This window comes from Paenibacillus sp. FSL M8-0228, from assembly GCF_038007385.1.
Lineage (GTDB): Bacteria > Bacillota > Bacilli > Paenibacillales > Paenibacillaceae > Paenibacillus > Paenibacillus polymyxa_D.
On record NZ_JBBOXA010000001.1, the window covers coordinates 4,324,431 to 4,380,331 of the forward strand.

Consider the following 55,901-nt stretch of genomic DNA (forward strand, 5'->3'; position numbering starts at 1 on the left):
ATTGCCCTGCCGGATGTTATCAAAGCTTTTGATTTCTTCGTCCGTAATTGTACGGAATGTAAGATTATCGAACGGCACAACGCCGCTCCCTATCGCTTTGCCGAGATACTCCCACTCATAACGTTGGAACCTGGTACGCTTCATTTCCTCCGCTTCTTCGATGCTTTCTCTGGAGATGTACGGATTGTCCAAATAGGTTGAATGGTGAATATACGTGTTTGAAGGTATAAATTGTGACTCGTACAGCTTATTGACCCAACTCTGCTTACGTTTTGGCGGGTTATAAGAGTAATAGAACGCATAAAAAAGACCATCCGGCAGTTTCGCACGCAGAATGGACTTCTCAATGGTGGATACTTCATCTTCATTTTTGAATTCAGCCATTTCCTCTATCCAAAGGAAGGCTATTGGGAACTTGGACATCTTGATTGACTTGATCTTTGTCGGATCGTCCGCACCACGGAATATTATCTTATTGCCACGAGGGATGTAGACGAGCTGTAACGGGCTTTTGACGACTCTCCAATACTCAGACACCCCAAGTATCTCTATCGCCTCTTTAAGCTGCTCAAACACTGATTCTTCAAGCGTACGGGCAACCTTACGAACACATAGGGTAGTTACTGGGTATTTCATCATATCCTTAATGATTTTCAGCCCGATGTGAGCCGACTTGCCGGAGCCGCGGCCACCTTTAAGTACGTGCTTCAGGTATTTATGCGAATTAGACACCCGCCAGAAGGTTTGAAAGTGTGGTGTGACCTTCTCGGATATCCTAACCTTGAGGGCTGTCATCGCCATCACCTAAGTCATCAATGATCTGCACACCCATAGCGCCGTCAATCTGCTGTTTATCAGTCCACATGGCGTAACGTTTACCAAGCAACTCCGCAGCCTTTACCCGATCCTTGACGTAAGTGTCCTTGTCCTCCAGTTCGAAATACCCCTCACCCTTGCCCACTGGAATCTGTTCAGTGTGTTCCCCGCGCATAACCTTAGTGAGAAATTGGAGTATTTCGTCCTGTTTTGCTACCCTTTCGTCGTCTTTTTGGGCGATTTTATCGTCAATATAGGCCCTGACGTTAGGATTTGTTAGCAATTTACTAGCATTTGTCCTCATAGTGGCATCTGATTTAGCTTTATACCCGGCCTTGCGGTAAGCATCAACGCCATTACCAGTCTCAATGTAGTAGTCTGCAAAGCGCTTCTGGTTTTCGTTTAGTTTCATGTCATATCACCCACCCTCTTTCTGTTTGATTGTCTCTACATGCTAGTGTGGAGAATCAGGAGGTTTACCGTCGATGATCTTTACAACGTTATCGCCAGTCATAGATTCTTTCATGGCGAAGACTGCCGTTCCCTCGCGCGTATCAATGGTTAAAATCCCCTGTAATGGATCTGTATGAATAGATCCGCCTTCTTTTGCTACTCTCATTAGCATACCTTGGTAATCATCGCGCATAATCATCGCCCTCTCTTTTTGTCGTTTTTTGACGTTTTATATTCCTTGCTTCAATCACACTTACCACTTAATATCTTTGTGTCACTGAATTTATCCCCGAGAGAGAGGTGTTTATAATGTCTATAAAGGCCACGTTTAACTACAATGAAAAAAAGTATGCTGTCGGAGAAAGTCGTTTTTGGATCTATAACGAAAAAGATGAAAGCCTGATTTTCCCTATAGCCGAATTGTTTATTGATGTCATTCGCGATCCTTCAAGTGATCAAATAGTAAAAGTCATAATCATCCTACCTGGAGGAGATACCCTTACCTTCACTGAAACATTAGGGCTTACAGAATTCATAGACTCCGTTCAGGAAGAACAGGCAAAAGCTAAAAAGTAACTCAACATAATAGACCCGTGTATCCTACTTAGCTGTCACCTCTCAGCTATTTTCAGATGTATATTACGGGTCTATTTCTCCTCATTAAACATTCGATCATATGCCTGCTCGTATTTGGTTACAACGGATTCCAGGTCTTCTATAGCTCTCTTCCTGCACCGTTCATTCTTCCATTGCCATACAGTGAGTGAAATGACGCCAATAATCATTGCAATTAACAATATCTGAATAATCGTTTCTGGCAGCACTACAATGACATAGTTATGACCCATACTGTAACCTCAACCCTCTTGATAATTCTTCTGCCATCCCATCAATGATCTTCTTAGCGTCACATTCAATACCACCAATCTTTATGGCTATAGAATGCTTTTTCAAACCTTTATACTCCGCTATCTCCTGTGGTGTACCTTCTATGGTTCCGTCTGTATAGAGTTTCATGGGTTTACCTCCTCTTCCAGGCAATAAAAAAAGCACCCGGTTAGGTGCAGTTTTTAAAAGTTTGATTTAGTGTTGTTTTAAAAATTCAATACCTTTATCTGTCAACTTAGCTTGTTTATAGATACTCGCCTTATTGTTTGTGTAGAGTATGTCCGAAGCCAATTGGTGGTCTAATACATATTTAATAGCCTCGTTATAATCATCTGTACTGTACCCAACGCTTTCATCGAATGTCGGCACATCCCCTTGCTTAATGTCTTTCAATATTGAAGACACTACCTTTTCAATCATATTAACACCTCCCTCTTATACATTTCGCCAAAGAGAAGGCATTCCCTTTAAGACACACAGCGGAATCGAACCGCTATAATCCTGTATGTGTCAAATAAGGTAAGGTGCGTTATGCACCCGACCTATTACATTTAAACGGTATGTGTTCCTTCCACGCCTCGGGCTTCACGTTCCAATGTCCGTTTTCTAAGCCACAGAAGTGCTTCTTCCAGCTTTGTGATTACGACTGCATTATCACGGCATCGAAATTCACTGTTTTGGAATCCTTCAAGACGTGCAAGAACCATAGCAATTAAATCTTCGTTGGTTACTCCATTTACTCCAGCTTCTTGGATTGGTCCTTCTTGGAAATGAACAATCCCTAGGACATTACCGCCATGGTCATGAACCTCAAAATAGTGCGGTGCGCTGTACTGGTAGTCCTTTTCATGATGAACTGTAGTATACTTTTCAGTCAGCAACCCGTTCTTTACCTTTACCAGTTCCAATTTGTGCCCTCCTATTTGAGTTGATCTGCCAGTTGCTTAATTACAGCCGGCGTACTGATACGTTGTCCATCTTTGCGGTTACCCTTGATGTATGCTGCATCCTCATTACTGTAGTAGACTACACCGTTGCCCTCTACGACTGGATAGCCGCTTTCGTCTGCTTGCAGCTCAGTAGCAACATGTTTGCCGTGCTGCTTGGCATGCTCTTCATCGTGCAGATGCAGAATGCCGTATTGATCAAGGTACGCGTAATTCTGTGCCATTGTCTTCATTCTCCTTTTAAACGCAAAAAAGCGGCGGTTTCCCGTCGCTCTCTCACTTGTATTTTGGGTGTATAGCTAGGCGAAATGCTGCCCACAGCTGAATGACATCATCTGAGCTGCCGCATTTTCACCTGCGCTACATCCGTGTCACAAGGTTCCCCGAACACCTTGCATGTATGAGCTGCCCCACCTCTTCTGCCCATACGCCCCTTCGCCCAGCAAAACTAATGTAGCTCCTCTCTTTTCTCCCATTCCGCGCAATCCGCTTCGGTCAAGCAGCCCGTTTTCATGTGTATCTGCCAAACCCCATTTTGTTCTCCGTCTGCATAATAATAAGGGTAAGGCCTGTATCCCAATACTTTAGCTAACCCAACACTTTGTTGATCGATCAGAGCCGCAGGCGGTTGCTTATGACTCCTCCATTTGCCAAATCCATTCTCCCATTCCGTAATCTGCCCAGCCTCGCCATGTCCACAGCAACAGCTTAGGGTAATGACTCCCTTGTCATTGAGTGCCTGAATCTCTTCAGCGATACAGGCATCAACTGGAACCACCGTTCGACCAGACTCTCTAGGATTGCACAATTTCACGGTTATCGTGCTATTTTTACACAAGGTATTCACCTCACTTGTTAACAAGTGTATGCTTACACTTCGATTTCTAAACTAGTGGTAATACTCCTTGATGGACTCGAACCACCGACCACCGGGATATAAGCCCGGGACTCTTACCACTGAGCTAAAGGAGCTTACAAGGACGGTAATTATTTCACGGCGTTACCGTCAATCGCTATAGTCCGCATTACGTGCGGAACATTCTGCCGCCCTTACTGATGGGGTGTTATTACCCTCTTTACGGCTGTCTCTAATTTGTTGTAATTTGTTTCGATGTGGACAAGGGACTTTCACCCTTGCATCTGTATTTCGCCATGTAAAAGGTCATTTAGAGTGTTCCTGCCCGAGCGAGGGAATGGAACGGCCTAGCCGAATACATAACCATCCTGCCTCGCATAATGCATGACTTCCAGCGTCTATATTCCGCCACCACATCAATGGATAATCCTCTTTTAAACTATAAGATAACAATCGTTTATAGGTTATCCCTATATATAGGTGGCATTTGCCCCACAGAAAACAGGTGTTTTAGGCTAAAAATAGATTATTATTGCGGTTTTCTTGAATTTTTTCTTTTGCCCGCTTTAATAGTGTTGATATATTACCTCTAGATAATCCCAAAACATCCGCAATATAGGAATGTGGCATGCAGTGACCATACGACAACAAGAAACAATCGCGTTCCAAGTCGGTCAGCACCCTTAATGCTTCTTCAATTTGAAAATAATCGCTGTCCGTCAGGTTGCTTGGGCTCCCGGCCTTGGAATTACTAACGTATGCCTGCATGCGCAATGGATCTACTAGCTTTTCTCGCTGGTAAGCTGCCAACCGTTCGACACCACGTTTATTCCCTGGGCGCCGACCTGTCACCAACCATTCTTCCACGAACTCACAATCACTCACCATACCAGATATAACCTTCTTATCGTCCGCGTCAGCCTTCTTATACAGCCTTGCAGCTATGTTTCTTGCCTTTCGGTAACTTAATGCTGTAGCCCCTCCCAAGTCTGTTACAACGGGTGTTTGTTCCGTATCCTCGTCCGGTATCATATATACCACCTCCTAGATGTAATCAAAAATAGTTGTCTGTCCTTCTCGCGGCGAATCCGCCGAGTCCTGTATTAATCCATCATCCAGCATAAATTTAGGAGCTTCATAGAGATATCTTTCATGGACTGGATCGCCTTCACGTGAATGCGCTGGGTTCTTTATCTCTGCTTTCTTGGTCCACACCCAAAAACTTTTAGCGATTACCAATTCATTGTTATCTGCCATATTTTATACTCACCTCGCTTGGATCTACCCTTTCTATAAGCGTATACCTATCTATACTGACTACACCCACATATAACAGTAATGCGCATAATATAGAGGTATAGGCTCTTATCATCGACTTTTCCCCCAATAGGTTGTACTTACACAGAAGAAGATCCACATCCAGAATGCCATCCAAGGGTGAGCCATCATCCAATCAGCTATGGTCATAGCTTGTCTCCTTTATCTCGCAGGAAAGACGTATGTTCAGGTTGCACACGCGTTGACCTTTCTATTTTGGTAATCAGCTGTAGGCCTTCTATAGACTTCTTTAGCCTCGCGATCTCTGCATCCTTTTGTTGTATAACCTTTTGTAATCTAATCATTTCCTTGCCTTGCTGTTCTAGGTCATCTCCCAATCCTTTAGCAACCTCTGACCAGCGTATACGTCCTCTTAACTCCACGTCATATTGTTGGAGCCAGTAAGGAAGGGCTTCAGGTGCATTAATCATGAAACGCATGAATGCTTCCTTTCTGACATTTGGACCAAGTAAATCATCAAAAATATACTCAAACTCACTACCAATGACTATTTCCTGTTTAGAATCTTCTATCCACTCAGCTTCTTCTGTAGAAACCCATGCCCAAGGCGTTGGTGGCAGGCCAGTGCATCCGTTCATATCCTCTTGCCAGTTACGTGGTTTATCTGTCATTGTTGTTCCTCCCCACGCTTTGCAAGTTCCAAAAGCTCTTTAAGCTCATTCGGTCCAAATACATTTCCAAACTCACTCATTTCCGTTTCGCCTTCTTCCAGATCATGAATAAACGATTCTAGCACTCTGATTACCTGTGTCATCTATATATCCTCCCTTAGTGGGTGCAGGATCTACACCCTGTATAGATCTAATCCCTATTGGATAATGTAATATAAGTAGCCTCTGCCCTCTGGCGTGGGCTGACGTTAAGTAAAAATGCTATATTAATTACATCCCATACATAATCTTCATCTCGTTTTAAGTCGTAACATGCCTCATACAAGTTATTTACATAGGCTATTCGATCCAACTCTATAGCCTTTGCCTGTACCTCCAGAGAGGCAGCAGGGTCGGTGCAATAATCCGGCGCCTGTTCCCAAGCAAACACTGCTCTCATCCAGCGTTTGCCTTGATCCTCCCCGTTATATTTAAGGGCATAGCCGCCTGTCGCTTCTTTTTCTACCGTGTACCCCACCAACTCCGCCAACGCCCTATTAAGCTGCTGGTCTGTCATATCCTTTACCATATCTATCATCCTTCCCTGTATTGGTGGTTACTCCCCTAATGCTATGTCAATTTTTGAAGCGAATTTATCCCCTACTCCCTCAGAACGAATATCTCGTAAAAGGATTCGCATTTTCCGGTTTTGCCTGTTCAGCATGGTAGTCTTCACACCTCGACCAGCACAACGTTCTCGGGCTTCTTCCAGTGCCTTGCGGAGCCTTGCTATTGTCCGGTCCCTCTCTGCCATCTGCTGCTGGAGTGAGTCTATTTGTGCATAGGCGGCATCAAGAGCGTTGACCAAATCAAACACATCATTACTCATATGAGCTTCTTCACCCCGAGCATCGTCGGCTTTGTTCCAAATAGTTTTCAAATCTTCTTCTGACATAGGTTGCAGACCATCCGGTAAATTAATTGTCCGTTCACTCACCTTTACCGCCTCCTTGGTAAACTGTTTTCGGTAGCCTAACCCATATCACTGCCCCTTGTGGATGCTTATAAGGTATAGGCACCGGGTAAATGACTGGATTTTGCATTACCCATGCATAAGGTGTTTTGTAATCTATATCTGTATATGAAACATGATGCTTATCCTTGTTTTCATGCCAGTTGTAAAAAGTCATGGGTACACAACCCACAAGCTCCGCCGTACCATATACAAGCCCACTGCCGCTCTTGATAATTCCGATGGTGCCGCGTTTGTGTGTCCGGCTGCCGCGTATCTCCCACGGTTTAATGCCCGACAGCACCATGTCAGCCCAATTAGGTTTAATGATTAGTCCATCCAAATCGGTTCGCTCCTTTAAGGTATATAAGGGTATAGGGTAAGAGGCTGTTATGCCTCATTCCTCTTCAAATATTCCGTAGCAAATCCGCCGCTGTATCCTTCAAGCCTTACAACCTCCGAACCACACAAGTCCCAAGGCTCGGATTCTACTGTCCAAACCTTGTCCTTGTACTTCTCCTTACGGGCTTCATAGCTACCGTGCATTACAACCCGATCACCAGGCTTTAGCGGTTACTGAGCATTCACTTCACTCACTGCCCATCTTGCAAAATCAAACGAGTAACAAGACTTTTCTTTGCCTTCCTTGCCGCTCCGGTCGATGGGTGTGTAAAATACGTCCCCAATCGGTCCAGACCCATCAACACCGCATACTCTGAATTTGTTAACCCGTCTCATAAGTCCACTTTTGCCGATAAATGTTTTATCTGGATTAATGCTTGATGGTCTAATCATGTATATCTCTCCTTTATATCAAACTCCGCAAAATCCTTCGCATTCGTTCCCGAAACCATCAAAGTCAAATTCCAGTTGGTTTTCGTTAAGCTCTACCAGATCCAGAGGCTTGCAACTCCGGTGAAGGAATACCTGGCCTTTTATTTTCGGCATCTTCCGAATCGCCTTATCAACTTCGACAGCATCTTTCCACGATTCCGGGTCATGCCTCTTCATTTCCAGCCATGTGCGATCGGAATGGAATGGGCACCCGATGCAACTGCTTTTTGGAGGCACTGGATAACCGTTTCTTTCAAGCCAGCTCATGCAATCCATCCGACTCATACCCTTGTCTATTAACGGGTATATATTCTCTATCCAACGTTCCTGTGAAGGCTTTACACGCTGTATTTCATCTGTGCTTATACCCATCCAAAGCTTAATTTCCTTGTCTGCAAATCCCCTGCTTGTCTTGAAACCTCTGTATTGCTTAATCGCCTTACGTACGCCGTTTATCTTGTATTCAGACGTACATTGACGCATTACAATACCTGTACTTCCTTCTTCAGAAAGGGTAAAGAAAGGCAATGACGCTACTCTCGTTCCCCATTTTGCAGCCTTCAGCAAATCATTTTTTATGTTCCCATTATTCGTATATATGACTTTCATGCCGTCAGTCTCCAATGTTTTTTTGAGCCAACGTGCATATTGATAGGTGGATTTTGTCTCCCATCCCGGATCAGAGAAGACAATTAGATCGGGCCGGGGTTGAATTTCTCCTTTCATTGCCATAAGAGCAATTGCAGAGGATTGAACACCAACGCCAAGCGAAATAACATTCATATGTCTCTCCCCCTTATGGAGGGCTAAGCCTCCTTCTTATCCCCTATGGGCTAGACTGTACGGTTCTTTCTGAACCATGCCCGACCTTCATCCGTATTTAAAAATGCTTCCGCCTTCTTGGTATGGTCTATCCGCCGTACCAAACCTTTTTCTTTCAAACTCGCTACAGAACAAAACCCTTGAAAACGCCCATCTTGGCTATGAACCTCATAGGCTCCATTTTCGAACTTGAAACCCGTTGCCCAACAAACTATTTTCAGTTGCATATCCATTGTTATGTCCTCTCTGCCCTTGGGGGCTATATATTTAATCCTCTGGAAACAGCTTGTTATATGCTCTACGGTATAATTCAGCTACTTTTACTTTCTTTGGCCGCCCATCTTGACGGACATTTACCATCCGATTGCTCTCTTTCACCAACACCGGGAATCCTGTTTTTGGATGTGATGCAAATACTTTTCCGTCTTCATCAATTCGATATGGATAATAGCCAGGGATATATTTAAGAGTCTTGTTCTCCATTATCAACACTCCTCTATACGTTGTTATATGAATTAATGACATTATTCGATAACGTGTTATATTTCTTCCCATGCCCCTTTTTTAAGGGTAATTACTCGTAAAATAAGATCGGGAAATTTCCCGTCGAACAGCTTACGACGTAACGGGAAATCCCGCGCTGCAAATCCCTTCACGTCCTCGACAATCGTTTTTCCGTCCTCTTGGTACATGAAGTCTGCTTTATAGGTTATGGCCCTTCGTTTTTTACCGTGTTTTGTGAATGGCTCGAACACCGTGAATCTCGGTTGTAAGGTTAGCCCGCTTATGATTCCACCGCGCTCCAAAATCTTTAGTTCACCGTACCTTTTTGCCTCTGTTCTGCTGTCGAATTCAATGCCATCAATAATGGTTTTCTTTGCGTTGTATTTGTTCGTTTTCATATTTTGTCCCCGAAATAAAGCTGTGCTTTTCTTTTTATTTTTTTCAATTTCCTTGAAATCTCCACTTGAGAAACACCGATAACTCTACTAATTTCAATCTGTGTCATATCCAACGTTTTCATCATCACTATCTTTTTTTCAATGTCCGTTAAACTCCCAATGAACTCTCCTACCAATAATCCGCTTTCGTCAAAACTCGTTCCAAACATGTCCATTATGCTTTCAGAGTCTTCATCGTCGTTGTCAAGAAATGCATCTGCATAAATAGTGAATATCGAATAGCACTTCAATGCGTTTTTTATTGTCTCTACACTTCGATTCATAGTCTTTGCTATATCCTCTGGAGATTCGTTCTCCATCCCTCTTTTAAGGATATAGCTAATGATTTCATGAGCCCATGCCGGCTTGCGTACTATCGGAAGCTTGTCCCTTATATACACTCGTATTTTTGCCTGTATATGATAGGTTGCAAATGTAGATACAGCTCCTTTTTCAGGGTCATATCCTCGGTATGCATTCATCAGACCGATAACTCCCTCTTGGATTAAATCATCTACATCTACCGCCAATTTGGTTTTACTACGGAATTTATATGCGATTTTTCTTACCAAATTAATGTTTTGACTTACATAATCTTCGATGTTCCCTAAACTCGGGTTGTAAAATGGGAATGGCTTACGTCTGCCTCCCGTCCAGTTTCCTTTATCCATCGCTAGAGTGCTCATGTTTCGTTCTCAGCCTCCTTTTCAGCAGTCCCATACGTTTCCCTACCCGTGCGCAAAAACTCGTTGTAATCCTTATCTATGAGGTCATAGTCGTCTATTGGATTCATGGGGTATCCTCCAGTAGTGTTGGGTTTTCATAGATGTTTCCGATCACTTCTAACGTCTCATCTTCAAAACCAACATCTTCCCAAGTTTTTAGAAATTCCTCTATACCTAATAGAGGCGCATCATAATCACCTTTCATAAACGGATCAAACATCCATTGTCCCATCTCTTCGTACCAAATTACCTTGTAACAAAAATCATCGCGTTGAGAGAATGAGTTTTCTACAATATCCCCCTCGTATATCTCTTTACCGTTACGGTCTTTTAGTCCGGTGGAGTCCTGACGGATGAATCTACCCGGAAACATGCTTTCGTGGATGATCGTGCCGTTCTGCCTTAATACAAAATCTCCTGAAGGCTTTATAAACAACTGCCCGATACATCCTACATGTGCCTCGTTAATATCCTGCCAGAAGCAATTACTTTCTGTGTCCCATACTCTATATGGTCTACTCATTTGTATCCTCTCCTCTCAAAGCTGCTGGAACCCGGTTCCCGTTTTGGTATAACCAGCCTTTTTTACCTGTGCCTTCGCAATCAGGGCAAGTATATCCACTATAAAATTCATGTTCTCTACACGTGCCACCGTCACAATATTCGCAATCTGGCAACCCGGAAAGTCTAAAACTTTCGACCTGTTCATACTCCTTTTCAATTTCATCTAGAAACTTACCAATAGCCTTTTTGCTTTTGCGAGATAGGGTTTCTAAGGTATGTTGCGGACGAAGCCAATATTTCCAATGCCGCGCAAGGTATCTCTTCTTATCCATGGTTTAGACCTCCTCAATGTCATGGACTTCAATTTCGTCTGTTTGCCCGTTCCGTAAAGCATCCCGCCAGTCAATTGCGGATTCAAGGAGTTCGGTTTGTTTCTTCTCGGTTAGTTCATAAAATTGATCTTCCGTCAATTCGATTTCCACTTCATAATCCACACGCACAGTTGCTATTCCCGATATTCTAATCATCCTTATTCCTCTCCTTGCCCTTTAGGGGCTATATTATTGAATCCAGACCGTTTCACCAAACATATTTTTGTTCGACGTCACTTTAGGTTCGGATGTGTATTCAGGCTCATTGCGATTACCAAGCGTTATAACTGAAATGTTCGCTTCAGGATTCATCGTCTGTAGCTTCTCGAGCAACTCTTTTACTTTCATTTCTCTATCCCCTCTCCTTTAACAGATACCGACCAACCGCATTTGCAAGCCCGAAAAAATGAGTCCTCTTCGATTCTCAGGATGCCCTCTCCGTTCCCTACATTTTCATTTCCGCACTTTGGACAGATTGCATATTTCCTTGTCAACTCCAGCGATTTTAAAATATTCACTCTGTTATCCCCTCTCCTTGAGCTATTAGAGCTGCTAAACAGATGGCTTCAGGCATCGTTTCTTTAAACACATGGATGAATATGTTCTTAGTTACGATATGGAAATTACACATTTGTTCTCCTAAATTCGCTTCCCCTAAAATGACAGATTCACTTTTCTCGGATGCTTCACCGAGAGTAAAAGAGAACCCTTTCCCCTTCATCTTCTGAATCACTTCCCATGCTGCAGACATGTCCGTCGAATAATCTTTTGGATAATGGTCGAAGCCTTCCGAACTTATCCATCCATAATTTATATTGCTTTCCTTTTTGCCCATCACCTCAACAGCAATCCATACATTCCGACCACGCGGGCTCATACTATTCCATTTAGCTATTACTTCATCACGATTCATAACCGATCACTCTCGCATTCTTCGCAATCTTCTGCGTTACTTTCTTCCATCCGAGCGTTTAACTTCTCCAGTACCTTATCAGGGAGCTTCCCGCAGGCGCATCCCATCTTCCGACCTGTAGATTTCTCTATCAGCGTGTAATGACCCATCTGTATCTTCTTCCCTTCTTATTGGAGTCAGCCTTGCTGCATGCGTTTTATAGCGTCTTCGCGTCGTTTTGATGTCCCGCTATTGTGATAGATATCCAAACTTTTCAAGATGCGGTCAAATAGTCGGCCTTTCTTATCAATGACGTTCCCCCACTTATCTTTAAATAGCCATTGCTCCAATTCGTCTAAGTCAAGATTGGATGTAATATTAGTCTTTTTCCCTTGTCTGCCGTTAAGAATAGGGAATAGCACGTCCTTATATTCATCCGCCAGCAAATCCCCAGCTCCTAATTCATCCAACGTCAACAAATCGCACGATACAGCACCATTGATTACGTCAGTTAAGTTTATTTTCGAATCGAATCTAGTGGCTGTTTTTGCTAGTTTCATGAGCTGAGGTACGTCCAAAAACAAGCAAACATAACCTTGCCGATTCAGCTCGTGGTGTATAGCCGCCATCAAATGGCTTTTTCCGTTCCCAGGGTCCCCGTAGAACAACAATCCGGTCTCTCTTGTCTCGTAGGTATCTATAAAGTCTAACGCCGCTCTATGCACCTGTTCTGTGCCTGTACGTGGCTGGAAACTGTCAAAGGACGCTCGTTTAAGTTCCTCGTTCATGATGCTTCTTGCAAATACACGCTCCATTTGCCCTCTGCGGTGCCTTCGGTCACTTTCCAGTTGAGCTTTTTCACTTTCTTCCTGCACACATTTACACGCTCGATTAAGGCCCCATTGTTTCTTAGGTGGGAAATAGCTCCGTTTAATCTGCTGGCGACACTTAATGCAGCAGTACACGCCCTCAAACTCGCTATCTGCGAACAAAGATGTCGTACTTCGAACCGGTGCCCGTGGATCCGTGGGAATCTCCCGATAATCCTCGCCGTTCTCTTTCTTGCCGATCTTGTTTATCGCTTCCCCTATCGGTGAACGACCAACTGTCCTGGCTGGCTTGTGTTTGACCGTTTGCATCATGTTTTGAAGGAGTTGTTTGTCCTCCGCTGAAAGGTTGAGATTGTTGATGTCCAACTGCTGAACCTCCTTCCAGGTAATCTTTGTATCTATCCTCGTTTAAAAAGGATTTAGGGTGTTTGATATACTGGGCTTCCGTTTTAAGCTGTAAGCACTCAGCACGGTAATTAATAGCACATTGAATAATGGTTTCTGGCTTTTCTCCGGCCTTGATTATTTTTTGCCATGTTTTATAGCAATCTTTCTTTCCAATCTTTCTCGGGTATTCATTCCAGAATGATTCAAATTCATCAGAGTACATATCTTTTAAATCATTTTTATTTCTTTTACTTTCCTTTCCTTTACTTTCCTTTAAGGCATCGTTTTTTGATTCGTCCGCATATGCGTTCGCATCCAAATCGCATTCATCATTTTCAGTCGGTTCCGAAGAACCCTTATCTGGCGCGGTTTTTTTCCCCCATCGTGCTTCGGCTGCTTTTCTGGCTTTTTCAGATTTTTCTTCTTTTTTCTCCATCCTTCGAAGCAATGACGCACTCCAAAAGTGCGTTGCATCTGCTGCAAAAAGGTCAAATTCCGTGATGCAGTCTTGTATGAATTTATACGCCGTTTCAGAATCGCATTGCATTTGTGATGCGAACGCATAGTAAGCGTATTTCGAACGCATATCCAATTTGTATCCGTTAGATTCCCTCATCATTTCTACTAGAATCCAGTACCACCCGTACCCTTCCGATCCATAGACACCGCGCATGGCGGTAATCTTAGGATCGTGACGGGCGTTACTGTCATGAGAGAAGTAATATGCCTCTTTCATGTCACCACCTACTTAGTTGTCTGGTGTTCCAACACCGTATTAATTGCTCTTGCGATAAAATTCCTCGACCTGATCCCCTCGGGCGTCTCATCTAACCAATCATGACAAGGGGTGCATAAATGTATTAGGTCAGTCACCTTCGTTTTCTCGTCCAGGTGAGGGCGTCCAGTCAAATGCGACCGTTCTGTTGCTCTAGCGGCGTTACACAACTCACACAAGCCGTGCGACCGCGCTTTAAGCTGCTTATCTACCTGGTAGCTTATATCTCCCTTTTGACGCTGAGTGAGCTTTACACGTTTGCTTTTAGCTGGTTTAGGAGTAGGATGAAATCCGTACTGTATCATGCTGCATGCCTCCAATCTCTAAAAAGGAAGATCTCCGTCTGCTATATCAATTGGTTTGCCATCATCAGAAAATGGATCGTTGTTGTTTTTGGTCCCTGCCTGCTGTCTACCAGCACTATCATTCCTGCTGGATTCAAGGAACCGGACGTTATCAACCACAATTTCAGTGACGTAAACACGTTTCCCCTCATTGTTTTCATAGTTCCTCACTTGAACCCGACCTTCTACGGCCGTTAAGCGCCCTTTTTTCAGATAATTAGCGCACGTCTCGGCAAGCTGCCGCCAGGTTACGATCGGCAAGAAATCCGCTTCCCGTTCGCCTCCTTGACTGGTAAACGGACGGTCTACAGCAAGGGTGAACGAGCATGTCGCTACCCCGCCCGGTGTATATCGTAATTCTGGATCTTTGGTCAAACGGCCGATTAAAATAACTCGATTTAACAATGTGGTATCCCCTTTATCTATTAATCAAATCTGAATAGTGGATTATTTGGTTAAGTTGTTTCGTTTCCCGGCAGTAACGGCAGCGTTCGCAACGGCTTGGTTTTACTAGTCCTGCTTTGACTTCGATCAAGTGCGGCATGTTCGCCGCTATACCTTCAAGTTCACGTTTTATGTCAAAGCCATTAATCCCTATAACCGCTTTATCTGGTGGGTCCTGCTTGGAGACAGCCACAATAATAGGCTCAATCCATCCATCGCGCTGTTGTACAATCCGTTCAATCTCAGCGTATAGAGCCATTTGAGTTACATAATGATTCTGCTGAACAAATGATACATATCCGTTTTCCTGATCCCAAGATTCCTTATGGATGGATTGGACTGTTTTAATATCTGAAAACCGATTGCGTTCCAAAGCGTAATTATCCATTTTAATTTTCCAATTTGCTCCGGCAAAACTGGCGGTCATTATGACCTCCTTTTTTCCTTGCAATACAAACATACAAAGCGCATCATTCTCTATGGTTTCTATCATTTTGTCAGCATATTGGAACTGCGATTTTAGTTTTCCCTTAGTCCCACCACGAGAGGAAATTATTTCAGGGTTACTATCTTTGAATCTTTGAAAAGCTTCTGGTCCCTCAAAATAGGCATGCACATAGGAGCCGACTAGAAGCGCATCTGTAGCTGGTTCCGTCCAGCCTTGAAGCCTAGCCATAGCTCGAGCTTCACAGTCTCGGAACTCTTTATACTGGCTGTTACTCCAATAGGTTAGGTTGGCTTCCTGAGAGTAATAGTTTTCTTCATTCAGTAGCATCAGGATCACCGTCCGCCTTTGCTTTTTCCGCTTCCTGTTGCGCCTTAAATTCGATTTCAGCAGCGCTAGGAACATGGACTGTCCCGAAGTCAAAATAATCTTCTCGTTTGCCCATACCGTCTCTGAGCGACTTCCAGATGTTTCCGATACGAAGGTAGTCATTTTCGGTGAACGCATCCTGCGCGCATCCAATGCACTTTTCAATCATTTCTTTATTAACTCCGTACTTCTCCTGGAACTGTTGGAATGCTTTCCTTACACGGTCAGCAAGCGGTTCTGTGTAGCTGTTGACCAGCGTCTTGCGGCATTCTGCAAGAGCTGCATCCACTATATCGCCTGGGATTACACCAAGGATGCAAGCGCGCATCCTGCGACTGCCCATATTTGCTACAACCTCGTAAACGTCGCGTGCTTCAGTGAGTTGCTTTGTGGTGCTCCCCGCCTTACGTTCATGTTTGACTGTAAAAACAATCTGGCGCCGTGTATTCGTTTCAATATCCCATGCATAGGCCATAGCCTTAGACTCGCCGTTCCGTTGCTCCAGCTCAATCAACCCATAGTCAATGTTTCCCCATGACTGCGCCAAGACCTCAGCCAGCCGGATAGATGGACCAGAAACCTTGCTACCGCCTTTCGGGTATTCATATTCAGCCTCTTCTGCAAGCTTCTTCCGCTGGCAGGAAAGCATGATACGGTTAAAAGATGCCTGCTGATCCCGTGGGAACTGTTTAGCCATGAAAATAGCAGCTTTTACTTCTTCAGTTTGGCGTGTTACTGCCATTTCTGTAGTTGTCGATCTAAAGGAAGGCGGGGCCTCCGGCAAGTAATTTTGATAGTCAATTGGTTGTTGGTCGTCAAAACTCATATTTACATCCTCCTAAAATTTTGTTATAGTGACCGTGAAATGTTTATTAATTCGTTCGATTCGACTCTGGTTGCCGCCAGGGTCGTTTCACTTTCTAAGCCATTTCTTACGTCATACAAAGCTTCGAGCACATATTGCAATTTACCATCCCGAAAAATCAACAATGGTTCTACGATGTTATTGAGCGATTTACCACGTATCTCCGTATCAGCTTGAAGTTCCTCCAGAACCCGGATTGCTTGTTCTAACGGCGTTTTCACGTTTCATTCCCTCCTTCTGTTCCCGCCGAATACGGCGATACTCCCGATAAGCAATGTCACTATTGAATCTGAATTGAATGCTTCCGTTTTCTTGCTCAATGGCTTGTCCACCAACTTGTAATAACGCCTGTAGATCGGAGTAGCTATTGCTTCCTTTGCAACGAGTTTGCATATGCATCATCCATCACCCTCACCAGTACCTGATTTTTGCATTCCACAGCGTCAAGCATGCATTCCTTACAATGTGGTTCCTCATGTTCGTATACCAGATACTTTGCCTCAGCTCCACATCCGCAAGTAATCATGAGACCCCCAATACAACGCGTAAGTCCAAAATCTCTTTAAGCATCCACCCAAAAGATTCCTGTGACACTTCGGGATGTACCCAACTTGGATTATTTGCTAATGTATCGTACATATTTTCAAGCGCGTTTAACCGTTGTTGTACGTCGTACATTATCATTCTCCTTTCTTAATAGGGAATTAAAACAACTTCTGACCATTCGTTTCTTCAATCTCTATCAACAGATTGTTCGGTGGTGTCCAACTTGCTACATACTTCAAGCCGCGCTCACAGTCTTTCTTCAATGTGTTGTTATAAGAGTTAATACCAAAGTATTCTTGGTAATCATTCCACAATGCTGAGTATGCGCTGGAGCGAATACCGCTGTGTTTGTAAGATGCTGCTTTCTTTCCTCCAAGAAAACCAACTACCCTTGAATTGCCTGCCTTTTTAAGAGCACGCTGTTGTGCATAGTCGATTGTAGTGGTGTTTTCGATCCTATCCATACGGCTTTCAATCTGCGGAAGCTTGTCCATTACATCAGCAGTCTGCCGAAGTGCTATAGCAATAGCCGTGTTGGAATCAAGTACTGGTATAGGCGGATTATGCAACATTTCCTTCATCCGTTTAAACTCAGTAAGAAACTTCACCTTCATTTTCATTGCTTCCGGGGTTGTGTATGACATTGCCACAATAGCAAAAGCATCTTCTGTCATATCGAATTTGGGATACCATTGTCCGTTTTGCTCGTTCTTATACTGGGTACGCTCAAAGTTGAGCACACCCCATTCCTGTTCATCAGCTTCTGCCAACTTATGAAGTTGAATTTCAATGTCACGTAGAACATTTTTGTGTTCTTTTCCAAATTCGTGAGCAACAGTCAAACTGTCGGTTACGGCTCGTCCATTTTCAATGAATACTAATTGAGTCATGCTGTTTCTCCTTTCGATGGTTTGACCTGGTTTTATGCCGGAAACAATGCTTTTTCGTAATCAAGCAGCCATTCTCTTTTAATCCTCCAGCCACGCCCTTGTTTATAGGCTTTTAACTGACCTTGTTTGATACGATTGATAACGGTGTATTTACTGACTTTTAGATATTTTGCAGCGTCAATAACATCCAACGTTGGTTTTAAATCAACAGTCATCAAGGTTAACCCTCCTGTTGCAAGATTATTTTGCATTTCTCATTTTTAGTGTCTGACCAACTCATCAATCGTGCACCCAAGAGCATTAGAGAGTTTTACTAGCGTTTCAGCATAAGGACCTTGTTTTTTCCTACCTATGTTGTACAATGCAGATACTGCAACCCCACTCTCTTTAGAGAGACGGTAGATTGTCCAACCTTTTGCTTCAATTAACCTCTGCACATTTTCTTCAATTGCTTGTCCCATTGTGTTCACCTCCTACATACATAGTATAACTCCAAAGAATTATAATCAATAGACGATATAACCCTATAGGGTTATATAATAGCCTTTTTTCTCTCCCTCTCTCCGAAATACTTGACTTATCTCCCTTTTGTGTTTTATTATAACTTCATAGAGATATAACACTATTGAGATATACAGGAGGCATCGCTGTTGTGGAGTTAGCAGATAAAATCCAGGAATTGATGGATGAACGTGGGATTACCAAATACCGTCTTGCCAAGGAAACGGGCGTCTCCTACACCGGTGTCACTAAAATACTTACGGGACAAACAAAACACCCGCAAATAGATTCTTTAAAATTAATAGCTAATTATTTCGACAAGCCTCTGGATTATTTTACTGATGATGAAGGTGAAGATACGCAGATTATCCCTGAATGGGCGACATCCAAGGACATAGCTGACTTTAAGCAGATGCTTGAGGAAGACCAACCAATTATGTTTGACGGTGTTCCAATTGAGGGAGAGAAGCGCCAGAGAGTCATGGATATGCTTACTGGGCTCTTTTGGGAAGCCAAGGAACTGAATAAAAAGACTTATGGAAAAAAGAAGAAAGGTGCCTCGAAGGACAACAAAGAGTAGGTGACTGTTTTGGACGACATTATTTACAAGTTGGTTAGACGATTCAAAACAAACGACCCTTTTGTCATTGCCAAGGGGCTTAATATATTAGTCCGCCATGTAGAATTCGATGAAGGGACTCGGGGTCTGTATTATCGTAAATTGCGAAGGCGATTTATCTGTATCCATAATGGTCTGTCTGATGAATGGCAGCGTGTAGTATGTGCTCACGAGCTTGGACACGACCGTCTACACTCAGGTTTAAGCCAATTCTGGCTAGATGAGCACACTTTTTTTGCAGTTGGGAAATACGAACGGCAGGCCAACTTTTTTGCTGTAAAACTACTGACATATTCCGTGGAACGGGAGCCGTGGGAAACGCAAGAAGCTTATCTATTGCGTTGCGGCATCCCAGAACAACTTCATAATTTTCACATATAACTTTGTGCTTTCCAGCTGCAAGGCTGTTTAAATATATCCAAGAACAGAACACAAGTTCTTATATTTCCAAAAGAAAGGAGTTATAGATGTGAAAAAAAAGGATAATTCCACCAAGAGGAAGTTACCCCCAAATGTCAGAGAACGTGATGGCAAGTATTCTTATCGCTACTACATTCCTACTACCAAATTCATTGATGGAGAGGAAAAGAAAAGCAGCAAAGAGACGGAGTCGCCAAGGTTTGACACTATTCAGGAGGCGGTTGACTTTGGGATATTGATCGAGGCGAAAAAGATACAGAAAAAGTTGAAATACACAGACGACTTAACAGTAAGGACTTGGAGTCAGACATGGCTCAAAGCATACATCATGGAGCGAGAACCAGCTGGCAACACGGTCAAAAATCGTGAGTATGGACTTAGGGTTCTGTTGAAACAATTTGGTGGTTTTGCGCTCGCAGATGTGACTGCGAGTCAATATCAGGATTTCCTTTACAAGCTGAAGGAAGAAGGAAAAAAACGCAGTACTGTAACCACAGTCCACACAGTAGCTTCTCTCATGTATGAACATGCTAAACGTAATGGCTTAATCGAATTCGATCCGACTGTTGATGCAGTTATACCGAAGGAGAAAAAAACAGCGCGGAAAATCGGAGAAAAAAGACAAGTCCTTCCCAAATTTCTTGAGAAGGACGAACTGAAAAAATTTCTACAATTAGCCAGGTTCATGCTTACAACCAATATGTGGGCCTTCTTCATTGTACTAGCTTACACAGGCTTACGAATCAGTGAAGCAGCAGGACTCCAGTGGGACGATATTGATTTTGACGCCCGAACAATTGATGTAAACAAACAGATTTACGGTACAAGCGTTCTCGAGTATTCCTTTATACCTCCCAAGAATGAGCAGAGTGAACGTGTCGTAAGCTTCGGAGACACTGTAGCCAAAGCTCTAGGATTACTGCGGGAGTGGCAAAAGGATGAGCGCCTTTCTGCCAAGGAATTTAACACGAAGGACAATTTCGTTTTCTGGTGTCCCTCTTTTCCCGGATATCCAGTTCAGGTTACAGGAATGGGTGACTATATGCGTAAGGTTCTTGGGAAAGCTGAGTTGCCGACAAATCTTACTCCACATAGTTTACGCCATACTCATGTATCGCTACTCGCTTCTAATCCGCGAGTTGGACTGCCAGAGATTCAGGCACGAATCGGGCACAAGAGCAATTCTAAAGTTACAGAACTGATCTATCTCCACGTCACAAAGAACCGCCAAATCAAGATTGCTGATGATTTTGAATGGGCAATCAACAATTAGAAATGCGGGTAATTTGCGGGTAACTCGCTCGAATCCATAACCTCGAAAACCCTTGCCACATAAGGCAATTTGGCTATATAACTAGCTCTTGGCTAAATATAGAACATGTAATTATCCAATTCATCATGTTCTTGGTATGTGATCAAGTCCTTAAGTGTAGTAGAATCCAACACTTCAGCGATGCTGTCACGAATTCGCAGCCACAGCTGACGTTTTGCCGGATCGTCTTCTTCCGTGAAATCGACCGGAGAAATCGGACCTTCCAGTACACGAATGATGTCTCCCGCTGTTACTCCTGCCGGTTCATTCGCCAAAATATAACCGCCGTAAGCACCACGGATACTTTTTACCAAACCTGCATTACGCAAAGGCGCAATGAGCTGTTCCAGATAATGCTCTGACAGCTGATTTTTTTCGGCAATACTTTTCAAAGAAGTTGGACCTTCGCCAAACCTGGCTGCAAGTTCCATCATAATGGTCAGGCCGTAACGGCCTTTCGTTGATATTTTCAATTGTGCCACCTCACTTATAGTAACAATTCCGTTAAACACGCGGAATAACTGGTGCTGTAAACCTCTCTATTCCGATCCTAACCCTCAGCTTATGTTAACATATTAGGGCAGGTAAAGGGAAACATTACGGTAACAATCTTAAAAAAAGTTGCTTTCGGGCGATTTGGAACAGCTTTAGCCCGTTTTATGTAGCTTTCTTCCATCGTTCGCCGTGTCGTTTGATCGTCCAAACATCGTATCTTATTATCGTTTATGTTACAATAGGTGGGTTCTACAACTATATTGAAAGAATTGGGTGATGACCATGGCTAAAGCCAATCATGAAACCCGTGTCGTCGTCGGGATGTCCGGTGGCGTCGACTCATCCGTTACTGCGCTGCTGCTGAAGGAGCAGGGCTATGACGTAATCGGCATCTTCATGAAAAACTGGGATGACACGGATGAATTTGGCCGTTGTACGGCTGAGGAGGATGCGGAGGATGTGCGCCGTGTCTGCGAACAGATCGACATTCCTTACTATACCGTCAATTTTGAAAAAGAATACTTCGATAAAGTATTCTCTTATTTTCTTGATGAATATAAAGCTGGACGCACACCCAACCCGGATGTCATGTGTAACCGTGAAATTAAATTCGGCGAGTTTCTAAATAAAGCGCTGGATTTGGGAGCAGATTATGTTGCTACTGGACATTATGCACGGGTTGTGGAAGAAGACGGCCACTTTACTTTGCTGCGAGGCGTGGACAGCAACAAGGATCAAACTTATTTCCTGAATGCGTTAAGCCAAAAGCAGCTATCCCGAACCATGTTCCCTATCGGTCATCTGCCGAAACCAGAAGTGCGTAAAATTGCGGAAGCTGCGGGACTGTATACGGCCAAGAAGAAAGACAGCACAGGCGTATGTTTTATCGGCGAGCGTAATTTCAAGGAGTTTCTGAGTGGATATCTACCTGCAAAAGGTGGAGACATGGTGGATATCGCTACTGGTGAAGTCAAAGGACGCCACGATGGTCTGATGTACTATACACTGGGTCAACGTCAAGGCTTGGGCATTGGCGGCTCAGGTTCAGGCGAACCGTGGTTCGTAGCGGATAAGGATCTGGAGAAGAATATTCTGTATGTGGTACAGGGTGATCGTCACCACAGCCTGTATTCTACCAGCCTGATTGCAACAGATGTGAACTGGATTGAAGGCGCAGATACTCGTCCGACCGGCGAATTCCGTTGCACAGCCAAATTCCGTTATCGCCAACCTGATCAGCAAGTAACTTTACAATGGCTTGCGGATGGGACCGTGCATGTCATATTCGATGTACATCAAAAGGCCATTACGCCTGGACAAGCTGTTGTATTTTACGACGGGGAACGCTGTCTGGGTGGAGGAACCATTGATAAGGTTGAAAAACTTCAGCCTGAAACGGTTTAAATGAAAGCCATTTTGCATTGATATAGCAGGAATTAAAAAAGTCGTCTCTCCAGATTTGGAAGGGGCGACTTTTTTTTATGAAAGTTTATTTTAGTTCATGGCTTGTAAAGAATTCATAATCTGCTCTTTATGATGTCTGTCATGCTGGACAAACATTTCTTGCAAAAAATTTCCCATGGTGTATGAGCTATTAGGAAATTGACGGATAAACATTGATTCTGAAACCATCTTGAGCTTCACAATCATTCGCCTACGCTCTGCAATAGCTTCATTTAACAAATCATGTGGTTTCATATTTCTGCCGAATGCAACGGACGAATCGTTAAACGCTTGTACATCAGGATGTTCTTGGAGCGTAATTTGTTCCTCATTGATAATCTGTATGAGTGTCTTAGTGAAGCTTTTGTCCCACCCCATAATATGACTGATCATATCTTGTATTGACCATGTACCCACTATGGGTTTACGAAGTAGCTCATCTGAGTATGGAGATAAAGCTGTAAGAAATACAGTCCATTTTTCTAAATCTTCAGAAATCTCAGCTATCGTCGCCAATTGAATTCCTCCTTTAAGGTAAGTAACTTTTGATAACATCCTCATTTGGGTATATGATGTAAACAAGATCATACTTCAATTGAAAAGGAGCGTGCCTTTATGTCTGATTCATTAGGAATGCTGACACCAGGTAAAAAAGTTTCTTTGAAAGAATGGGACCCTAAGGATACAAATAATATCAAAAATAAAGAAGAAATCCGACAGGAAACAGATCAATTGAAGGAACGCTTCACGGAATTACAAAGCAAATTATTTACAGAGAAAAAACAATCCGTTTTGTTTATATTTCAGGGCATGGATTGCAGCGGCAAAGATGGCGTCATCAAACAGGTATTTTCTAATCTGAATCCGGCGGGGGTGACGGTCCACAGCTTCAAATCGCCTACGGCTGAGGAATTAAGTCATGATTTCTTGTGGCGTGCTCATAGCGTTACCCCAGGACGTGGATATATTGCAGCATTTAACCGTTCTTATTATGAAGATGTGCTAATTACACGTGTTCACGGACAGATATCCGATAAGCAGGCCAAACGGAATATTAAGCATATCAAGCATTTTGAACAGTTGTTGCTGGATAATGGTGTAAAGGTGGTTAAAATCTTTTTACATATTTCAAAGCAATTTCAGTTAGAAAAGCTGATCGACCGAATTGAAAAGCCTCACAAAAACTGGAAACTCGATCCAAGTGATTTGCAGGAACGGAAATTTTGGAAGCAATATACCCAGTATTATGAGGATGTATTAGAGCTAAGCTCAACCAAACAAGCTCCTTGGTATGTCATTCCTTCAGACAACCGTTGGTATAGGGATTATACTGTGCTGCGGATTGCCGTCCAAACGCTGGAGGAAATGAAGTTGTCTGATCCTGATCCAAGACCTGAACTCGAATCCCTTTTACCTGAATTGTACAAAGAACGAGATAAAAAATAGCTGTATAGGTACAGCACTAAGCTTCCAAAACCGTATCACGGCTGAGAATGCCTTGAGTCGGGATTGGAAGCTTTTTATTGCATTTTTACGTGTTATTTCGAAAATGTATAAAGCTTAACTGACTCTGTACCCGATAGCCGCAGCTACAACTCCTACCACGACAGAGGAAAGTACATACGTAGCCATGCGTCGGTATTCTTTGCGCTCCATCAGTTGAAGAGATTCATAGCCGAATGTGGAAAAGGTGGTGTAGCTGCCACAAAAACCTGTTCCTAACAGCATCCAGAGTGCAGGAGACAACTGGTGTTGCGTAAACTCACCATAGAGCCAGCCTAGCAGCAATGAACCGCTGACGTTAATGATCCACGTCCCCCACGGGAATACGGTACCCAACCTCTTGCCGGCCCACATACCAAGCCCGTATCTCGCCAGTGTACCCATAATCCCGCCTGCCGCCGCCCACCAGATCATAAGCGTTCCTCCTTCGGAGCAGCCTGCGTCATTTTTGTACCTAGACGGATACCTGTCCATGTCAAAAATAGCCCTCCGCCTACGCTTAGCAGGAGGTACAACACAGCCGTCAGCATACGATCGTGAACTGTGAGGCGTACAGCATCCACTGCAAAAGTGGAAAAGGTGGTAAAGCCCCCTGTAAAGCCTGTTCCGATGGCAAGTCGCAATCGCGGCTTGATCCGCCATGATCGCAAGGTTACCGTAAAGAACCAACCAAGAAACAGGCAGCCGATCCAATTAATTAGCAGCACACCAAGTGGAAAATCCGCACCCGCCGCAGGCAGCAGCGATTGCAGGCCATAACGGGTAGAGGTTCCAAGCGCTCCGCCCGCGGCAACGAATAACATGTCTTTCATTTTTTTATCCCCTTCTTCGCACTTGCACGATCATGGCGTAACGTGACGATATCGTACACACTCTGTATATTAAGTCGCACATATATTAAGACTGTGAATCCCGCCAGCGCTGGTTTTGCCTGATTTTTGACTCATTCCCCTGCTCAGTAGCCTGATAGAAGGTTTGGTCTGCTATCGCATCGGGCAAATATTGCTGCTTCACATAATGATTCGGATAATTATGTGGATATTGGTAGCCTACATGACCGAGCTTTTCCGAGCCTTTGTAGTGTGCGTCACGCAAATGGAGTGGCACCTCAGCCGATTTGATATCGTCCATAGCCAACATGGCCCGTGAAATCGCCGTATATACAGCATTCGATTTGGGGCTTTCCACAGCGAACAAAATAGCCTGTGCAATGTTCAGCTTGGCCTCGGGCCAGCCGTTATTGCGATAGGCTTCAAGCGCACTCACCGCTTGCACCATTGCCTGCGGGTTCGCCAGACCAATGTCCTCGCTGCTTGCCGCGATGAGGCGGCGGATAAAGGTCATCGGGTCCATACCGAGTTTTTCTACGGCGTACAGGAACCAGAACAGCGCGGCATCGCTGGAGCCGCGAATGCTTTTGTGGAAGGCCGACAACACATCATACTGCGTGGATTCATCTGCTTTGACAATCGGGCGGCGAATGGATTCCTCAGCGACTTCCAGTGTCACGTGAATCGTGCCGTCTGCCAGCGGAGGCGTTGTGAGCGCCGCCAGTTCCAGCGCGTTTAAAGCGCGGCGGATATCGCCGTTCGCCATGGAAGCGATGTGAGCCAGTGCAGCTTCATCGACCTGGAGCTGCATGTAGCCAAGCCCTTTGTCCGCATCGCTTAAGGCGCGGCGCATAGCAGCCAGCGAATGTTCCTGCGTTAGCGCTTCAAGCTGGAACAACGTAGAACGGCTCATTAAAGCGCCGTTGACGTAGTGAAAGGGATTTTCAGTCGTGGCGCCAATAAACACGATCGTGCCCTTTTCCACCGCAGGCAGCAGTGCATCCTGACGTGAACTGTTAAAACGATGTACCTCATCGAGAAACAGAATGGTTTTTTTGCCATACATCGATTTATTCGTCTGTGCAAGATCAATGACTTCTCTTACGTCTTTCACAGATGCTTCTACAGCATTCAGACGTACAAAATCGCCTTGCGTGTGTTGCGAGATGATATGTGCCAGCGTTGTTTTGCCGCATCCCGGTGGTCCGTACAACAAAATTGAAGAAACCTGATCTGCCTCTATGGCTCTTCGCAGCAGCTTACCTGGACCCACAACATGCTCCTGTCCAATATATTCATCCAGTGAAGTCGGACGCAAGCGATCCGCAAGCAACCGATTGCTTGGCGTTGACTCTTGGGAATATGAAAATAAGTCCATTTCTTTCACTTCCTTATGATTTATGAACGAACACTTTCTTTTATCTTTGAAAACATACTATATTTAGGTTCGCTCATACGGTTGAAAAACATGAAAATTCAAGTCATCTATAATTCTGATACGGTGTAAACCGACTCTTATTCTACCATATCCGTTAACAAGTTGCAGATAGCATGGTCATGGCACAGCTGTAGGTCTTCAAGTCAGTCGCCCATAAAAAAGAAAGAACAGCCTTAGACGAAAGATGATTTCGTGGCTGTTCTTCGACTGGCATGATTTCATAATTTCATCACTAAGATAAACAGTAAACAAAAAGGAATACAACAACTCAGGCGGTACTTTACAACGCTTTTTCTGTTTACTTCGTCTGTGCCTGTACGTAACTAGGAAGTGAGCCATCATGCAATAGCCACAACTCATGCAGCGCACGGGTACATCCTACATACAGCAGCTTGGCATCCCATGCCCGTTCTCCATAATGCTCATGGTCGGCATCCGCCACAATAACTGCATCGAACTCCAGACCTTTGGATAGGTATACAGGCAGTACTGACAAACCGCCTTCATATTGCTTTTTACCACCGTCAATCAAATTCACATCCATCCCCGCACTTGTGAAAACCTCATGCAGTTCCACAGCCTCTTTTAAGGTGCGTGTCAGCACAGATACAGTACGATACTCCCTGGAGGACAGCTCTTTTAGAGCGGTGAGCAAACTCTGCTCACGCACCGATGAGTCGTAAGATATAGTGCGCACCGGATCGCCACTACGAAATACTGGAACTGCCGTAATACCGCCGCGAACTCCCTGCTCCAAAATCGTGTTTGCAAATTCTATAATTTCCAAGGTTGATCTATAGCTTCGCGTAAGCGCAAAATACCCGGTATGTTCCGGTGCAAAAAGAGAACTCATTTCCTCCCACGCATGTACGCCACGGTATTCATGAATGCCCTGCGATAAATCGCCCAGTATAGTAAAGGAATGTCCTTTGACGAACAAATCCAGCAATGCGATATGAAAAGGTGAAAAATCCTGCGCTTCATCAATGACCACATGGTCAAAACGTTGAGATGATTCTACCTCATGAATCAGCACGTGGAGATACACTAACGCAGTCAGATCTTCTTCACGGATAATCTGTTTTCGCAGATCCGACTGTGTAGCCTTAAAAATAGCAGTCGGCAGAGAAGCCTTCATCTCCGCAGCCGTATCTGCGGGTAACCCTTTAGCTGCTTGAAAAAGCTGCTTGTAGAGCGTCAGTGCGTCGTATTGTGGCCATTTTTTAGCATATGCCTTTTCCCGTGCCCCTGCCTTTTTTTTGCGTTCCTTGAGTGCTGCCGCCGAAGGCGTCTTTTTCAGCTCCATTTCAATCCAGCGGTGCACTCTTGCCAGTACACGCTCCTTCCGCTTCGCGAGCGGATAAGGCTTATACTCCTCATTAAACCAATTCAAAATCTCAGTTCGCGGCAGAACCGCTCCATCCCATGGTGAAAAATCCCCCTCGGGAACGGAAATGGGCTCCAGTCGTTCAACAAAAGCTTGAAGTAACTCCATAAAGTGAACTGAACCCTTGAATCTTCCCGGCGCCTCATCCATGGATTCCTCTCTCAGACTGCCACTCTCAAACCAATAAGATAATGTTTCGGCAGGATCAGCCAAAGGTAAATCCAAACCCAACAAGTCCAGCGCCCAGTCTGCAAATGTACTTTGCTGAATATCTCCGACCCCCAGCTCAGGAAGTACATCTGAAATATAGTCGAGAAACATATGGTTTGGTGCGAAAATGACCATTTTGTCCGCTGATACCTGATCCTTGTATTGATACAGTAAAAATGCGAGACGATGCAGCGCTACCGTCGTCTTGCCACTACCCGCTACCCCCTGAATAACGAGGGCAGTATTTTTAGCCGCGCGGATGATCTGATCCTGCTCCGCCTGAATGGTAGATACGATATCCCGTAAACGGTTATCCTTGTTTTCACCCAAACGATAAACGAGAAACTCATCGGAAACGGCCGGCTCGTCGCTTTCACGATTATACGTATCGGCTACCCGTTCCAGAATTCTTTTCCGAATGACAACGTTGCGCTTCAGATAGACCAAACCCTCAATAGTTCCCTCAGGAGCTTCATAGGACGCGGTTTCTTCACCACCTGTAAACGAATAAAATAAGCTGGCAATCGGTGCACGCCAATCAATCACCAGCGGATACGCTGACGTTTCTTCACGCTCTACTCCAATTTTACCGATATAAAGCGGCTTCCGCTGCCCTCTGCCACGCTCGTCAAAATCCATACGCCCAAAATAAGGCTCCTGCGAGCTTTTAGCCAAAGCCTGACGTTTTTCCTCCCGTGCAGATTCCAGCACTTGCTCTGTAAAATCATGCCCAGTGTATACTGGCGTATTGCGAAGCCGTTCCAATCTCCGATCAATTTCCTCCATAGCAAGCGACAGCCTGTGCTGTTCTTCTTGATAGGCACTTTGAAACTCATTCTCCATTTCAGTTACCTCCTAAGAATATCAAGTCTCGATTTCTGCATCATCCACTTGCTCCGACACAAAAAAAGGAAAGTAAGCGTAACACATTTAACCATAAAAATCCAACCTTATTTCTAATCCCCCTATTTCCCTACTCTTTCACAAAAGTATGGAGCTTTTCGGCACCAGCGAAGCGGGTGATTTGAATCCGAAGAAGCGGAGCGATCGGAGGATCAAGTCACACGCGAAGCGGCCTCTAATACTCCATACTTCTCTCCCCCATCTCCACAAACTGCTTTTGAGCCAGCTCACGGTACACCTGATGGGACTCTAATAACTCTGTATGAGTTCCTGCACCGGTCACCTTGCCCTTGTCCAACACGATAATCTGGTCGGAGTGAACCACCGTAGACAAACGATGAGCAATGACAATCGTCGTGCGTCCTTCCATCAAGTTCGCTAGGGCCTTCTGTACCTCATGCTCAGATGAGCTATCCAGACTAGATGTAGCCTCATCCAGCATGAGGATGTCAGGGCTACGAAGAAGCGCACGCGCAATACCGATCCGTTGACGCTGGCCTCCGGACAGCTTCATTCCCCGTTCTCCCACCTCAGTGTTGTAGCCTTGAGGTAGATCCATAATAAATGTATCCGCATACGCCATCGTAGCTGCTCGTCTCACTTCTTCCAAGTCAGCTTCGCGCCCCAAGCCATATGTAATGTTATCTCTGACCGTTCCGGTCATCATTGAGCTTTCCTGCGATACATAACCAATTTTGGAGCGCCAAGAGGAAAGTGTATATGACGATATCGGTTCGTCTCCATAACGAATTTCCCCTGTATCTGGCACATAAAAGCGCTCTAGCAATGAAAATAAGGTGGATTTCCCACTCCCGCTCGGACCCACGAATGCTGTCGTCCGGTTAGCCGGAATGACCAAGTTTGCATTATGAAGAACCTCTTCACCTTCGGTATAGGAAAAGACAACATCACGAAGTATAATATCTCTGCTCTCTTTTGCCGCTTCCTGCTTCAACTCGAGCGGTTCCTCTTCATGATCTAAAATCGTCTGAATCCGTTCAGTAGCCCCAACCACCTTTTGCAGACGTGAATACAGAGTCGTGAATTGTGCCATCGGTGTGATCACCTGAAATAGCAGCAAAATAAATGCCACCAAATCCCCCGCGGTCAGCACACCCGATGCAACGCGAACACCACCAACCCCCAATATAATGACCAGTACTGCAGTCAACAAGAAGGTAGAAATTGGACCTACAAGGGCCAGGATACGTGACTCTTGCAAACCGAAGCGGAACATCCGGTAAATACGATCCTCACCAGCCTGAGCCTCTCTGCTTTCGGTTCCGTAGGCCTTCACCAGTCTGATTTCGCCGATAACCTGACTTAACACTGAGGTCAGATCTGCCATCTCATCCTGCTGTTTTTTGGAGATGCGGTACATTTTTCTGCCTACCGGAAATAAAATTAGAGCTGTTAGCGGAACAATAGCCATAATAATGAGCGTCATCACCCAATCCAGATAAAATAACAATGCAATACCACCAATAATTGCAATCACATTAGAAATCAAATTGACTAGATACTCCGTAATTAAGTTCATAATCAGGCTTGTATCATTAGTGACGCGACTCATCGTATCTCCTGACCGATTTCTATCAAAGTAAGGTATAGGTAGAGATAAGATTTTATGCCATAAGCGTTTGCGCAAATTAGCCACAATCTTATGCCCAGCATAGTTCAACATATAGATAGAAACTGCCGAAGCCACCGCTTGAATCACAAAAGCGCCAAGCAGACCAACAATGACCATACGGTTTAGTGAAGAAAAGGTCAAGCCATCAATCAACCCTTTAGTCATCATGGGTACGATTAAACCAGCCATGGTCTGAATCAGGGTCAGAATCAGGGCGATGATCAGAATGGCTTTGGGCGGATGCGCACTCGCAATCAATTTGATAAACCGCCCCATGCCAGCCTTATCCGGTCTTTTACCCGGCTTTTCATTCATCCGGTCTTCCTGCTCTTCTTGGTGTATATGATGTTCTTTTTCCATATACCATCAACCTCGCTTCCTGTCTGACCATTCTTGTTCAAACAACAACACCCGCGCTCTGCGCGGGTATGAACAGTACAATCTATCTTCGAGTTTACTACACCAGAGAATGAAGCACAAAATTTGCCACAAACAGTACAGATATGATATATAATGCGATAGGTACTTCCTTGCCCCGTCCTGCTGCCAGCTTGGCTACGGGGTATGCAATAAAACCAAATGCCATTCCGTCTACGATACTATAAGTAAAGGGCATCATCACCATGATCAGAAATGCAGGAAACGCTTCAGTAAAATCACTGAAATCCATCTCTCGCACATTTTGCACCATTAGCCCCCCAATGATGATCAACACGGGTGCAATGGCACTATCAGGAATATAAGCCAACAGTGGAATAAAGAAAAACGTCGCCCCGAATAAAATAGCAGTTACCAGCGGTGTCATTCCCGAGCGTCCCCCTGCTGCAATACCAGCCGTCGATTCCGCAGCGGCTACCGCCGGACTGCTGCCCAAAATACCGGCAAAGATATTGGTTACAGCCAACACACGCAAGCTGTTTTTAAATAAATCCGGTCTACCAATCATGTTGGTTTGTGCAGTAATCATACCAATATTCTCGAATAGCACAATGAGTAGGAGCAAAAAGACAGCGATCCAGAAAGCTACCGAGACAATGCCTGAAAAGGAAAGCTCTCCAAACAATTGCCCATACTGTCGCACCGTTTCAGAGGTTCGTACCGTGCTTGTAGGCTCTACAGCTCCCAGTATATAAGCAAGCCCAGTTCCCGCCAAAATACTAATTAGTAAACCTCCCTGAACGTTACGCACAAACAATACAATAGCGAGCAGCAACGTTACACAAGCCGTAATTACCTTGGGATCATTAAAATGGCCAATAGCCACAAAAGTCGTCTGATGAGCAATCACGATGCCGCTTTTTTGCAATCCGATAAAGGTTAAAAACAAACCAATGCCTACCGTAATTCCGTGCTGCAAATTATGGGGAATCGCTTGGCTAATCAGCTTGTACAATGATGTAAAGGCCACAATGGCGAATATCACCCCTGTGACGGCAACTACCATCAACGCTTCCTGCCAGCTCAGCTTCATGGAATGTACCAGCGTATAAGTGAAAAAGGCATTAATCCCCATCCCTGGTACAACGACCATTGGAGATTTCCCACCAAAAGCCATCAGTAGACAGCCGATCATCGATGTCAGCAGTGTCCCGAGCATCGCCCCTTGGAGGGGAATCCCGGCATCTGACAAAATAGTCGCATTAACCATAACAATGTATACCACGGAAAAATAAGAAATGACCCCAGCGGCTAATTCCTTTTTCCAATGATGCTCGGGCTTGTAACCGAGACTTCTGGACCATAGTCCATCCTTCATACCAAAACCCTCCAGCAAGTTGTTCAATCTGTTTACAGTAAGCTGCACTTTTTCAAAACAAAAAAGAGCTGTAGCAACTGTGACACAAAGGATGTGATGCACAGAACTACAGGTCTTAAAGTGAATACATACTGCTGTAAATCTACGAATGCACTGCCATGCTATTTTTACAACTTACACACCAGCGTGTTCTAATAAATCCTTCACGGCTACACTAACCATGATCAGTCCTGCTACCGGAGGTACAAATGCATTGCTTGCAGGCGGCTGCTTCGCTTTCCGGATTTCAGGTGCGTTGGCAGGTACAATTTTTTTTGTAATTTCTTCACGTGGCTTCTTTGGTTCCTCATCGGAGAATACAACCTTGACGCCTTTGGTAATGCCTTCCTTACGCAACTTGGTGCGGATGACACGGGCAATCGGGTCCATTCTGGTTTGGGAAATATCCGCTACTTGAAAACGACTTGGATCCATTTTATTCGCAGCGCCCATACTGGAGATCAGCGGAATCCCCCGTTTCAGGCATTCCTTAATCAAATGAATTTTGTAAATAATCGTATCTGAAGCATCCAGCACATAATCCAGTTCGTACTTAAATAACTCCTCATACGTTTCTTCCGTATAAAACATGTTCAGTGCAATCGCTTCACATTCAGGATTAATCAGCTTCACACGCTCTACCATCAGATCCGCCTTTTTTTGACCTACCGTCGTTGTCAACGCATGTATTTGGCGATTAATATTGGTGATATCTACAACATCTTTATCAATCAAAATGATACGTCCAACACCTGTGCGCGCCAGTGCTTCCACTGCAATCGAACCGACACCGCCGATACCCAGCACGGCCACCGTGCTATTTTTCATAACCTCAAGACCTTCAGTTCCGATAGCCAGTTCCGTTCGTGAAAATTGATGCAACAATATGGTATATCCTCCCTCACTGATTTAAACTCTATACTTGAACTCCAGCATACAAACCACGAACCCATTATCCATAAAAGGGTAACGGGTTCACGGCATTCTATAATCTATCCACAAGCCACTCGGTGCACTTGCAAAGACAAACGTTCATCTTAAGCTTTAGGAGTAACAGGTTTCGGGGCAAGACGGATGTGAAGCTGTTCCAATTGAGCTTGATCCACTTCGCTTGGCGCATCCATAAGCAGGTCTGTCGCGCTAGCTGTTTTCGGGAATGCAATGGTTTCACGCAGGTTTGTACGACCTGCAAGCAGCATCACAAGACGGTCAAAACCGAAGGCAATACCACCATGTGGAGGCGTACCATATTCAAATGCATCCAGCAGGTAACCGAATTTATCCTTCACTTCCTCAGGCGGCAGGTTGAGCGCTTTGAACATTTTCTCCTGAACTTCACGCTTGAAAATACGCATCGAGCCACCACCCACTTCGTAGCCGTTCAGCACGATATCGTAGGCCTGAGCACGAACTTGACCTGGATCTGTGTCCAAGAGGGCCAGGTCTTCTTCCTTCGGACGAGTGAACGGATGGTGCTCCGCTACATAACGTTTTTGTTCTTCATCATAGCCCAGAAGCGGGAAGTCTACGACCCAGGCAAATTTGAATTTGTTATCGTCGATGAGGCCCAAATGACGGCCAATTTTCAGACGAAGTGCGCCCAATACATCAGCAACTACTTTTTTATTATCCGCAGAGAAGAGTAACAGATCGCCTTCTTCAGCTCCCGTACGCTCTTTCAAGGCTTCGATTTCTTCCGGTGTGAAGAATTTAACGATAGGCCCCTTGAATTCGCCTTCTTTCACTTGGATCCAAGCCAAGCCCTTTGCTCCATAACGTGCTGCAAAAGGACCCAGGTCATCAATGTCCTTACGGCTCCACGTGCCACATCCTTTGGCATTGAGAACTTTAACTTCCCCGCCCTTTTCAATTACTGAAGCAAATACTTTCACACCACTGGTTGCCACGATATCATTGACATTAATCAACTCCAGACCAAAACGTAGGTCAGGCTTGTCTGAACCGTATTTATCCATCGCTTCTGCATGTGTAATTCGTTGGAACGGTGTTTCCAGTTCTACTCCAACGGTTTCTTTGAACAATTTCACCATAAGACGCTCCATCATAGGCAGCAAATCATCCTGTTGCATGAAGGAGGTCTCAATGTCGACCTGCGTAAATTCAGGCTGACGGTCAGCACGCAAATCTTCATCACGGAAACAACGTGCAATTTGGTAGTAGCGCTCCACGCCACCAACCATCAGCAATTGCTTGTACAGTTGTGGAGATTGCGGCAAGGCGAAAAACTCACCTTCATGTACCCGGCTAGGTACCAGATAATCACGGGCGCCCTCTGGGGAACTTTTTGTCAAAATCGGTGTTTCCACCTCAATGAAATCCTCACCGTCCAGGAAATCACGGAATACTTTTGCTGCTTTGGAACGCAGCTTCAAGGTCTGATGCATTTCCGGACGACGCAAGTCCAGATAACGGTATTTCAAACGCAGTGACTCGTCTACTTCCACGCCATCTTCAATGAAGAACGGAGGTGTTTTGGATGCATTCAATACTTCGATTTCAGTGACACGCACTTCAATTTCACCTGTAGGCAGGTTCGGGTTAATCGTTTCTGCATCCCGTTTGACAATGGTACCAGTAACCTCAAGCACATACTCACTACGAACACGGTCCGCAATTTGCAGTGCGTCACCGGAATATGCCGGATTAAATACGATTTGTACAATTCCGCTACGGTCACGCAGGTCTATAAAAAGTACGCCCCCCAAATCACGACGGGTTTGTACCCAACCGTTCAGTGTAACTGTTTCTCCGATATGCGCATGAGTCAATGCGCCGCATTGATGACTCCTTTTCATAATACACACTCCTGTTTATGTTTAGTAGTTAATGCTATATGACAGCCAGAGGGAGACTCCCCCTGACTGATGTTACACATCTTCTTTATCCTAGTTCTTCCACCAGCTGATCCAGCTTAACAGTGCGCTGCTCGCCCGTTTCCATGTTTTTCAGTGCAATTTCACCTTGAACCAGCTCATCTTCACCCAGAATCGCAGTATACCTTGCTTTAAAGCGATCGGCTGATTTCATCTGCGCCTTCATTTTACGACCCAGATAATCTCGTTCTGCGGAAAATCCAGCTTGACGCAATTTGAATAGTTGTTTGGTTACTTCCGTTTCTGCCGCCTCACCCAACGCCACCATATAGATATCTAACGGCTTGGATTCGTTCAGTTTGACACCTTGATGCTCCAAAATCAGCTGGATTCGCTCCAGTCCAATACCAAAACCAATCCCTGGCTGATCCGGTCCGCCCAGATCTCCAACCAATCCGTTGTAGCGGCCGCCTCCACCGATCGTGTCTATGGCACCAATTCCTTCAGCTTTGAATTCGAACGCTGTCAACGTATAATAATCCAACCCCCGTACCAAGCGCGGGTTAACTGTATATTCCACACCCATGGCATCCAAATTTTGCTTCACTTTCTCAAAATGTGTGCGAGATTCCTCGTCCAAGCTATCCAAAATCGAAGGTGCACCTCCAAATTTGTCCTGGTCATCTTTGCTATCCAGCACTCGCAGCGGATTACGCTCAATGCGTGCTTGGCTCTCCTTGGTCAACGTATCCTTAATTGGCATCAAGAAGTCCACCAGATGCTGCCGATAAGCTGCGCGACTGGCTGCATTACCGACGGAGTTAATCTCCACCTGTACTCCTTTCAGACCCAGTTCACGGCAGAATTGATACCCGAAAGCAATAACTTCTGCATCCAGTGCCGGATCGACCGCCCCAAATGCCTCAATTCCAAATTGGTGAAACTGGCGCTGACGCCCAGCCTGTGGACGCTCATAACGGAACATCGGACCGATATAATACAGCTTAGTTACATCCGGCTCCCCGTATAGTTTGTTCTCCACATAGGAGCGGACAACCCCTGCTGTTCCTTCCGGACGCAAAGTCATGCTGCGCTTCCCTTTATCCTCAAAAGTATACATTTCCTTTTCCACTACATCCGTCGTTTCACCCACACCTCGAACGAACAAATTCGTTTGTTCGAACATTGGTGTACGAATCTCTCGATAATTAAAGCGGCGGCTAATCTCACGGGCTTTTTCCTCGACCACTTGCCATTTTTCTACACTGCCCGGCAGCAAATCCTGTGTTCCCGTCGGTTTTTGAAAGGCCATTAACGTATCCCCCCATCGTTGTATTTCATATTGTGCTCTTTCTTCTTGCTCCACTTTCAATATAAAACAAAAAATCCCTCGTCCTGTTAACATTAACAGGGACGAGGGATTGTCGTTTACAAATCACCCGTGGTACCACCCACATTCCGGAGTTTGTCCAGACAACCAGCATAAAATCACTCATTGCCCGTCAGCAATATACTGACTCCGCTCATACGTATAACGCCCGTAACGCGCAGTACGGCTATTATGCAGGACCATCCACTGTCGGCACAATTACAATGTACTTTCAGTAGGGTTTCCTCAATTGTTCGCCGCCTGTTCTCGGGGAGGTCATTCATCCGTTCATCAAGGGAATTTTTACAGCCTGGAAATTCCTCTCTGCGCTTGTGGGTTCGGAGTACTTGGTCCCGTCATCAAATCATTTTTCATTATTTTATGATTTTAATGAACCGCTTCGACAAAGTCAAGACATTCTATAGCTTCTCTGCAACTTTGTATCATTGTCACACATGGACACGAAGAGTTTCCGATGTTCGCCAGGTAGGCAGACACCTCACAAAATACAAAAAAACAGCCTGACTTAAAAAGCCTAAACTGCTTTTAGTGATGTAATGTATCCCTGGTTTTTCCTAACAGTCTGTGTTTGGGAACTATCGCATGCTTTGACGAAGGATGGGAGAATTTACGTATCTTCATATTTCAATTTTATGTTTTCCATTTATTTAATTCAGATTACAACTCGTTTCTTTAATATAATGAAATTGGATTTCAGCGATTGTTTATAGTGGAAGGCCAGTCTCCAAGAGATTTAATGCTTCAGATAATAATTCAGAAAAATTTTCAGTTGGATTTTCCGCATAATGCAACATAACAGATATGTTAACACCTATGACGGCGCCTGCAAAAGTTCGAATCTGCAAGTCTCCAGGATCTCGTCCCACCCGTTTGGAAACCATCTCAGCAATCATATGCATTGTATCAGTCAAATTATTCAAGGTTGCAGCCCGGAGTTCCGGTACTGACATCACGAGTTGGTTACGCTCACGTGTAGTAGACATTTCGTCGCCGGACATGTCAGACATGGTTGCTAACATAGCATTACGCACAGCTTGAAGTGGAGTTAAATGAGCTGGCTGTTCTTCAAATGCAGATATAAGCAGGGGATCATAGTTATCTGTAACAATCACATCCTCCTTGCTCGAAAAATAGCGAAAAAAGGTGCTTGGTGAAATCTCCGCTGCTTCTGCAATCTGTTCCACAGTAGTTTCGTTATATCCCAGTTCGCTGAATAGGCGTAACGCATGCATTTGAATCGATGCAATGGTTTTTGCTTTTTTTCGCTCCCTCAGCCCAAGATTTTGCTGGTGTTCAAGTGACATTTGTTTCACTCCTCAATAGATTGCTCATTCAAGTTTCACTCCTCATCGAGCAATTTGCTTCAGCATATATTTTTGACCACATGCACACTATTGCCCGATTTTGCGTTTACACTCAGTTTATCATGATCCTTTGTACTTCACGATACCCAGGATTGTATTATTCCTGACTGTAAAGCAATACATCAAAACTTGAAACCACTCCAATATCAGCTTTTATAGGCGAATATGCGGCGTACAGAAGCTGATAGGTTGAATCAGGTTGGTTCTATTGAGAAATTCAAAAAATTTATCTCCTCACCTCGTTAGTACAATTCCCTGCCCACCATCAACAATAACCCTGTCGCCGGTTTTCATTCTTGTAGTAGCATTTCCACATCCTACAACAGCTGGTATGCCTAGCTCTCTGGCTACAATAGCAGCATGAGAGAGTGGTGCTCCTATATCTGTTACAATCGCAGCTGCTTTTGGAAAAAGTGGAGTCCAGCCTACATTCGTTGTCGAGGTCACCAGTATTTCACCAGGAAGGAGCTGGTGTCCATCCTCAGGATTCCTCAGTACACGTACAGTCCCCTCAATTCTACCTGCCGCTCCAGCAACTCCTTCAATGATTTCGGAATGGATAGAGCTATCTAATGGTATATATGGATCATAATAATCTACTCTGCGATTGGGATCCTCCATCCATTGTAAAGGTTCAAATCGCCCACGTATAATCGAGGGGAACGCAGGCAGTTGCTTATATTTTAAATAGTTCACTTTTCTGGTCGAGATTCTCTCCTCAATAACACTTCCTCCTGCAAGCCAGCCCAATATCTCATCTACATATAAAAAAAATACATCTTCTCCTATGCCAATCAACTCGCCTGCTTTCAGCGCGAAAGAGCGATTTAATCTGAAGACACGCGTCCATTCCGAACGAACAGCTTCCCTTAAATGCGGTCCTTCAGAAATTTTTGCTATGACACGTTTCAACTTATTTATCTTGTATGGAAAACGCTGCTCCAATCTTCTCCAAACCACTTCATTTTGTTCACGTTGTTTATACAATAAATCGTCAACATTTATTCCAGATTTCTTTGTTTCTTGGATTTGCTTTTCCAGCCAACTCGGTTCTTCTCTTGGATCAGGTATCGATAGCTCAAACTCATGTGGGCCTCGATGCCCATATTCCAATAGATAATCCTCCTGACTCATTTCACCTTTCACGACTGAAGATATACCAACAACAGGTCCCAAGCTGGCCAAACCTGTACTTCCGCTCAGATTAGATAGAAGTACACTAGCATCATCACGTCCAAGCCATTTCTCCAACTTTTCCTTCAATCGAACAAAATTTTGCATCTTGCTACTAGGTCCTTCCAGTGCAATCCACATCGCTTCAATATTTTTAGGCCAAAGCTGCTCACGCCATAATGTAATCAATTCTTCCTTGGACTGGACATTGCCAATTAACTCTTCCGTTTGAGTGCACCAGGCCGCTGTTTCTTTTATGTGCTGTGGTAATAATTTCATCGCTTTTCGGGTCTGTTTAAAAGCATACAGCATCTTGGGGAGCATTATTTTAATGAGCTCTTTCCTAGAAAACGGATATATAGGAATTTGGATTTCATCTGGAATTTCCCCAAAAACATTGCTCATTTTTTTTAATATTGACTTTTTATTCCACCCAAATGCAAAAAAAACGGACAATGGTACACTCACATTGGAGTATACTCTTCCACAGATATTACCAGACATTAAATAATGACCAGGAATCACATTATGTTCTTCGTCCAAAGCACGAATAATAGACCAGCTTAAGGGAGTAACAACATCTGAAATGGATTCACCTACATTAGTATTCGTCCAAAGAAAATCACCTGATAAAGAATCATTCCATTCAAATGTATCCATATTTCCAGGGCTTAAAGTAGTAACAGGTCGTGCTTGTAAAAAAAAGAGTTGGCCATTGGCAATGGCCCATTCAATATCCTGTGGTTCTCCCATCGCTTTTTCCAGACGGGAAGCATACCAATATAGCTTTTTGATATAAGGAAGTAATTCTTTTGGCCCTTTATATCGACCTGAGGGTTTAAATAAGGAGAAAACACGAGCATTTCCTTTACCAGATACCAGTTGCTCCCCTAACCCGAACACAAAATTTCCAGACATTACTGAACGATTGCCCGTAATAGGGTCTGCTGTAAAAAGAACACCCGAGATTTCAGAAGGAACCATGATTTGGACTACAATCGCCATTTGGTGTGCTTCTTCAAAACCCTTAACTGCACTGTATGCCCGCACCCTCTCACTGTATTGAGAATGGTGAACCACATACAAGGCTTTCAGAACGTCCTCGTTTGTTTGTACTTCTAAGACACTTTCAAACTCTCCTGCAAAAGAAGCTAAGGCTGAATCCTCGCTCAAGGCTGAAGACCTTACTGCAAATGAGACATTAGGGTAATCCTTACGAAGCTTTTCCAAATACCTGATCATTTCTTTCCATGTCTTTTCCTTAAGTTTTTCCCCTTGAAAGGCCTGTGGAAAAACAATAAAACCATTAGGAATCGGATAACCAGCTTGAAGCATCCTAGCAAGCATCCCTCCTTTGCCTCCGGTCCATTTCCGCAGCTCAGGAGTTATCTCTGCAAACCATTCTATTTCATTACCCATTTTGACACTTCCTAACTTTTTCAGTTGTAATATTTCGGTCCCGTAATTGGAAATGGGTATATTTATTGTTTATATTTTTATTATTTCGGGACTTAGTATCTTTTTACACTTTATACAAAAAGACAGTCAGTGTCAAATTAAATAATCTTTCACTTTTTTTGTATCCTGTATCGTTAGCCTCATAGCAACTTACTGTACAAATAAGTCCTAAAAAAGAAAATAGCCTGCGGAAACGGTCCGCAGGCTCAAAAAGATATATCAAAAGGGGGTCATGCTGTTATTATAAACTGCTAATATTAAGGAATGATGTTTCGAATATTACAATTGTATTACAGTCACTCTTTTGTAGCTAAATTCTCAAGTATCGACAATCTTGTGCCGTGCTCTCAACTTTAATCCAACTGCGATACATATCCACGATTGGAACGCAGCTTATAAATGACCTCATCATAATCGGCATCATTCACCTTTGCAGATAATACATACCGTAATTCATCTTGATCACCGTTAATATACACATCTGTTGCACGGAGCAACCCTCCGTCATGATTCGTTGTTCCGCTCCGATCTTCATCCAGATCCCTTTGGGCTGAGCCAGAGTTAATCTGGCCATCCTTCACATCTGGTAAAATATTCTCGCCATAAGCACCCGCCGCAGGGATTGCCGCACCCGCTGAGCCTCCTGTGCTCACAGAGCCAGTATTGTTATAAGGGACCAACGGAATTAAAACCCTCGTCTCCCGACCGAGCGTCTCATCCAGAGCACCTACTTCCAAATGTTCAGTTCTATAAGCCTGAAGCGAAGCTCTAGCGCCCTCAGCTTCATCTTCTGTGCGAAAATAAGCCTGAATCTGTTTAGCCATATCAAATCCTCCTCGTTAGGGAATTGTACTGGCATAAATCTAGGAAGCATTCACGGAAATTACAATGCCTTTAACAACTCACGCACAAAAGCGGGCTCATCCTTAGGGGTCCGAGACGTAATAAAGTTACCGTCCACAACCGCCTCTTGATCCTCAAAATGAGCACCCGCATTAATCAAGTCATCTTTCAATGGAGGATAAGCTGTAATCGTCCGACCTTGTAACAAATCGGCACTCGCCAAAATTTGTGGCCCGTGACAGATAGCGCCAATCGTTTTTTTGGACTCATTAATTTCAGTTACAAATTTCAGAACATTTGCATCCAAACGGAGATTTTCCGGAGATGATCCACCAGGAATAACAACTGCATCATAATCACTTGATTTCACATCTGCAATGGCTTTTTCAATAGTATAGCTTGCTTTACCTTGCTTACCGCTCACTTTCTCACCTTGCTTCAGCCCAACAATATCCACCTCATGTCCAGCCTTTTTTAATTCATCATAAGGTACCTTCATTTCGGAATCTTCAAATTGGTCAGCCAATAAAAATGCAATTTTACTCATGAATGTTCAGATCTCCTTTCCGGTTATCCCTGATACAAGTTTAAAATTAAGTTTATTTTTCTACCACGATTTGTTATTACCCGCTTGATCTGTTTTTATAACAATTCGCAGCGGCGGAAAAGAAAAAGGAGCCTTTCGGCTCCTCCACTAATTCAATGCTACATATTTTATTTTTGGCCACTTTATGCTACTTTCGGGTGGCACCTTATTAACGCTCCATTTAACCCAATGTTACCTGCGCGGCAAAGCGCCGCGTCCTGGCTTGTCTATGGCTGTTGCAACATGCTGTAATAACGTATCAGCATTACGAGTAAGGCTGATTGCCTCCTGCATACTACCGGGAAAAAGCAGCATAGTGCTTCGATGCCCGTCCATTTTTGGGGTTTGACGCATAGCTTCGTCTCTCCTGTCACCCTTAGGCTATCCGCCTGGCTAATCACCAATTGGGATGACATTATGGTCCCTCTGAACAGCTATTTTATTCTACTCAGACCTCGCCGTGAATGTATAGTTACGAACGTTCGGTATCCAAAATCAGTGTGACTGGGCCCCAGTTCGTCAATGAAACATCCATCATAGCCCCAAAAATTCCCGTTTCTACCTTCAGGCCCTTGGCTCGAAGCTGACTGTTGAAGAAATCATACAGCTTCTCCGCTTCCTCAGGTTTGGCCGCCCCCATAAAGTTAGGCCTTCTTCCTTTACGGCAGTCACCATACAACGTAAATTGAGAGACAGACAAAATGGCTCCACCGACATCCAGAACGCTGTCATTCATTTTGCCTTCAGCATCATCAAATATACGTAATCCCGCCGTTTTATCCGCCAAATAAACGGCATCGGCTGCTGTATCTCCCTGACCAATACCAACCAGCAGCATTAATCCGGTTCCAATCTTGCCAACCACCTTTTGATTCACCGTTACCTGAGCGTCTTTACAGCGCTGAATAATGATCTTCATCGACTATCCGATATCTCCTTTAACCTTCCCTTTTAAAAGGTGCTCACAGCTGTACTACGGCTCTCTTAGCAGCCTATGGGTCTTTCTACCCAAGATATGTTACAAAGGCTATAAACCTATCTGTACGCTTCATAAGGTTATTGCATAATCCGATGCACGGTGTATACATCCTTCACCCGTTTAATCCGTTCGACAACAGAATGCAAATGATCCGTGTTGCGAATGAGAATCGTGATGTGAATCATCGCCATTTTATTTTTATCTGTACGACCTGTAACGGCCGAGAAGCTGGTTTTGTTCTCAGAAATGGCCTGAAGCACTTCATTCAGCAAACCGTTGCGATCATGGCCCGTAATCTCAATATCGACACTGTAATTGACTTCCGCTGCTTCTTCCCACTCTACTTCAATCACACGCGCCTGGTCTTCGCCCGTACCCGAAGGAATATTCGGGCAATCCGTCCGGTGAACGGATACGCCGCGTCCACGTGTTACATAGCCAATGATGTCATCTCCCGGTACGGGATTACAACATCGTGCAAAACGAACGAGTAAATTATCGACGCCTCTGACGCTGACACCGTTGGTAGGTGTTTTTTTCCGTTCGCCCTGCGGCTTGTACTCCTTGACCTCGGTCGTCAATTCGATCAACCGTGCCTCTTCTTGTTCCTTACGCAGCTTCTCTGTCAAACGTGTACAGACCTGCGCTGCGGTTATACCACCAAAACCAATCGCAGACAGCATATCTTCGGAATCGTTAAAAGAGAACTTCTGCGCCACTTCCTGAAGCTTGTCGTCGCTCATCCACACCGATGGCTCGATATCGCGTTTTCTTAGCTCACGTTCCAGATTTTCACGGCCTTTTTCAACATTCTCCTCACGCTTTTCTTTCTTGAACCATTGTTTGATTTTACTGCGCGCGTGAGAGGACTGAGCAATTTTGAGCCAGTCCTGACTAGGTCCATAAGAATGTTTGGACGTCATAATTTCGACAATATCCCCAGTTTTAAGCCGATAATCCAAAGGTACGATTCTTCCATTTACCTTAGAGCCAATCGTTCGATTGCCAACTTCGGTATGAATACGGAAAGCAAAGTCCAGCGGAACGGATCCGGCTGGCAACTCAATGACCTCTCCCTTAGGAGTAAACACAAACACAAGGTCTGAGAAAAAGTCCATTTTGAGCGATTCCACAAATTCCGACGCATCCTTCGCTTCATTTTGCAGCTCCAGGATTTCTCGAAAAAAGGTGATTTTATCCTCAAAGTTAGTGTTGTTTGCTCCGTTGCCTTCTTTATAGGCCCAATGGGCCGCAATCCCGAATTCAGCGGTACGATGCATATCCACTGTGCGAATTTGCACCTCGGTAGGCTCCCCGTTAGGACCTACTACTGTCGTATGAAGGGACTGATACATATTGGCCTTAGGCATAGCGATATAATCCTTAAACCGCCCCGGCATCGGCTTCCACAACGTATGGATAATCCCCAGTGTGGCGTAACAGTCTTTAATGTTATCCACAATAATTCGAATCGCCAGCAAATCATATATTTCATTGAACTGCTTGTTCTTCGTCGTCATTTTTTTAAACACACTGTAAATATGTTTAGGGCGTCCGGACAGATCAGCCTGAATGCCCATCTCTTCCAGCTTTTCTCTGATACGCTGTATGACATTATCAATAAACTGCTCCCGCTCTGCCCGCTTCTTATGCATCAAATTAGCAATGCGATAATACTGCTGAGGATTCAGATAGCGCAGAGCAATATCTTCCATTTCCCACTTAATGGCTGAAATACCCAGTCGGTTTGCAACCGGACAGAAAATCTCTAACGTTTCATAAGCAATCCGACGCTGGCTTTCCTCTGACTGATATTTCAAGGTACGCATGTTGTGCAGACGATCTGCTAACTTAATGACAATGACACGAATGTCCTGCGCCATAGCAATAAACATTTTTCGATAATTTTCGTTCTGTTGTTCTTCCTTGGAACGGAACTGGATACGCTCCAGTTTCGTCAGACCATCGACAAGCATCGCACATGTATCGCCAAAATGCTCGCGAATCTGCGCCAAAGACACCGTCGTATCCTCCACAACGTCATGTAAAAGAGCAGCGATAATGGAGATGGTATCCATCTGCATATTAACGACGATATCAGCAACCGCAAGCGGATGCAGAATATAAGGTTCACCGGACTTACGAGTCTGGCCGGAATGGGCCTGTTCGGCAAAATCATAGGCGTCCCTGATGCGGATAAGATCTGCTTCTCTGGTATAGGCCCCGGCCTTTTTAAGTAATTGCTCTATCCCCATTCTGCTCTATTCCGTGTCCTTTCTATGCAAAATGGAACCCGCCGATCAATGTCGCGCAAAGGTTCCCTTTTAAAAGTGATTTCCTACAATTATGACGGTTAGCACGTCACACGTCAACTATTACAGGTTTGGCATTGTAGCATTATTCTGTCACACATGGATAAGTAAAATGAGGAATGTTGACGAAATGAAACGAATTATATTGAAAAAATTACGAAAAGTAATTAATGTATATAAGAATAATTGAAAGAACTAAGGAGTGAACTGCGTTGCAACGCGAAATTCAAGTTAATGAAAAGCTACCGGCAGGACCTGGGTTCCTGCTCAGCGTACAGCATTTGTTTGCCATGTTTGGCAGCACTGTGCTGGTGCCGAATATTTTCGGCGTCGATCCCGGCATGATTTTGCTAATGAACGGTATTGGCACATTGTTGTACATCTGGATCTGCCGTGGCAAAATTCCCGCCTATCTCGGCTCCAGCTTCGCTTTTATCGCTCCAGTCAGTCTTGTGCTTAAAAACAATCCCGGCGGCAACGGCTATGCTATGGCCCTCGGTGCTTTCATCATTACAGGTATTATTTTCTGCCTCGTCGCACTGGTGATCAAATATGCCGGAACCCGTTGGCTGGACGTCGTATTTCCTCCAGCTGTTATGGGCTCCATCGTAGCCTTAATCGGTCTGGAGCTGGTTCCGGTTGCAGCAGGCATGGCAGGCATTATCAATGCCGATCCTACTAAAGCTTGGACTCCAGATCCCAAAACGATTACTCTTTCGCTCGTTACACTCGGGGTTACTGTTCTGGGTGCGGTGTTGTTTCGTGGGTTTGCCAAAATCATTCATATTCTGATCGGTATCGTAGTGGGCTATGTGCTTGCTTATTTTATGGGCATGGTCAATACACAGGCCATCGCAGACGCTCCTTTTTTCGGACATCCTGCAATTACCACTCCAGTTTTTAATACCTCTGCTATGCTGACGATTCTTCCTGTTGCTCTGGTCGTCATCGTAGAGCATATTGGTCACTTACTTGTGACTAGCAACATTGTCGGGCGTGAGTTGTCCAAAGATCCTGGTCTCCACCGCTCTCTGCTGGGTAACGGTATTTCCACCGTCATTTCGGGTTTTGTCGGTTCTACGCCTAATACGACTTATGGTGAAAATATTGGTGTCATGGCATTAACTAAAGTGTACTCTGTATGGGTTATTGGCGGAGCGGCTATCATTGCCATCCTGCTGTCCTTTTCAGGCACGTTCTCAGCGATTGTTTCTAATATTCCAGCTCCAGTTATGGGTGGCGTATCCTTACTATTATTCGGTGTCATTGCTGCCTCCGGTCTAAGAATCTTCGTTGAGCAAAAGGTTGATTTCGCCAAGCCAACTAACATGCTACTTGCGACCATCGTGCTTGTTGTCGGAATCAGTGGTACTACGCTCACTTGGGGCGCTGTAACCTTGAAAGGTATGGCATTGGCTACAATCATCGGCATCATCCTCAGCTTGTTCTTCAAGCTGATTGACGTGCTCGGCTGGTCCAACGATAAATCGCAGGCACCTTTAACCGAGAAAACACCAGATTGATATCTTTTTTTCAACTTTAAAACGCCGCTCCATGTTAGTTATGGATCAACACGCTCAGGCTGTATAGACAAGCGTGTAAAGATCCATATCTCATGGAGCGACGTTTTTTTTATGCACTGCCTTTTTTTCTAAAGATATCACACACGAAAGCGAGATACGACCTGATTAAGCGTATCAGAGACACCTGTAAGTGTCTTGACAGAGCTGTCCATACCTTCCAGATCCTTAAGCTGCCGTTCGGATCGTTCCGAGGCTTGCTCTGTACGTTTAGCTGAAGCTTTCGCAATGTCTGCAAGATATCCAATAGAGGCTGCAACTTCCTCTGAACCTGCCGACATTTCTTCTGAGGCAGATGAAACCTCCTGCACTTCTATCGCCACCTGCTGAATATCTTGATTCATCGCAATAAAACGTTCTTCCACCTCAAGTAAAATAGATACTCCTTCATCCATCTCCAGAGCACCCTGCTGCATTCCTTCCAAAGCTAATTTGGTTTCTTCCTGCATGGATCGGATTCGACTCGTAATTTGTTCCGCAGACTCGCTCACGTTTACAGCCAGCTTGCCGATTTCTGAAGCCACCACAGCGAACCCTCGGCCATGCTCCCCTGCACGTGCGGCTTCAATGGAAGCATTCAGTGATAGCAACTTGGTCTGCCCACTAATTTCCTGAATCATTCCAATTATGCTGCCAATTTGGGCGGACCGCTCATTCAATGAGCTTACTACCCTGCCTGCCTCATCCATAGATATTTTCGCTTTATGCATTCCTTGGTTGACCACGGTCAACCGTTCATTTCCTTGTTGTGCCTTATGTTCAATCTCAGTGGTAGCCTCGGATACATGCTGGATAGATTCAGCAATACGCTGTATGCCAACAGCCATTTCTTCCATCGCAGTCGCACTCTCTGCTGCTGCGACCAATTGAAGCTCGGCTCCTTCCTTCACCTGTGCCAGTTCTCCTGCATTATGCTGCGCATCTTTAGTAGCCCCAGAAATCTCTTGGGAAATTTTTATAGATACGCCTGAGATAACATCTGACTCTTCGCTCAAACGTGATGCCATTCCTCTGGTTGCCGCAATCACCTTATTGATCCCGTCAGCCATTTGGCCAAATTCATCCTTACGTTGTTGTGTTAGTTCAACGCTGTAATCCCCATGAGCCATACGATTGGTTATCTGCATAATTTTTTTAATCTCTTTGATCATACCTGAATTGTTAATTAATAACGCTCCCATAATTAGCAAGATGCCTATAACACTAACAATAAGAAGAAGTTTAAGCATTTCGTTCGCAGAGCGGTTCAAATCGGATTCTGGCAGTAATACGCCGATTTTCCATCCGGTTTGTGGGAGTGTTTCGTACATTATCCGGTAGTCCTCACTATCAATGGGTACGGATAGTTGTCCGGACGTACCACTTTGAATAGATTGTGCTGCTTCCGCATTCATCGTTTTTGTTAACGGCTCGCCTGCTTTTAAGGACGGAAGACCGGATGACAAAATGGCTCCATTCTTATCCATCAAGATCGCACTACCGTTAGCACCAAACTTCATTTTTTCAATAAACGTTTGAATGTTTGTCATATTCAGGTCGCCAGTAATGACACCTAACAGCTTCCCTTCCCTGTCATAAAATGCTTTCCCTGCAGTAATCATATTGACTTTCAGTCTGCTATCGTAAAAAGGCTCCGTAAAATTTATTTCCTTACCACGTTCCACGGCTTCTGTATACCATGGCTGTGTTAAGTAGTCATATTGTGGATCATCATATTCAATCGTTTGCTTCACTAGCTGGCCATCTCTATGCACATATATGGAACGGTAAGTCACTCCCGGATCATACGCACCTTTAGCAAAATAAATGCCCAACCCGTATGACATATCATTTAAAGCCAACTCTTGTTCAAAAAAACGTCCATAACCCTCAATGTTCATTCCTGCTCCCAGTTGTTCCGCACTCTTAGTCAGCATCGAAACAAGTAAAGCATGACGATCTACGTTAGCTGCAATATCCGATTTAACCCTCGACAAGGAATGAGCAGCATTTTGGCTTATTTCCGTATCTAGCTTCTGCTTGGCAAAAAAATAAGACAAAAAGCTGATTAAAATCAGCGTTATAAGTACAAGCGGAATCAAGGTAGAAAATGTCCGTGCCTGTAAACTCTTAAATCGAAATAAACCCAATATGACCACCTCTGCTCCTTTTTAATTATTTATCGACATTTATTTTAAATTTTTTATAACTATTCCCAATAAAAACAGTGGTAATTTGCACCAGTCAAACAAAGTCACACCTAAAACGCTTCTAAACAAAATAGCCCGATGGAGCAACTCTTTAGATAAAGAGATGTTCCATCGGACTATTTAGGCAATCCATACATAATTATTTCCCGGGAAACCCAGGTTTCGAAATACTTAATACGTAATCAGGGTGAATACATCTACGTCAGGCAGCTTCGCCCGACCGTTTAGATCAGACAGCTCGATAAGAAAAGCAGCCCCTGCCACATTGCCACCAAGCTGGCGTACCAAGTTTACGGATGTAGCAATAGTTCCACCTGTAGCAAGCAGGTCATCAGCAATCAAAACATTTTGGCCTGGCTCTATAGCATCCTTATGCATCGCCAGCGTATCTTTACCATACTCCAAACCGTATGCTTCCTCAATGGTTTCTCCAGGGAGCTTGCCACTTTTACGGATGGGAATAAAACCAACGCCAAGCGCATAAGCCAGAGGCGCACCGATAACGAATCCACGTGCTTCTGGACCTGCAATCAAATCAATTTTTAAATCCGATACCAATTCCTTCATATCGTTGATAGCCTTGCGGTACAGTTCACCATTTTTCATTAGGGTTGTAATGTCTTTAAAACTAATCCCTGGTTGTGGAAAATCGGAAATCACCCGAATATATTCTTTGTAGTCCAACTTAGTTCCTCCTACTGTAAACTTCAAATTAGTATATACATTTTACAACATAAATTACGAAATAGTATCTCAAGACGCACCCTTCATAAGAGACATAATCCAGCTCGTCATCTGGGTGGTGTCCGCATCCAGCAAATACCGCTCCATTTCAGCCATATTATATAATTCCTGATAGCGCGGAGAAGCAGTTAAATCCCGCTTGGGCGGATTGGATACAAAACGGAATTGACCATCTGTACGCGTCATAAACTCAAGCTCTTCGAAGATGTCCAATACTTTGGATAACATGCGTACTGAACAGGAACACTGTCGACTAAGAGCAGGCAGCATTGCCTTTTCATCAATAGGCTGTGTTCCCAATCGGGAAAGCACAACGTAAATGCGCTTGAACAGCTCTCTGTCTGGGCTTACGAGTCGACCGCCACGTTCACTGACTGAATGAAGGAGAAATACGTTTTCTACATTTTCAAAGGTAGACCATAATGCCTGGAACTGATCCGGTGTATCCGGCGGCTCCAGTACGAACAGCGACTTCACAGAGTGCTGTGCATCTCTTTGACCATCACTGGGAATAACGCTGCCATCTTTATCGTATAACCATAAGGATTCAGTGTCCACGGAGCTAGATGTACGAAGCCTAGATGACGGGTGGACCAACACCGCAACGTCTTTCTTTCTTTCCTCTATGCGTGGATGAAAGATCTTGAGTCCCCGCTCTAATTCGGCAAAAGGGTCCGACACTCCACGATAATCAAAAATTTGCGGCGCCTGCACTCGAATGTCCTGCATCATGAGCTGGAGAGACCTTTTACCGTTCCATTCGTTAATTGACAATTCACCCAGCAGATCTATCTCCGTTTCTTGCTGTAAAAAATCAGCCAAATCGCCACGACGGAAGGCAATCGCGTCCAGCGATAAACCGTTCTGCTCCAGCAGGAGCTTCACATGATTTTTCTCACGTCCCATTTTACGAGCCTCACGCAATTGCAGACCCTGTAATACGAATCGTGGAGATGGATTCCCCATACCAAAAGGCTGAAGCAACTCCAGTTCTTCAACCACTTGCAAAGATACCTCGTCCAAACGACAGACCATATCAGCCTCAGCTACAGGAATGAGATCGTCTGGTGTCAAAATGGAACCCGCATAGCGGTTCAGCTGCTCTTCAAACAATTCCAGATTATCACAGGACAGCGTCATACCCGCTGCCGAAGGATGACCACCAAAATGCTCCATAAGCTCATGGCTGTCCGTAAGAGCACTGTAAATATCCAATGCAGGAATAGAACGGGCGGAACCTTTGCACATGCCTGTCTCAGCATCTATACCCAGAATAATGGTCGGTCGATAATAGCGATCCAATAGCTTGGATGCCACAATTCCGACAACGCCGACATTCCAGCCTTCACCAGCCAACACAATAACTGACGGTAGCTTGCCTCCATTCAGTTTGGATGCCAATTGTTGCTCGGCTTGCTCCACAATACGTTCAACCACCTGTTGACGCTCACGATTGAGCAGGTCCAGCGCATGCGCAAGTTGGTCTGCTTCTTCCTCTTTTTCTGTCGTTAGCAAAGAAACGGCTCGTCCTGCATGATCCAGACGCCCGCTGGCATTAATCCGCGGAGCCAAGGCAAATGCGATGTTGACTGAAGTCACTGTAGATATATCTACGCCCGCTACATGGAGCAACGCACGAATCCCCGGAAAAGCAGAGTTTCTCATGGATTGAATCCCTCTGCGTACCATCGTCCGATTTTCACCATGTAGTGGCATCAGATCGGCTACCGTGCCGATAGCGGCGATTTCAAACCATTCCTCCGGCACTTCACCCAACAGCGCCTGAGCGAGCTTCAGGGCAACACCAACACCTGCAAGACCTTTAAATGGGTATGGGCAACCGGGGAGCTTCGGATTAATCAAAGTATATGCCTCGGGAAGTACTGCAGGCGGCTCATGATGGTCCGTCACAATAACGTCTATCCCCAAGGAAGTTGCATAAGCAATTTGCTCTACTGCACTAATTCCCGTATCTACCGTAATGACCAGTGTAACTCCCTGCTGATGTGCCCAATCAAGGGCATGGTTATGCAGACCATATCCCTCGTTAGAACGATGAGGAATATAAATATCATAGGAAGCCTTTAGAAAACGCATGAGCTGAATCATCAATGATGTACTGGATACGCCGTCCGCATCATAATCTCCATAGATTAATATATGCTCGCCACGTTCCAGAGCCTGACGAATTCTCGGCACAGCCTCTTCCATACCAAGAAGCAAAAAAGGGTCGTGTACATCGTCCACACTTCCGTACAAAAAGCGGTTTGCTTCCCCGGCGGTAGTGACGCCCCGGTTCACTAAAAGCCGGGACAACAATGGTGAAATCCCCAGTTCCTCTGTCAACAGCTGAGCCGCTTCCAGGTTAGCCTCTGGGGTCTTCCATCTGTACTGCGAATGAAGCAATCCTATTCACCTTTCTTTCATAGTCGTCCTGCCCTATTGAAGCAACGACGACACATCATTATCTGGCAGTTCATGATTGGATTTGTATGGATATCCGGCTTGATAAGAAATGAACTGCATTTGTACATGGGTCACCTGTGGAAAACGGGCTAACAGTAAATTTTTGGCTCGATCGGCGATTTCCTGCGCTTCCTGTACCGTAATCCGCGGGTTCACACTTATCGTTACATCCACTGTTATGAAATGCCCTGTTTCCTGGGCATGTAAGTGTTCAACCGTTACAATACCATACACCCGTTGAATCGTCTCCATAAAGCGTCGGGAGTCTTCCTCCTGCAAGGGCTGCGCAGGAACCTGGTAAGCGGTATTCATTACCATCAAATATCCTTTACGCAGCACCAGACAGGCTACGAGCAAAGCTGCGGTTGGATCAAGATATAATAATGCAGGCCATTCCATTGCTTCGCCAGTCATTGCGCCGATCATGCCAATCAATGCAATCAACGATGCATACAGCGAGTAACGTTCATGGTTTGCGTACCGATCTGCTTCCTCTTTATGACCATGTTTAATCGAGTAGCGATATTGAAACTGAAATAGCGCTTCTCTCAATACCAACGCAATAAATACGGTAATTAATGCATACAGACCGGGTGCCTGCGGTTCCGAACTGCTTAATGAACGAACAGCCGAGATAGCTAGCTGAAGACCGCTCATCAGCACTAAAATAGCCAGTACCACAGATATGACCGTTCGAACCTTTTCACCGTTTCGCAACCGTGCCAGCATTCCGTGCCCTGTAGCACCCTTGGAACACAGAAGCTCCTGCAAACGGGAAGCACTATCTGCAGCCGTGTGCAGTGCATCTCCCAACAACGCCTTGCTGTTTGCCGCATAACCGACGGCTCCCTTTAGAACAGCCAGCGCGAGATTACCTACAATCCCGCTCAACGCCGCAGTTTCCAATGATCGGCTGCGTTCGCTATTCACAACGTTTCCCCCTCAATCCTGAACTAACCCTTTCCCAATAAAGCTCAATCTAAAATAACCGAATTTCTCAAAATCAAAAACCATTCACATTTAAGTGCCACTACTGAGCCTTACTTAAGGTAAATCTTAAAACCTTAGAAAACCGCGCCCAAGCAGACGCGGCTTTCTCTTTAATTTATACTACTGGTATTTGCGTAACTTAAGACTTTGCAGTTTTGGCCGCGCCCCCGCCAGCTGTCGGAGATTTTTGTTTTCCTTTCAATGCCACCCACAGCGGGCTGGCAATGAAAATGGAGGAATAAGCACCAAACAACAAACCAATGACCATTGCAAGTGAGAACATACGGATCGATTCGCCGCCAAATATGAACAAACATACGGAGGCAATAAACACCGTAAACACGGTTGCAAGTGACCGAGTCATTGTCTGCGCAATACTGTGATCAACTACCTGCTCTAAGTCGTCCCTGGACTTCTTCTTCGCAAATCGTAGATTTTCCCGAATACGGTCAAAAATAACGACGGTGTCATTAATGGAGAAACCAACAATCGTCAGAATTGCCGTAATAAAGGTCAAATCCACCTCAAGCCGGAAAAGCGAGAAAATACTGATAACGAGGAAGGCATCATGCAACAACGAAACGATGGCTGCAATGGCAAACCGCCATTCAAACCGGATCGAAATATAGACCGCTATGGCTACACATGCTAGCAAAATCGCCCATATTGCATTCTGCTCCAGTTCTTGTGCCATTTCCGTATCCACTGTATTGACCTCAAACGAAGCCTTCGGATCCAGCTGTTTATTAAAAGAAATCTTAAAATCATTCACTTGCTGATCCGTCAACACCTGTGAGAAGCGAATGCCGAAACGCTCTTTCCCCGGTGTATAATCCACCTCTTTCCCAATCCCCTGCTTATTCAGCAAAGTTTGAATCTGTTCTTGTGTAACGGCTTTAGTCAAATTGATATCCACATTGGAACCGGAACGAAAGTCTACCCCGTAATTCAAGCCGAATATTGACAAGCTTAGAATACCAAGCAGTGTGATAATAATCGAGAACGTGTAAAACCACTTGCTCATCTTAATATATTTCAAGTTCCAATTAAAGCGCACTGATATCACTCTCCTTCACACCAAAATACTTGGCCTTCTTCACAGCATCCGCTTTAACCAGCAGATTGAGTAAGAAGCGGGAGAAGAAGATATTCGTCAAAATACTGGTGACAATATCAACGATGAGCACCAAAGCGAATCCTCGAACGGAGCCTGTTCCCAGACCAAACATAACCGCTGCCGCTATAATTGTCGTAACATTGGCATCCATAACGGTACGGAACGAAGCCTTACTACCTGCAATGACAGAAGAACGAATCGTTTTGCCTGACTTGATTTCTTCTTTAATCCGTTCATACGTAATGATGTTGGCATCGACCGCCATCCCGATCCCGAGCACAAAGGCGGCGATACCTGGGAGTGTGAGTACGAATCCACCCAAGTAGAAAATCGCAAGCACTACCCAGGTATGAACGATGAGACAGAAACTGGCCACTAATCCCGGTACACGGAACATTGCAATCATAAATACCAGAATAATGATCGAGCCGATCAATCCAGCACGAATCGTCTGATCCAGTGACAATTGACCCAGCGTAGCACCTACACTCTGAGAATATTTTTCCGTCAGTTTGAGCGGAAGGGCACCCAGATTAATCGTATCCGCCAGTTTATTCGCTTCATCACGAGTGTAGCTACCTGTGATTGACGCGCTACCGTCCGTTAATTCCCCACGCACTGTGGGTGCAGAAAGCAATTCCTGATCCAGGAAAATAGCTAATTCTTTATTCAGAAGTCGCTTTGTGATTTCTGCAAATTTAGCTTTGTCCTTGACTTTGATACTAATCTCAGGTTGATTCAGCTGGTCATAGCCTACAACAGCGCCATTCTCCACAAAATCATTACCGCGGAGCTCAATTTTGCTGTATTGACCTGGCTTCTTAGCATCTGCTGCCGTTGCACTGCGAAACGTTAATTCTGCAGGCTTTTTCAGCATGGAGCGAACTTCTGCCTCATTAGTGACACCAGCAAGCCGCACGCGAATACGGTTGCTCCCCTCTGTTGTTACTTCCGGCTCAGTCGTACCGAGCGCATTAATCCGTCTCTCCAGACTTTGAGCTGTTTGTATAAGAGACTGTCTGGTTACACTCTGCCCGGCTTCCAAAGGCTGGGCTTCATATAAAATTTCAAAGCCTCCCTTTAAATCGAGGCCTAATTTTAAACTGTTCAGTAGGCCCGGGCTTGTCCCGATCATAACACCAGTAGTTATGAGCACGACCACGATGAAACTTAGAATTCTCTTCATTCCGTCCCATGTTCCCCTTTCATTCTCAATATTCCTATTATAGCTACCCCTCAAAAAGCAGTCAATTTGAACGCAAAAAAAGACCCCCTTCTATTCGAAAGTGGAGCCCCGTAATGCGGACATAGTCAAATAGTTCATAAAGCTCGTCGCTTTAAGGGAAAGTATATCGTTAACGAGCTTGTGCAGCGGAGGAATACCCTCCTTTTCATATTTATGGCTGACGCAATTCCACACGTCCTTACTTGTGACATGCTCATAGCCTACGAGAATCAACTCGTCCGCCTTACTTTGACAAAGCATCTCAATTGCGTCATCCC

The 55,901-nt window shown here is 44.6% G+C and carries 73 protein-coding genes and 1 tRNA gene (2 of these 74 cut by a window edge); 7 read left to right on the forward strand and 67 right to left on the reverse strand.

What is annotated here, in order from left to right:
* The 3 genes in view from MKY98_RS19325 to MKY98_RS19335 are tightly spaced (at most 42 nt apart) and all read right to left on the reverse strand, a layout consistent with a single transcriptional unit that may run on beyond the window.
* Nucleotides 1-795, reverse strand: the 5' portion of a protein-coding gene (locus tag MKY98_RS19325) for a PBSX family phage terminase large subunit (RefSeq protein WP_068939733.1). The gene continues 468 nt to the left of window position 1, outside the view; 795 of the gene's 1,263 nt are visible here — the first part of the coding sequence; it begins with the start codon at nucleotides 793-795; the stop codon falls past the left edge of the window.
* Nucleotides 776-1,228 carry a terminase small subunit gene (locus MKY98_RS19330; protein WP_068939730.1) on the reverse strand — a complete coding sequence of 151 codons (453 nt, stop codon included), beginning with the start codon at nucleotides 1,226-1,228 and terminating at the stop codon, nucleotides 776-778. Before MKY98_RS19330 ends, MKY98_RS19325 begins: the two co-directional genes overlap by 20 nt.
* 42 nt (nucleotides 1,229-1,270) lie before the next feature.
* On the reverse strand, nucleotides 1,271-1,462 hold the full coding sequence (locus MKY98_RS19335; protein ID WP_068939728.1) for a hypothetical protein: 192 nt from the start codon (nucleotides 1,460-1,462) through the stop codon (nucleotides 1,271-1,273).
* A gap of 116 nt (nucleotides 1,463-1,578) precedes the next feature.
* On the opposite strand from MKY98_RS19335, the gene MKY98_RS19340 reads away from it, so the two are divergent.
* Nucleotides 1,579-1,845, forward strand: coding sequence for a hypothetical protein (locus MKY98_RS19340; protein ID WP_068939726.1), 267 nt, complete (start codon nucleotides 1,579-1,581; stop codon nucleotides 1,843-1,845).
* A 71-nt stretch (nucleotides 1,846-1,916) separates the two neighbouring features.
* Here the strand turns inward: MKY98_RS19340 and MKY98_RS19345 are convergent, their stop codons facing one another.
* The 39 genes from MKY98_RS19345 to MKY98_RS19535 form a co-directional block, all read right to left on the reverse strand.
* A complete protein-coding gene (locus MKY98_RS19345) occupies nucleotides 1,917-2,117 on the reverse strand; it encodes a hypothetical protein (RefSeq protein ID WP_068939725.1) in 201 nt (66 codons plus the stop codon).
* On the reverse strand, nucleotides 2,107-2,286 hold the full coding sequence (locus MKY98_RS19350; RefSeq protein WP_068939724.1) for a hypothetical protein: 180 nt from the start codon (nucleotides 2,284-2,286) through the stop codon (nucleotides 2,107-2,109). The genes MKY98_RS19345 and MKY98_RS19350 overlap by 11 nt, the downstream gene beginning before the upstream one ends.
* A gap of 66 nt (nucleotides 2,287-2,352) precedes the next feature.
* On the reverse strand, nucleotides 2,353-2,577 hold the full coding sequence (locus tag MKY98_RS19355; protein ID WP_341011146.1) for a hypothetical protein: 225 nt from the start codon (nucleotides 2,575-2,577) through the stop codon (nucleotides 2,353-2,355).
* A gap of 131 nt (nucleotides 2,578-2,708) precedes the next feature.
* On the reverse strand, nucleotides 2,709-3,065 hold the full coding sequence (locus tag MKY98_RS19360; RefSeq protein ID WP_341011148.1) for a hypothetical protein: 357 nt from the start codon (nucleotides 3,063-3,065) through the stop codon (nucleotides 2,709-2,711).
* Nucleotides 3,066-3,076: 11 nt separating this feature from the next.
* On the reverse strand, nucleotides 3,077-3,328 hold the full coding sequence (locus MKY98_RS19365; protein WP_326403655.1) for a hypothetical protein: 252 nt from the start codon (nucleotides 3,326-3,328) through the stop codon (nucleotides 3,077-3,079).
* Between the two features lie 224 nt (nucleotides 3,329-3,552).
* Entirely contained in the window at nucleotides 3,553-3,942 is a 390-nt protein-coding gene (locus MKY98_RS19370) for a hypothetical protein (RefSeq protein ID WP_341011150.1), read from the reverse strand.
* Nucleotides 3,943-4,003: 61 nt separating this feature from the next.
* A tRNA-Ile gene (locus MKY98_RS19375) sits at nucleotides 4,004-4,076 on the reverse strand.
* A gap of 394 nt (nucleotides 4,077-4,470) precedes the next feature.
* A complete protein-coding gene (locus tag MKY98_RS19380; protein WP_341011151.1) occupies nucleotides 4,471-4,992 on the reverse strand; it encodes a sigma-70 family RNA polymerase sigma factor in 522 nt (173 codons plus the stop codon).
* A gap of 12 nt (nucleotides 4,993-5,004) precedes the next feature.
* On the reverse strand, nucleotides 5,005-5,217 hold the full coding sequence (locus MKY98_RS19385) for a hypothetical protein (RefSeq protein ID WP_341011153.1): 213 nt from the start codon (nucleotides 5,215-5,217) through the stop codon (nucleotides 5,005-5,007).
* Between the two features lie 206 nt (nucleotides 5,218-5,423).
* Complete coding sequence (locus MKY98_RS19390; RefSeq protein WP_341011154.1) at nucleotides 5,424-5,909, reverse strand: hypothetical protein; 486 nt, start codon at nucleotides 5,907-5,909, stop codon at nucleotides 5,424-5,426.
* Entirely contained in the window at nucleotides 5,906-6,052 is a 147-nt protein-coding gene (locus MKY98_RS19395; RefSeq protein ID WP_235307648.1) for a hypothetical protein, read from the reverse strand. Before MKY98_RS19395 ends, MKY98_RS19390 begins: the two co-directional genes overlap by 4 nt.
* A gap of 47 nt (nucleotides 6,053-6,099) precedes the next feature.
* A complete protein-coding gene (locus tag MKY98_RS19400; protein ID WP_341011156.1) occupies nucleotides 6,100-6,477 on the reverse strand; it encodes a hypothetical protein in 378 nt (125 codons plus the stop codon).
* A gap of 27 nt (nucleotides 6,478-6,504) precedes the next feature.
* Complete coding sequence (locus tag MKY98_RS19405) at nucleotides 6,505-6,885, reverse strand: hypothetical protein (RefSeq protein WP_341011157.1); 381 nt, start codon at nucleotides 6,883-6,885, stop codon at nucleotides 6,505-6,507.
* Complete coding sequence (locus MKY98_RS19410; protein ID WP_341011158.1) at nucleotides 6,878-7,243, reverse strand: ASCH domain-containing protein; 366 nt, start codon at nucleotides 7,241-7,243, stop codon at nucleotides 6,878-6,880. Before MKY98_RS19410 ends, MKY98_RS19405 begins: the two co-directional genes overlap by 8 nt.
* A 47-nt stretch (nucleotides 7,244-7,290) precedes the next feature.
* Nucleotides 7,291-7,446, reverse strand: coding sequence for a hypothetical protein (locus tag MKY98_RS19415; protein WP_341011159.1), 156 nt, complete (start codon nucleotides 7,444-7,446; stop codon nucleotides 7,291-7,293).
* 27 nt (nucleotides 7,447-7,473) lie between these two features.
* Nucleotides 7,474-7,695, reverse strand: a complete 222-nt coding sequence (locus MKY98_RS19420; RefSeq protein ID WP_341011160.1) for a hypothetical protein — start codon at nucleotides 7,693-7,695, stop codon at nucleotides 7,474-7,476.
* 18 nt (nucleotides 7,696-7,713) lie between these two features.
* Entirely contained in the window at nucleotides 7,714-8,517 is an 804-nt protein-coding gene (locus MKY98_RS19425; RefSeq protein ID WP_341011161.1) for a hypothetical protein, read from the reverse strand.
* 50 nt (nucleotides 8,518-8,567) lie between these two features.
* A complete protein-coding gene (locus MKY98_RS19430) occupies nucleotides 8,568-8,789 on the reverse strand; it encodes a hypothetical protein (RefSeq protein ID WP_341011163.1) in 222 nt (73 codons plus the stop codon).
* 34 nt (nucleotides 8,790-8,823) lie between these two features.
* On the reverse strand, nucleotides 8,824-9,039 hold the full coding sequence (locus MKY98_RS19435) for a hypothetical protein (RefSeq protein WP_341011165.1): 216 nt from the start codon (nucleotides 9,037-9,039) through the stop codon (nucleotides 8,824-8,826).
* Nucleotides 9,040-9,095: 56 nt separating this feature from the next.
* A complete protein-coding gene (locus MKY98_RS19440; RefSeq protein WP_341011166.1) occupies nucleotides 9,096-9,458 on the reverse strand; it encodes a DUF1064 domain-containing protein in 363 nt (120 codons plus the stop codon).
* Entirely contained in the window at nucleotides 9,455-10,183 is a 729-nt protein-coding gene (locus tag MKY98_RS19445; protein WP_341011167.1) for a sigma-70 family RNA polymerase sigma factor, read from the reverse strand. Before MKY98_RS19445 ends, MKY98_RS19440 begins: the two co-directional genes overlap by 4 nt.
* Nucleotides 10,184-10,286: 103 nt before the next feature.
* Entirely contained in the window at nucleotides 10,287-10,745 is a 459-nt protein-coding gene (locus tag MKY98_RS19450) for a YopX family protein (protein WP_341011169.1), read from the reverse strand.
* Complete coding sequence (locus tag MKY98_RS19455) at nucleotides 10,738-11,058, reverse strand: hypothetical protein (RefSeq protein ID WP_341011170.1); 321 nt, start codon at nucleotides 11,056-11,058, stop codon at nucleotides 10,738-10,740. Before MKY98_RS19455 ends, MKY98_RS19450 begins: the two co-directional genes overlap by 8 nt.
* Nucleotides 11,059-11,061: 3 nt before the next feature.
* Nucleotides 11,062-11,253: a hypothetical protein gene (locus MKY98_RS19460; RefSeq protein WP_341011172.1), complete on the reverse strand. Its 192-nt coding sequence runs from the start codon at nucleotides 11,251-11,253 to the stop codon at nucleotides 11,062-11,064.
* 33 nt (nucleotides 11,254-11,286) lie between these two features.
* Nucleotides 11,287-11,445, reverse strand: a complete 159-nt coding sequence (locus MKY98_RS19465) for a hypothetical protein (RefSeq protein ID WP_341011173.1) — start codon at nucleotides 11,443-11,445, stop codon at nucleotides 11,287-11,289.
* A complete protein-coding gene (locus tag MKY98_RS19470) occupies nucleotides 11,442-11,615 on the reverse strand; it encodes a DUF3797 domain-containing protein (protein ID WP_341011174.1) in 174 nt (57 codons plus the stop codon). Before MKY98_RS19470 ends, MKY98_RS19465 begins: the two co-directional genes overlap by 4 nt.
* On the reverse strand, nucleotides 11,612-12,010 hold the full coding sequence (locus tag MKY98_RS19475; protein WP_341011175.1) for a BC1872 family protein: 399 nt from the start codon (nucleotides 12,008-12,010) through the stop codon (nucleotides 11,612-11,614). Before MKY98_RS19475 ends, MKY98_RS19470 begins: the two co-directional genes overlap by 4 nt.
* 176 nt (nucleotides 12,011-12,186) lie before the next feature.
* Nucleotides 12,187-12,864 carry an ATP-binding protein gene (locus MKY98_RS19480; RefSeq protein WP_341011177.1) on the reverse strand — a complete coding sequence of 226 codons (678 nt, stop codon included), beginning with the start codon at nucleotides 12,862-12,864 and terminating at the stop codon, nucleotides 12,187-12,189.
* 103 nt (nucleotides 12,865-12,967) lie between these two features.
* On the reverse strand, nucleotides 12,968-13,942 hold the full coding sequence (locus MKY98_RS19485) for a DUF4373 domain-containing protein (RefSeq protein WP_341011178.1): 975 nt from the start codon (nucleotides 13,940-13,942) through the stop codon (nucleotides 12,968-12,970).
* Nucleotides 13,943-13,950: 8 nt separating this feature from the next.
* Nucleotides 13,951-14,286 (reverse strand): hypothetical protein, encoded by a 336-nt coding sequence (locus MKY98_RS19490; protein ID WP_341011179.1) that lies wholly within the window; start codon nucleotides 14,284-14,286, stop codon nucleotides 13,951-13,953.
* 18 nt (nucleotides 14,287-14,304) lie between these two features.
* On the reverse strand, nucleotides 14,305-14,730 hold the full coding sequence (gene ssb / locus MKY98_RS19495) for a single-stranded DNA-binding protein (protein ID WP_068938635.1): 426 nt from the start codon (nucleotides 14,728-14,730) through the stop codon (nucleotides 14,305-14,307).
* Nucleotides 14,731-14,743: 13 nt separating this feature from the next.
* Nucleotides 14,744-15,544, reverse strand: coding sequence for a PD-(D/E)XK nuclease-like domain-containing protein (locus MKY98_RS19500; RefSeq protein WP_341011181.1), 801 nt, complete (start codon nucleotides 15,542-15,544; stop codon nucleotides 14,744-14,746).
* Nucleotides 15,531-16,409: a hypothetical protein gene (locus tag MKY98_RS19505; RefSeq protein ID WP_341011183.1), complete on the reverse strand. Its 879-nt coding sequence runs from the start codon at nucleotides 16,407-16,409 to the stop codon at nucleotides 15,531-15,533. The genes MKY98_RS19500 and MKY98_RS19505 overlap by 14 nt, the downstream gene beginning before the upstream one ends.
* Before the next feature lie 23 nt (nucleotides 16,410-16,432).
* Complete coding sequence (locus tag MKY98_RS19510) at nucleotides 16,433-16,669, reverse strand: hypothetical protein (RefSeq protein WP_341011184.1); 237 nt, start codon at nucleotides 16,667-16,669, stop codon at nucleotides 16,433-16,435.
* Nucleotides 16,617-16,850: a hypothetical protein gene (locus tag MKY98_RS19515; protein ID WP_341011185.1), complete on the reverse strand. Its 234-nt coding sequence runs from the start codon at nucleotides 16,848-16,850 to the stop codon at nucleotides 16,617-16,619. The genes MKY98_RS19510 and MKY98_RS19515 overlap by 53 nt, the downstream gene beginning before the upstream one ends.
* A gap of 120 nt (nucleotides 16,851-16,970) precedes the next feature.
* The gene (locus tag MKY98_RS19520; RefSeq protein WP_341011186.1) at nucleotides 16,971-17,126 is read right to left on the reverse strand and encodes a hypothetical protein; all 156 of its coding nucleotides are present in this window, start codon (nucleotides 17,124-17,126) and stop codon (nucleotides 16,971-16,973) included.
* Nucleotides 17,127-17,152: 26 nt separating this feature from the next.
* Entirely contained in the window at nucleotides 17,153-17,884 is a 732-nt protein-coding gene (locus tag MKY98_RS19525; protein ID WP_341011188.1) for an ORF6C domain-containing protein, read from the reverse strand.
* 32 nt (nucleotides 17,885-17,916) lie between these two features.
* Entirely contained in the window at nucleotides 17,917-18,099 is a 183-nt protein-coding gene (locus tag MKY98_RS19530) for a helix-turn-helix domain-containing protein (RefSeq protein ID WP_341011189.1), read from the reverse strand.
* Nucleotides 18,100-18,144: 45 nt separating this feature from the next.
* Nucleotides 18,145-18,345, reverse strand: a complete 201-nt coding sequence (locus MKY98_RS19535; protein WP_341011191.1) for a helix-turn-helix domain-containing protein — start codon at nucleotides 18,343-18,345, stop codon at nucleotides 18,145-18,147.
* Between the two features lie 191 nt (nucleotides 18,346-18,536).
* Between MKY98_RS19535 and MKY98_RS19540 the strand changes: the two genes are divergently transcribed.
* The 3 genes from MKY98_RS19540 (at nucleotide 18,537) to MKY98_RS19550 (ending at nucleotide 20,697) form a co-directional block, all read left to right on the forward strand.
* Nucleotides 18,537-18,965, forward strand: a complete 429-nt coding sequence (locus MKY98_RS19540; RefSeq protein ID WP_341011193.1) for a helix-turn-helix domain-containing protein — start codon at nucleotides 18,537-18,539, stop codon at nucleotides 18,963-18,965.
* A gap of 9 nt (nucleotides 18,966-18,974) precedes the next feature.
* Entirely contained in the window at nucleotides 18,975-19,385 is a 411-nt protein-coding gene (locus tag MKY98_RS19545; protein WP_341011195.1) for an ImmA/IrrE family metallo-endopeptidase, read from the forward strand.
* 88 nt (nucleotides 19,386-19,473) lie between these two features.
* Nucleotides 19,474-20,697, forward strand: a complete 1,224-nt coding sequence (locus tag MKY98_RS19550; RefSeq protein WP_341011197.1) for a tyrosine-type recombinase/integrase — start codon at nucleotides 19,474-19,476, stop codon at nucleotides 20,695-20,697.
* Between the two features lie 92 nt (nucleotides 20,698-20,789).
* On the opposite strand, the gene cymR is transcribed toward MKY98_RS19550, so the two are convergent.
* Complete coding sequence (gene cymR / locus MKY98_RS19555; protein WP_013311532.1) at nucleotides 20,790-21,209, reverse strand: cysteine metabolism transcriptional regulator CymR; 420 nt, start codon at nucleotides 21,207-21,209, stop codon at nucleotides 20,790-20,792.
* Between the two features lie 304 nt (nucleotides 21,210-21,513).
* On the opposite strand from cymR, the gene mnmA reads away from it, so the two are divergent.
* Entirely contained in the window at nucleotides 21,514-22,635 is a 1,122-nt protein-coding gene (gene mnmA, locus MKY98_RS19560) for a tRNA 2-thiouridine(34) synthase MnmA (RefSeq protein WP_029515730.1), read from the forward strand.
* 90 nt (nucleotides 22,636-22,725) lie between these two features.
* Here mnmA and MKY98_RS19565 read toward each other — a convergent pair whose 3' ends face one another.
* Nucleotides 22,726-23,190, reverse strand: coding sequence for a DinB family protein (locus MKY98_RS19565; RefSeq protein ID WP_069012468.1), 465 nt, complete (start codon nucleotides 23,188-23,190; stop codon nucleotides 22,726-22,728).
* A gap of 99 nt (nucleotides 23,191-23,289) precedes the next feature.
* Here MKY98_RS19565 and MKY98_RS19570 point away from each other — a divergent pair, with 99 nt between their 5' ends.
* Nucleotides 23,290-24,120: a PPK2 family polyphosphate kinase gene (locus tag MKY98_RS19570; protein ID WP_029515731.1), complete on the forward strand. Its 831-nt coding sequence runs from the start codon at nucleotides 23,290-23,292 to the stop codon at nucleotides 24,118-24,120.
* Nucleotides 24,121-24,234: 114 nt separating this feature from the next.
* Here MKY98_RS19570 and crcB (MKY98_RS19575) read toward each other — a convergent pair whose 3' ends face one another.
* The 16 genes from crcB (MKY98_RS19575) to MKY98_RS19650 form a co-directional block, all read right to left on the reverse strand.
* Nucleotides 24,235-24,591, reverse strand: coding sequence for a fluoride efflux transporter CrcB (crcB, locus tag MKY98_RS19575; protein ID WP_029515732.1), 357 nt, complete (start codon nucleotides 24,589-24,591; stop codon nucleotides 24,235-24,237).
* Nucleotides 24,588-24,989 (reverse strand): fluoride efflux transporter CrcB, encoded by a 402-nt coding sequence (crcB, locus tag MKY98_RS19580; RefSeq protein WP_029515733.1) that lies wholly within the window; start codon nucleotides 24,987-24,989, stop codon nucleotides 24,588-24,590. The genes crcB (MKY98_RS19575) and crcB (MKY98_RS19580) overlap by 4 nt, the downstream gene beginning before the upstream one ends.
* 85 nt (nucleotides 24,990-25,074) lie before the next feature.
* Nucleotides 25,075-26,385 (reverse strand): replication-associated recombination protein A, encoded by a 1,311-nt coding sequence (locus MKY98_RS19585; RefSeq protein ID WP_029515734.1) that lies wholly within the window; start codon nucleotides 26,383-26,385, stop codon nucleotides 25,075-25,077.
* Nucleotides 26,386-26,743: 358 nt separating this feature from the next.
* The gene (locus tag MKY98_RS19590) at nucleotides 26,744-28,885 is read right to left on the reverse strand and encodes a HelD family protein (RefSeq protein ID WP_069012467.1); all 2,142 of its coding nucleotides are present in this window, start codon (nucleotides 28,883-28,885) and stop codon (nucleotides 26,744-26,746) included.
* A 235-nt stretch (nucleotides 28,886-29,120) separates the two neighbouring features.
* Nucleotides 29,121-30,938 (reverse strand): ABC transporter ATP-binding protein, encoded by a 1,818-nt coding sequence (locus tag MKY98_RS19595; RefSeq protein WP_069012466.1) that lies wholly within the window; start codon nucleotides 30,936-30,938, stop codon nucleotides 29,121-29,123.
* A 97-nt stretch (nucleotides 30,939-31,035) separates the two neighbouring features.
* Nucleotides 31,036-32,334 carry an NCS2 family permease gene (locus MKY98_RS19600; protein ID WP_069012465.1) on the reverse strand — a complete coding sequence of 433 codons (1,299 nt, stop codon included), beginning with the start codon at nucleotides 32,332-32,334 and terminating at the stop codon, nucleotides 31,036-31,038.
* Between the two features lie 174 nt (nucleotides 32,335-32,508).
* Complete coding sequence (locus MKY98_RS19605; protein ID WP_029515738.1) at nucleotides 32,509-33,258, reverse strand: tRNA threonylcarbamoyladenosine dehydratase; 750 nt, start codon at nucleotides 33,256-33,258, stop codon at nucleotides 32,509-32,511.
* 152 nt (nucleotides 33,259-33,410) lie between these two features.
* On the reverse strand, nucleotides 33,411-35,189 hold the full coding sequence (gene aspS, locus MKY98_RS19610; RefSeq protein WP_029515739.1) for an aspartate--tRNA ligase: 1,779 nt from the start codon (nucleotides 35,187-35,189) through the stop codon (nucleotides 33,411-33,413).
* Between the two features lie 85 nt (nucleotides 35,190-35,274).
* The gene (gene hisS / locus MKY98_RS19615) at nucleotides 35,275-36,519 is read right to left on the reverse strand and encodes a histidine--tRNA ligase (protein WP_069012464.1); all 1,245 of its coding nucleotides are present in this window, start codon (nucleotides 36,517-36,519) and stop codon (nucleotides 35,275-35,277) included.
* 782 nt (nucleotides 36,520-37,301) lie between these two features.
* A complete protein-coding gene (locus MKY98_RS19620) occupies nucleotides 37,302-37,901 on the reverse strand; it encodes an acyl-CoA-like ligand-binding transcription factor (protein WP_029514826.1) in 600 nt (199 codons plus the stop codon).
* 294 nt (nucleotides 37,902-38,195) lie between these two features.
* Entirely contained in the window at nucleotides 38,196-40,469 is a 2,274-nt protein-coding gene (locus tag MKY98_RS19625) for a PEP/pyruvate-binding domain-containing protein (protein ID WP_204366465.1), read from the reverse strand.
* 476 nt (nucleotides 40,470-40,945) lie between these two features.
* Nucleotides 40,946-41,416 carry a hypothetical protein gene (locus MKY98_RS19630; RefSeq protein ID WP_069012463.1) on the reverse strand — a complete coding sequence of 157 codons (471 nt, stop codon included), beginning with the start codon at nucleotides 41,414-41,416 and terminating at the stop codon, nucleotides 40,946-40,948.
* A 59-nt stretch (nucleotides 41,417-41,475) separates the two neighbouring features.
* The gene (locus tag MKY98_RS19635) at nucleotides 41,476-41,982 is read right to left on the reverse strand and encodes a type 1 glutamine amidotransferase domain-containing protein (protein ID WP_069012462.1); all 507 of its coding nucleotides are present in this window, start codon (nucleotides 41,980-41,982) and stop codon (nucleotides 41,476-41,478) included.
* A 231-nt stretch (nucleotides 41,983-42,213) separates the two neighbouring features.
* Entirely contained in the window at nucleotides 42,214-42,375 is a 162-nt protein-coding gene (locus tag MKY98_RS19640; protein ID WP_165150826.1) for a hypothetical protein, read from the reverse strand.
* A 118-nt stretch (nucleotides 42,376-42,493) separates the two neighbouring features.
* On the reverse strand, nucleotides 42,494-42,940 hold the full coding sequence (dtd, locus tag MKY98_RS19645) for a D-aminoacyl-tRNA deacylase (protein WP_069012461.1): 447 nt from the start codon (nucleotides 42,938-42,940) through the stop codon (nucleotides 42,494-42,496).
* A 137-nt stretch (nucleotides 42,941-43,077) separates the two neighbouring features.
* Nucleotides 43,078-45,255, reverse strand: a complete 2,178-nt coding sequence (locus MKY98_RS19650) for a RelA/SpoT family protein (protein WP_025720225.1) — start codon at nucleotides 45,253-45,255, stop codon at nucleotides 43,078-43,080.
* A gap of 269 nt (nucleotides 45,256-45,524) precedes the next feature.
* On the opposite strand from MKY98_RS19650, the gene uraA reads away from it, so the two are divergent.
* Nucleotides 45,525-46,835: a uracil permease gene (gene uraA, locus MKY98_RS19655; protein ID WP_069012460.1), complete on the forward strand. Its 1,311-nt coding sequence runs from the start codon at nucleotides 45,525-45,527 to the stop codon at nucleotides 46,833-46,835.
* Nucleotides 46,836-46,972: 137 nt separating this feature from the next.
* On the opposite strand, the gene MKY98_RS19660 is transcribed toward uraA, so the two are convergent.
* The 7 genes from MKY98_RS19660 to MKY98_RS19690 all read right to left on the reverse strand — a co-directional run.
* Nucleotides 46,973-49,021 (reverse strand): methyl-accepting chemotaxis protein, encoded by a 2,049-nt coding sequence (locus tag MKY98_RS19660; protein WP_069012459.1) that lies wholly within the window; start codon nucleotides 49,019-49,021, stop codon nucleotides 46,973-46,975.
* Between the two features lie 231 nt (nucleotides 49,022-49,252).
* Nucleotides 49,253-49,765 carry an adenine phosphoribosyltransferase gene (locus MKY98_RS19665; RefSeq protein WP_029514814.1) on the reverse strand — a complete coding sequence of 171 codons (513 nt, stop codon included), beginning with the start codon at nucleotides 49,763-49,765 and terminating at the stop codon, nucleotides 49,253-49,255.
* A 69-nt stretch (nucleotides 49,766-49,834) separates the two neighbouring features.
* Nucleotides 49,835-52,231, reverse strand: coding sequence for a single-stranded-DNA-specific exonuclease RecJ (gene recJ / locus MKY98_RS19670; RefSeq protein ID WP_069012458.1), 2,397 nt, complete (start codon nucleotides 52,229-52,231; stop codon nucleotides 49,835-49,837).
* Nucleotides 52,232-52,264: 33 nt separating this feature from the next.
* The gene (locus MKY98_RS19675) at nucleotides 52,265-53,221 is read right to left on the reverse strand and encodes a cation diffusion facilitator family transporter (protein ID WP_029514810.1); all 957 of its coding nucleotides are present in this window, start codon (nucleotides 53,219-53,221) and stop codon (nucleotides 52,265-52,267) included.
* 199 nt (nucleotides 53,222-53,420) lie between these two features.
* A complete protein-coding gene (secF, locus tag MKY98_RS19680) occupies nucleotides 53,421-54,338 on the reverse strand; it encodes a protein translocase subunit SecF (RefSeq protein WP_081317613.1) in 918 nt (305 codons plus the stop codon).
* Entirely contained in the window at nucleotides 54,328-55,584 is a 1,257-nt protein-coding gene (secD, locus tag MKY98_RS19685) for a protein translocase subunit SecD (protein ID WP_039275022.1), read from the reverse strand. The genes secF and secD overlap by 11 nt, the downstream gene beginning before the upstream one ends.
* 90 nt (nucleotides 55,585-55,674) lie before the next feature.
* A protein-coding gene (locus tag MKY98_RS19690) for a post-transcriptional regulator (protein WP_013311570.1) crosses the window boundary here: on the reverse strand, nucleotides 55,675-55,901 show its 3' portion. It continues 31 nt past the right edge of the window; only the last 227 of its 258 coding nucleotides appear in the window; its start codon lies off the right edge, out of view — the gene reads right to left on this strand; its stop codon occupies nucleotides 55,675-55,677.

Coding starts and splice junctions, on each gene's coding strand:
- MKY98_RS19330 (WP_068939730.1), bottom strand. CDS start 1,228: ATGAAACTAAACGAAAACCAGAAGCGCTTTGCAGACTACTACATTGAG.
- MKY98_RS19335 (WP_068939728.1), bottom strand. CDS start 1,462: ATGCGCGATGATTACCAAGGTATGCTAATGAGAGTAGCAAAAGAAGGC.
- MKY98_RS19340 (WP_068939726.1), top strand. CDS start 1,579: ATGTCTATAAAGGCCACGTTTAACTACAATGAAAAAAAGTATGCTGTC.
- MKY98_RS19345 (WP_068939725.1), bottom strand. CDS start 2,117: ATGGGTCATAACTATGTCATTGTAGTGCTGCCAGAAACGATTATTCAG.
- MKY98_RS19350 (WP_068939724.1), bottom strand. CDS start 2,286: ATGAAACTCTATACAGACGGAACCATAGAAGGTACACCACAGGAGATA.
- MKY98_RS19355 (WP_341011146.1), bottom strand. CDS start 2,577: ATGATTGAAAAGGTAGTGTCTTCAATATTGAAAGACATTAAGCAAGGG.
- MKY98_RS19365 (WP_326403655.1), bottom strand. CDS start 3,328: ATGGCACAGAATTACGCGTACCTTGATCAATACGGCATTCTGCATCTG.
- MKY98_RS19380 (WP_341011151.1), bottom strand. CDS start 4,992: ATGATACCGGACGAGGATACGGAACAAACACCCGTTGTAACAGACTTG.
- MKY98_RS19385 (WP_341011153.1), bottom strand. CDS start 5,217: ATGGCAGATAACAATGAATTGGTAATCGCTAAAAGTTTTTGGGTGTGG.
- MKY98_RS19390 (WP_341011154.1), bottom strand. CDS start 5,909: ATGACAGATAAACCACGTAACTGGCAAGAGGATATGAACGGATGCACT.
- MKY98_RS19395 (WP_235307648.1), bottom strand. CDS start 6,052: ATGACACAGGTAATCAGAGTGCTAGAATCGTTTATTCATGATCTGGAA.
- MKY98_RS19400 (WP_341011156.1), bottom strand. CDS start 6,477: ATGGTAAAGGATATGACAGACCAGCAGCTTAATAGGGCGTTGGCGGAG.
- MKY98_RS19415 (WP_341011159.1), bottom strand. CDS start 7,446: ATGCACGGTAGCTATGAAGCCCGTAAGGAGAAGTACAAGGACAAGGTT.
- MKY98_RS19420 (WP_341011160.1), bottom strand. CDS start 7,695: ATGATTAGACCATCAAGCATTAATCCAGATAAAACATTTATCGGCAAA.
- MKY98_RS19425 (WP_341011161.1), bottom strand. CDS start 8,517: ATGAATGTTATTTCGCTTGGCGTTGGTGTTCAATCCTCTGCAATTGCT.
- MKY98_RS19430 (WP_341011163.1), bottom strand. CDS start 8,789: ATGGATATGCAACTGAAAATAGTTTGTTGGGCAACGGGTTTCAAGTTC.
- MKY98_RS19435 (WP_341011165.1), bottom strand. CDS start 9,039: ATGGAGAACAAGACTCTTAAATATATCCCTGGCTATTATCCATATCGA.
- MKY98_RS19440 (WP_341011166.1), bottom strand. CDS start 9,458: ATGAAAACGAACAAATACAACGCAAAGAAAACCATTATTGATGGCATT.
- MKY98_RS19445 (WP_341011167.1), bottom strand. CDS start 10,183: ATGAGCACTCTAGCGATGGATAAAGGAAACTGGACGGGAGGCAGACGT.
- MKY98_RS19450 (WP_341011169.1), bottom strand. CDS start 10,745: ATGAGTAGACCATATAGAGTATGGGACACAGAAAGTAATTGCTTCTGG.
- MKY98_RS19455 (WP_341011170.1), bottom strand. CDS start 11,058: ATGGATAAGAAGAGATACCTTGCGCGGCATTGGAAATATTGGCTTCGT.
- MKY98_RS19460 (WP_341011172.1), bottom strand. CDS start 11,253: ATGATTAGAATATCGGGAATAGCAACTGTGCGTGTGGATTATGAAGTG.
- MKY98_RS19465 (WP_341011173.1), bottom strand. CDS start 11,445: ATGAAAGTAAAAGAGTTGCTCGAGAAGCTACAGACGATGAATCCTGAA.
- MKY98_RS19475 (WP_341011175.1), bottom strand. CDS start 12,010: ATGAATCGTGATGAAGTAATAGCTAAATGGAATAGTATGAGCCCGCGT.
- MKY98_RS19485 (WP_341011178.1), bottom strand. CDS start 13,942: ATGAAAGAGGCATATTACTTCTCTCATGACAGTAACGCCCGTCACGAT.
- MKY98_RS19490 (WP_341011179.1), bottom strand. CDS start 14,286: ATGATACAGTACGGATTTCATCCTACTCCTAAACCAGCTAAAAGCAAA.
- MKY98_RS19500 (WP_341011181.1), bottom strand. CDS start 15,544: ATGCTACTGAATGAAGAAAACTATTACTCTCAGGAAGCCAACCTAACC.
- MKY98_RS19505 (WP_341011183.1), bottom strand. CDS start 16,409: ATGAGTTTTGACGACCAACAACCAATTGACTATCAAAATTACTTGCCG.
- MKY98_RS19515 (WP_341011185.1), bottom strand. CDS start 16,850: ATGATGCATATGCAAACTCGTTGCAAAGGAAGCAATAGCTACTCCGAT.
- MKY98_RS19520 (WP_341011186.1), bottom strand. CDS start 17,126: ATGTACGACGTACAACAACGGTTAAACGCGCTTGAAAATATGTACGAT.
- MKY98_RS19525 (WP_341011188.1), bottom strand. CDS start 17,884: ATGACTCAATTAGTATTCATTGAAAATGGACGAGCCGTAACCGACAGT.
- MKY98_RS19530 (WP_341011189.1), bottom strand. CDS start 18,099: ATGACTGTTGATTTAAAACCAACGTTGGATGTTATTGACGCTGCAAAA.
- MKY98_RS19535 (WP_341011191.1), bottom strand. CDS start 18,345: ATGGGACAAGCAATTGAAGAAAATGTGCAGAGGTTAATTGAAGCAAAA.
- mnmA (WP_029515730.1), top strand. CDS start 21,514: ATGGCTAAAGCCAATCATGAAACCCGTGTCGTCGTCGGGATGTCCGGT.
- MKY98_RS19570 (WP_029515731.1), top strand. CDS start 23,290: ATGTCTGATTCATTAGGAATGCTGACACCAGGTAAAAAAGTTTCTTTG.
- crcB (WP_029515732.1), bottom strand. CDS start 24,591: ATGATCTGGTGGGCGGCGGCAGGCGGGATTATGGGTACACTGGCGAGA.
- crcB (WP_029515733.1), bottom strand. CDS start 24,989: ATGAAAGACATGTTATTCGTTGCCGCGGGCGGAGCGCTTGGAACCTCT.
- MKY98_RS19585 (WP_029515734.1), bottom strand. CDS start 26,385: ATGGACTTATTTTCATATTCCCAAGAGTCAACGCCAAGCAATCGGTTG.
- MKY98_RS19590 (WP_069012467.1), bottom strand. CDS start 28,885: ATGGAGAATGAGTTTCAAAGTGCCTATCAAGAAGAACAGCACAGGCTG.
- MKY98_RS19595 (WP_069012466.1), bottom strand. CDS start 30,938: ATGGAAAAAGAACATCATATACACCAAGAAGAGCAGGAAGACCGGATG.
- MKY98_RS19600 (WP_069012465.1), bottom strand. CDS start 32,334: ATGAAGGATGGACTATGGTCCAGAAGTCTCGGTTACAAGCCCGAGCAT.
- aspS (WP_029515739.1), bottom strand. CDS start 35,189: ATGAAAAGGAGTCATCAATGCGGCGCATTGACTCATGCGCATATCGGA.
- hisS (WP_069012464.1), bottom strand. CDS start 36,519: ATGGCCTTTCAAAAACCGACGGGAACACAGGATTTGCTGCCGGGCAGT.
- MKY98_RS19620 (WP_029514826.1), bottom strand. CDS start 37,901: ATGTCACTTGAACACCAGCAAAATCTTGGGCTGAGGGAGCGAAAAAAA.
- MKY98_RS19625 (WP_204366465.1), bottom strand. CDS start 40,469: ATGCTTCAAGCTGGTTATCCGATTCCTAATGGTTTTATTGTTTTTCCA.
- MKY98_RS19630 (WP_069012463.1), bottom strand. CDS start 41,416: ATGGCTAAACAGATTCAGGCTTATTTTCGCACAGAAGATGAAGCTGAG.
- MKY98_RS19635 (WP_069012462.1), bottom strand. CDS start 41,982: ATGAGTAAAATTGCATTTTTATTGGCTGACCAATTTGAAGATTCCGAA.
- MKY98_RS19640 (WP_165150826.1), bottom strand. CDS start 42,375: ATGCGTCAAACCCCAAAAATGGACGGGCATCGAAGCACTATGCTGCTT.
- dtd (WP_069012461.1), bottom strand. CDS start 42,940: ATGAAGATCATTATTCAGCGCTGTAAAGACGCTCAGGTAACGGTGAAT.
- MKY98_RS19650 (WP_025720225.1), bottom strand. CDS start 45,255: ATGGGGATAGAGCAATTACTTAAAAAGGCCGGGGCCTATACCAGAGAA.
- secD (WP_039275022.1), bottom strand. CDS start 55,584: ATGAAGAGAATTCTAAGTTTCATCGTGGTCGTGCTCATAACTACTGGT.